This window comes from Bacillus sp. FJAT-22090, assembly GCF_007676755.1.
Classification (GTDB): Bacteria; Bacillota; Bacilli; order Bacillales_A; family Planococcaceae; genus Psychrobacillus.
This window is the reverse complement of the sequence record NZ_VEBK01000020.1, coordinates 1-52,037: the sequence shown is the minus strand read 5'-3', so window position 1 is coordinate 52,037 and position 52,037 is coordinate 1. Positions and strand designations below refer to the sequence as shown.

General features: G+C 37.6%; 53 protein-coding genes and 2 tRNA genes. 51 read left to right on the top strand and 4 right to left on the bottom strand.

Annotated features, from left to right (window positions below; all coding sequences use genetic code 11):
* The first annotated feature begins 809 nt into the window (after positions 1–809).
* From FS486_RS18215 to rsmI, 10 genes are all read left to right on the top strand, one after another.
* Positions 810–2,231, top strand: coding sequence for an aminotransferase class I/II-fold pyridoxal phosphate-dependent enzyme (locus tag FS486_RS18215; RefSeq protein WP_144513587.1), 1,422 nt, complete (start codon positions 810–812; stop codon positions 2,229–2,231).
* A 2-nt stretch (positions 2,232–2,233) separates the two neighbouring features.
* A complete protein-coding gene (tmk, locus tag FS486_RS18210; RefSeq protein ID WP_260858154.1) occupies positions 2,234–2,875 on the top strand; it encodes a dTMP kinase in 642 nt (213 codons plus the stop codon).
* A gap of 45 nt (positions 2,876–2,920) precedes the next feature.
* The gene (locus tag FS486_RS18205) at positions 2,921–3,250 is read left to right on the top strand and encodes a cyclic-di-AMP receptor (protein WP_093276576.1); all 330 of its coding nucleotides are present in this window, start codon (positions 2,921–2,923) and stop codon (positions 3,248–3,250) included.
* A 143-nt stretch (positions 3,251–3,393) separates the two neighbouring features.
* Positions 3,394–3,834: a YaaR family protein gene (locus FS486_RS18200; RefSeq protein WP_144513583.1), complete on the top strand. Its 441-nt coding sequence runs from the start codon at positions 3,394–3,396 to the stop codon at positions 3,832–3,834.
* Positions 3,835–3,923: 89 nt separating this feature from the next.
* The gene (gene holB, locus FS486_RS18195) at positions 3,924–4,931 is read left to right on the top strand and encodes a DNA polymerase III subunit delta' (RefSeq protein ID WP_144513581.1); all 1,008 of its coding nucleotides are present in this window, start codon (positions 3,924–3,926) and stop codon (positions 4,929–4,931) included.
* Positions 4,924–5,754, top strand: a complete 831-nt coding sequence (locus FS486_RS18190) for a PSP1 domain-containing protein (protein ID WP_144513579.1) — start codon at positions 4,924–4,926, stop codon at positions 5,752–5,754. Before holB ends, FS486_RS18190 begins: the two co-directional genes overlap by 8 nt.
* Positions 5,755–5,766: 12 nt before the next feature.
* Positions 5,767–6,120: a DNA replication initiation control protein YabA gene (gene yabA / locus FS486_RS18185; RefSeq protein ID WP_186321514.1), complete on the top strand. Its 354-nt coding sequence runs from the start codon at positions 5,767–5,769 to the stop codon at positions 6,118–6,120.
* A 68-nt stretch (positions 6,121–6,188) separates the two neighbouring features.
* A complete protein-coding gene (locus FS486_RS18180; RefSeq protein WP_144513593.1) occupies positions 6,189–6,935 on the top strand; it encodes a tRNA1(Val) (adenine(37)-N6)-methyltransferase in 747 nt (248 codons plus the stop codon).
* The gene (locus tag FS486_RS18175) at positions 6,922–7,215 is read left to right on the top strand and encodes a GIY-YIG nuclease family protein (protein WP_144513575.1); all 294 of its coding nucleotides are present in this window, start codon (positions 6,922–6,924) and stop codon (positions 7,213–7,215) included. The genes FS486_RS18180 and FS486_RS18175 overlap by 14 nt, the downstream gene beginning before the upstream one ends.
* On the top strand, positions 7,187–8,065 hold the full coding sequence (gene rsmI / locus FS486_RS18170; protein WP_144513595.1) for a 16S rRNA (cytidine(1402)-2'-O)-methyltransferase: 879 nt from the start codon (positions 7,187–7,189) through the stop codon (positions 8,063–8,065). Before FS486_RS18175 ends, rsmI begins: the two co-directional genes overlap by 29 nt.
* Before the next feature lie 41 nt (positions 8,066–8,106).
* Here rsmI and FS486_RS18165 read toward each other — a convergent pair whose 3' ends face one another.
* Positions 8,107–8,388, bottom strand: coding sequence for a transition state genes transcriptional regulator AbrB (locus FS486_RS18165; protein WP_186321513.1), 282 nt, complete (start codon positions 8,386–8,388; stop codon positions 8,107–8,109).
* Between the two features lie 342 nt (positions 8,389–8,730).
* Between FS486_RS18165 and metG the strand changes: the two genes are divergently transcribed.
* The 26 genes from metG (at position 8,731) to FS486_RS18035 (ending at position 33,257) form a co-directional block, all read left to right on the top strand.
* Complete coding sequence (gene metG / locus FS486_RS18160; RefSeq protein WP_144513573.1) at positions 8,731–10,683, top strand: methionine--tRNA ligase; 1,953 nt, start codon at positions 8,731–8,733, stop codon at positions 10,681–10,683.
* Positions 10,684–11,046: 363 nt separating this feature from the next.
* Positions 11,047–11,817: a TatD family hydrolase gene (locus FS486_RS18155; RefSeq protein WP_144513571.1), complete on the top strand. Its 771-nt coding sequence runs from the start codon at positions 11,047–11,049 to the stop codon at positions 11,815–11,817.
* A gap of 132 nt (positions 11,818–11,949) precedes the next feature.
* The gene (locus FS486_RS18150) at positions 11,950–13,146 is read left to right on the top strand and encodes a resuscitation-promoting factor (protein WP_144513569.1); all 1,197 of its coding nucleotides are present in this window, start codon (positions 11,950–11,952) and stop codon (positions 13,144–13,146) included.
* Between the two features lie 114 nt (positions 13,147–13,260).
* Positions 13,261–13,821: a ribonuclease M5 gene (gene rnmV, locus FS486_RS18145; protein WP_144513567.1), complete on the top strand. Its 561-nt coding sequence runs from the start codon at positions 13,261–13,263 to the stop codon at positions 13,819–13,821.
* A gap of 3 nt (positions 13,822–13,824) precedes the next feature.
* Complete coding sequence (gene rsmA, locus FS486_RS18140) at positions 13,825–14,703, top strand: 16S rRNA (adenine(1518)-N(6)/adenine(1519)-N(6))-dimethyltransferase RsmA (protein ID WP_144513565.1); 879 nt, start codon at positions 13,825–13,827, stop codon at positions 14,701–14,703.
* A gap of 154 nt (positions 14,704–14,857) precedes the next feature.
* The gene (gene veg, locus FS486_RS18135) at positions 14,858–15,121 is read left to right on the top strand and encodes a biofilm formation stimulator Veg (protein WP_144513563.1); all 264 of its coding nucleotides are present in this window, start codon (positions 14,858–14,860) and stop codon (positions 15,119–15,121) included.
* 127 nt (positions 15,122–15,248) lie between these two features.
* Positions 15,249–15,422 carry a small, acid-soluble spore protein, alpha/beta type gene (locus FS486_RS18130; RefSeq protein ID WP_144513561.1) on the top strand — a complete coding sequence of 58 codons (174 nt, stop codon included), beginning with the start codon at positions 15,249–15,251 and terminating at the stop codon, positions 15,420–15,422.
* 552 nt (positions 15,423–15,974) lie between these two features.
* Entirely contained in the window at positions 15,975–16,841 is an 867-nt protein-coding gene (ispE, locus tag FS486_RS18125) for a 4-(cytidine 5'-diphospho)-2-C-methyl-D-erythritol kinase (protein WP_144513559.1), read from the top strand.
* A gap of 55 nt (positions 16,842–16,896) precedes the next feature.
* The gene (purR, locus tag FS486_RS18120; RefSeq protein WP_144513557.1) at positions 16,897–17,748 is read left to right on the top strand and encodes a pur operon repressor; all 852 of its coding nucleotides are present in this window, start codon (positions 16,897–16,899) and stop codon (positions 17,746–17,748) included.
* Complete coding sequence (locus tag FS486_RS18115) at positions 17,726–18,097, top strand: RidA family protein (protein ID WP_144513555.1); 372 nt, start codon at positions 17,726–17,728, stop codon at positions 18,095–18,097. Before purR ends, FS486_RS18115 begins: the two co-directional genes overlap by 23 nt.
* A 401-nt stretch (positions 18,098–18,498) precedes the next feature.
* Positions 18,499–18,786 (top strand): septation regulator SpoVG, encoded by a 288-nt coding sequence (gene spoVG / locus FS486_RS18110; RefSeq protein WP_144513553.1) that lies wholly within the window; start codon positions 18,499–18,501, stop codon positions 18,784–18,786.
* A 175-nt stretch (positions 18,787–18,961) separates the two neighbouring features.
* Positions 18,962–20,332 (top strand): bifunctional UDP-N-acetylglucosamine diphosphorylase/glucosamine-1-phosphate N-acetyltransferase GlmU, encoded by a 1,371-nt coding sequence (gene glmU, locus FS486_RS18105; RefSeq protein WP_144513550.1) that lies wholly within the window; start codon positions 18,962–18,964, stop codon positions 20,330–20,332.
* Between the two features lie 22 nt (positions 20,333–20,354).
* Positions 20,355–21,314, top strand: a complete 960-nt coding sequence (locus FS486_RS18100; protein WP_144513548.1) for a ribose-phosphate diphosphokinase — start codon at positions 20,355–20,357, stop codon at positions 21,312–21,314.
* 201 nt (positions 21,315–21,515) lie between these two features.
* Positions 21,516–22,121, top strand: a complete 606-nt coding sequence (locus tag FS486_RS18095; RefSeq protein WP_144513546.1) for a 50S ribosomal protein L25/general stress protein Ctc — start codon at positions 21,516–21,518, stop codon at positions 22,119–22,121.
* Between the two features lie 82 nt (positions 22,122–22,203).
* Positions 22,204–22,767, top strand: a complete 564-nt coding sequence (pth, locus tag FS486_RS18090; protein WP_144513544.1) for an aminoacyl-tRNA hydrolase — start codon at positions 22,204–22,206, stop codon at positions 22,765–22,767.
* Between the two features lie 42 nt (positions 22,768–22,809).
* On the top strand, positions 22,810–23,046 hold the full coding sequence (locus tag FS486_RS18085; protein ID WP_260858152.1) for an anti-sigma-F factor Fin family protein: 237 nt from the start codon (positions 22,810–22,812) through the stop codon (positions 23,044–23,046).
* A gap of 94 nt (positions 23,047–23,140) precedes the next feature.
* Positions 23,141–26,674: a transcription-repair coupling factor gene (gene mfd / locus FS486_RS18080; protein ID WP_144513542.1), complete on the top strand. Its 3,534-nt coding sequence runs from the start codon at positions 23,141–23,143 to the stop codon at positions 26,672–26,674.
* 86 nt (positions 26,675–26,760) lie between these two features.
* Entirely contained in the window at positions 26,761–27,297 is a 537-nt protein-coding gene (spoVT, locus tag FS486_RS18075) for a stage V sporulation protein T (RefSeq protein ID WP_144513589.1), read from the top strand.
* A gap of 136 nt (positions 27,298–27,433) precedes the next feature.
* Positions 27,434–29,044 (top strand): putative polysaccharide biosynthesis protein, encoded by a 1,611-nt coding sequence (locus FS486_RS18070; RefSeq protein ID WP_144513540.1) that lies wholly within the window; start codon positions 27,434–27,436, stop codon positions 29,042–29,044.
* Between the two features lie 12 nt (positions 29,045–29,056).
* Positions 29,057–30,514, top strand: a complete 1,458-nt coding sequence (yabN, locus tag FS486_RS18065) for a bifunctional methyltransferase/pyrophosphohydrolase YabN (RefSeq protein WP_144513538.1) — start codon at positions 29,057–29,059, stop codon at positions 30,512–30,514.
* A gap of 7 nt (positions 30,515–30,521) precedes the next feature.
* Positions 30,522–30,812: an RNA-binding S4 domain-containing protein gene (locus FS486_RS18060; protein ID WP_144513536.1), complete on the top strand. Its 291-nt coding sequence runs from the start codon at positions 30,522–30,524 to the stop codon at positions 30,810–30,812.
* A gap of 95 nt (positions 30,813–30,907) precedes the next feature.
* Positions 30,908–31,210 carry a sporulation protein YabP gene (gene yabP, locus FS486_RS18055; protein ID WP_144513534.1) on the top strand — a complete coding sequence of 101 codons (303 nt, stop codon included), beginning with the start codon at positions 30,908–30,910 and terminating at the stop codon, positions 31,208–31,210.
* Positions 31,207–31,704 (top strand): spore cortex biosynthesis protein YabQ, encoded by a 498-nt coding sequence (gene yabQ, locus FS486_RS20740; protein ID WP_144513533.1) that lies wholly within the window; start codon positions 31,207–31,209, stop codon positions 31,702–31,704. The genes yabP and yabQ overlap by 4 nt, the downstream gene beginning before the upstream one ends.
* Before the next feature lie 24 nt (positions 31,705–31,728).
* Positions 31,729–32,124 (top strand): FtsB family cell division protein, encoded by a 396-nt coding sequence (locus FS486_RS18045; protein WP_144513531.1) that lies wholly within the window; start codon positions 31,729–31,731, stop codon positions 32,122–32,124.
* A 137-nt stretch (positions 32,125–32,261) separates the two neighbouring features.
* The gene (locus FS486_RS18040) at positions 32,262–32,693 is read left to right on the top strand and encodes a S1 domain-containing RNA-binding protein (protein WP_142540929.1); all 432 of its coding nucleotides are present in this window, start codon (positions 32,262–32,264) and stop codon (positions 32,691–32,693) included.
* A gap of 114 nt (positions 32,694–32,807) precedes the next feature.
* Positions 32,808–33,257, top strand: a complete 450-nt coding sequence (locus FS486_RS18035) for a DinB family protein (protein WP_144513529.1) — start codon at positions 32,808–32,810, stop codon at positions 33,255–33,257.
* 77 nt (positions 33,258–33,334) lie between these two features.
* Here the strand turns inward: FS486_RS18035 and FS486_RS18030 are convergent, their stop codons facing one another.
* The 3 genes from FS486_RS18030 to FS486_RS18020 form a co-directional block, all read right to left on the bottom strand.
* Positions 33,335–34,048, bottom strand: coding sequence for a nucleotidyltransferase domain-containing protein (locus FS486_RS18030; RefSeq protein ID WP_144513527.1), 714 nt, complete (start codon positions 34,046–34,048; stop codon positions 33,335–33,337).
* Positions 34,049–34,125: 77 nt separating this feature from the next.
* Positions 34,126–34,197 (bottom strand) — tRNA-Glu (locus tag FS486_RS18025).
* Positions 34,198–34,285: 88 nt separating this feature from the next.
* Positions 34,286–34,359, bottom strand: a tRNA-Met gene (locus FS486_RS18020).
* A gap of 415 nt (positions 34,360–34,774) precedes the next feature.
* Between FS486_RS18020 and FS486_RS18015 the strand changes: the two genes are divergently transcribed.
* The 15 genes from FS486_RS18015 to lysS all read left to right on the top strand — a co-directional run bounded on the left by FS486_RS18015 (position 34,775) and on the right by lysS (position 51,715).
* Positions 34,775–37,141, top strand: coding sequence for a SpoIIE family protein phosphatase (locus FS486_RS18015; protein ID WP_260858155.1), 2,367 nt, complete (start codon positions 34,775–34,777; stop codon positions 37,139–37,141).
* A 76-nt stretch (positions 37,142–37,217) separates the two neighbouring features.
* Entirely contained in the window at positions 37,218–38,606 is a 1,389-nt protein-coding gene (tilS, locus tag FS486_RS18010) for a tRNA lysidine(34) synthetase TilS (RefSeq protein WP_186321510.1), read from the top strand.
* A gap of 16 nt (positions 38,607–38,622) precedes the next feature.
* On the top strand, positions 38,623–39,165 hold the full coding sequence (gene hpt / locus FS486_RS18005) for a hypoxanthine phosphoribosyltransferase (RefSeq protein ID WP_144513521.1): 543 nt from the start codon (positions 38,623–38,625) through the stop codon (positions 39,163–39,165).
* A gap of 97 nt (positions 39,166–39,262) precedes the next feature.
* A complete protein-coding gene (gene ftsH, locus FS486_RS18000; protein WP_144513519.1) occupies positions 39,263–41,263 on the top strand; it encodes an ATP-dependent zinc metalloprotease FtsH in 2,001 nt (666 codons plus the stop codon).
* A 116-nt stretch (positions 41,264–41,379) separates the two neighbouring features.
* Positions 41,380–42,162, top strand: a complete 783-nt coding sequence (locus FS486_RS17995) for a type III pantothenate kinase (protein ID WP_144513517.1) — start codon at positions 41,380–41,382, stop codon at positions 42,160–42,162.
* On the top strand, positions 42,163–43,044 hold the full coding sequence (gene hslO / locus FS486_RS17990; protein ID WP_144513515.1) for an Hsp33 family molecular chaperone HslO: 882 nt from the start codon (positions 42,163–42,165) through the stop codon (positions 43,042–43,044).
* Positions 43,028–43,963 carry a peptidyl-prolyl cis-trans isomerase gene (locus FS486_RS17985; protein ID WP_144513513.1) on the top strand — a complete coding sequence of 312 codons (936 nt, stop codon included), beginning with the start codon at positions 43,028–43,030 and terminating at the stop codon, positions 43,961–43,963. Before hslO ends, FS486_RS17985 begins: the two co-directional genes overlap by 17 nt.
* A gap of 354 nt (positions 43,964–44,317) precedes the next feature.
* Positions 44,318–45,241, top strand: a complete 924-nt coding sequence (gene cysK / locus FS486_RS17980) for a cysteine synthase A (protein WP_144513511.1) — start codon at positions 44,318–44,320, stop codon at positions 45,239–45,241.
* A 112-nt stretch (positions 45,242–45,353) separates the two neighbouring features.
* Positions 45,354–46,766, top strand: coding sequence for an anthranilate synthase component I family protein (locus FS486_RS17975; RefSeq protein WP_395940886.1), 1,413 nt, complete (start codon positions 45,354–45,356; stop codon positions 46,764–46,766).
* Entirely contained in the window at positions 46,763–47,353 is a 591-nt protein-coding gene (gene pabA / locus FS486_RS17970; protein WP_144513507.1) for an aminodeoxychorismate/anthranilate synthase component II, read from the top strand. Before FS486_RS17975 ends, pabA begins: the two co-directional genes overlap by 4 nt.
* Positions 47,354–48,196, top strand: coding sequence for an aminodeoxychorismate lyase (gene pabC / locus FS486_RS17965; protein WP_144513505.1), 843 nt, complete (start codon positions 47,354–47,356; stop codon positions 48,194–48,196).
* Positions 48,193–49,050, top strand: a complete 858-nt coding sequence (gene folP / locus FS486_RS17960; protein ID WP_144513503.1) for a dihydropteroate synthase — start codon at positions 48,193–48,195, stop codon at positions 49,048–49,050. Before pabC ends, folP begins: the two co-directional genes overlap by 4 nt.
* 2 nt (positions 49,051–49,052) lie before the next feature.
* Positions 49,053–49,418: a dihydroneopterin aldolase gene (gene folB, locus FS486_RS17955; protein WP_144513501.1), complete on the top strand. Its 366-nt coding sequence runs from the start codon at positions 49,053–49,055 to the stop codon at positions 49,416–49,418.
* A complete protein-coding gene (gene folK / locus FS486_RS17950) occupies positions 49,415–49,933 on the top strand; it encodes a 2-amino-4-hydroxy-6-hydroxymethyldihydropteridine diphosphokinase (protein ID WP_144513499.1) in 519 nt (172 codons plus the stop codon). Before folB ends, folK begins: the two co-directional genes overlap by 4 nt.
* Before the next feature lie 291 nt (positions 49,934–50,224).
* On the top strand, positions 50,225–51,715 hold the full coding sequence (lysS, locus tag FS486_RS17945; RefSeq protein WP_144513497.1) for a lysine--tRNA ligase: 1,491 nt from the start codon (positions 50,225–50,227) through the stop codon (positions 51,713–51,715).
* The last annotated feature ends 322 nt before the right edge of the window (positions 51,716–52,037 follow it).

Below are 52,037 nucleotides of genomic sequence, written 5' to 3'. Positions count from 1 at the left end.
CTCCCCCTGTGAGAGTAGGACGTCGCTGGGCACACAAGAAGAAGTCGTTACCGAGTAATCGGTAGCGGCTTTTTTTGTATTTATAGAGTAGTTTAGTTAGGGGAAAAACAGATCTCGGTAGACTAATAAAGGACCAATCGCAGACCAACCTCATTTGGTTGCTTTCGGAGGGGAATTGGTTGTTCTCGTGATCAAACTGGTTGCTTTGAGGTCTAAGTTGGTTGCTCTCCCAGCACAATTAGTTGCGTTAAGCCATTTATTTCAAAATAAGAGCTTCTTTTATTGAATAATTTTACTGCTAATAGGCATTCTAACCTCATTTGCTTGCTCTCCACGATGAATTGGTTGCCTTCGCAGCACATTTGGTTGCGTTAAGCCATTCATTTCCAAATAATCTCTTCTTTTATGGGGAATTTTATACTAGTAGGTAACCTAAGCTTAGTTAGTTGCTCTTGACGAGAAACTGGTTACTCTCGTAGGAACACTGGTTGCTTTGATGTCTAAATTGGTTGCCTTCGCAGCACATTTAGTTGCGTTAAACCATTCGTTTCCAAATAATCTCTTCTTTTATTGGACAATTTTCCTGCTAGTAGGTAACTCCAATCTCATTGGATTGTTCTTCCTGTAAAACTACTTAAGCTAGTCTGCTTACTCCTAAGCAAACTTTACTTTTAATAAGATAGTAGTACATAAATGGTTGTTCTAAATTACGTATTGCAAGCCAATCTCTTCTTTTATTACATAATCGTGTTCAATATTCATGTATAATGAAAGAAGAGAAATTGAATGATAATGTGAGGTAGTACACCATGCAGGAAAAACGGCCGTTAGTCGAGGCATTAGAGAAATTTCATAATCAAAAAGGCATTTCTTTTCATGTACCTGGTCATAAACATGGACTTTTATCAAATTTACCAAACACTATAAAAAAAACGATGCAGTATGACTTAACAGAACTTAGTGGATTAGATGACTATCACCATCCGGAAGAAGCAATTAAAGAGGCAGAGAGTCTTCTTGCTGCTGTATACAACACGCGGAAAAGCTTTTTTTTAGTAAATGGGACAACTGTAGGAAACTTGGCGATGATTTACGCTGCTTGTCATTTTGGGGAGCAGATTATTGTACAAAGGAATGCTCATAAATCTATTTTTCATGCGATTGAACTAGTTGGAGTAGAGCCAGTTTTTGTTACACCACAATGGGATGAGCGAACGAAGACCGCCTCCTATGTTTCATTGGAAGTGATACAAGAAGCTATTAGGCAATATCCTAATGCGAAAGCTGTTGTACTTACTTACCCTAGTTATTATGGAGTGGCATCTTCTGACTTAAAAAATATTGTCCAGTTTTGTCATACGAGTAATATACCGGTACTTGTAGATGAAGCACATGGTGCACATTTCGGTGTACATAGGGGATTTCCAATGTCTGCATTAGCGTATGGGGCAGACGTTGTTGTTCAGTCTGCTCATAAAACATTGCCTGCTTTGACGATGGGATCCTTTATACATGTCAATTCTACTTTAATAGATGCAGATAGGATAAATAAATATTTGAGGATGCTTCAGTCTAGTAGTCCGTCCTATTTGTTATTAGCTTCTTTGGATGATGCGAGAAGTTATGTGGAAAGATATAATGAGGTAGACTTTAAACAGTTCATAGAGAGAAGAAGGATGTTTATCTCTGGATTAAAGAGTATTCCTCTTCTGGAAGTAGTTGAAGTAGAGGATCCCCTAAAGATGTTGATCCGAATAGGAAAGTATTCGGGTTTTCAAGTGCAAAAGGTATTGGAAGCACAGAATGTCTATGTAGAGTTAGCGGATGTACATCAAGTGTTGTTTATCCTACCTTTATTAAAGGTAGAGCATGAATTTCCTTTTGCGGAAATTAGAAAACGTATAAAATATGCAGCGGATGAATTGCGAAAAGAAATTCCGAATAGTCCGAGTGGAATCCAGCTAAAGACTCAATATTCTCTTACCACGTTACATATGGGTGTAGGGGAATTAAGTGAGAAGCGCGGAGAATGGATTCCATACGTTCGTTCTATTGGAAGAATCGCTAAAGGAATGGTTATTCCTTATCCACCTGGAATCCCTCTTATAATAGCTGGGGAAAAAATAACGGTTACGATGCTGACCGAGTTAGAAGAATGGATGGAAAAGGGAGCGGTTTTTCAAGGAGAACATCGACTTGGAGAAAAGTTAATATATGTAGTGGAGGATTAATTGTGCTAAAAAGAGGGTATTTTATTTCTAGTGAAGGTCCAGAAGGTGCTGGTAAAACTACAGTAATGAATTTACTGGGCAATAAACTAAAAGATGAAGGCTATGATGTTCTGATGACAAGAGAGCCTGGTGGAATTATGATTTCTGAAAAGATTCGAAACATAATTTTAGATAATGAGCATACAATGATGGATAGCCGTACGGAAGCTTTACTATATGCAGCTGCTAGAAGACAGCATTTAGTTGAAAAAGTACAACCTGCTATTGCAGCGGGAAAAATAGTTATTTGCGATCGTTTTATAGATAGTTCCCTTGCCTATCAAGGATTTGCTAGAGGAATTGGTATAGAAGAAATTTTAGCTATCAATAAGTTTGCTATTGGTGAGATGATGCCGAACAAAACTATTCTTTTTGATATTGAGCCAAGTGTTGGTTTGGAAAGAATTAATGCTCATAATAATCGAGAGAAAAATCGCTTAGATGTAGAAAGTCTAGCTTTTCATGAAAAAGTGAGGACAGGTTATTTGCAATTAGTTGAACAATATCCTGATCGAATAGAAGTAATTGATGCTTCTCGTTCTTTAGAGACGGTATTAGAAGAAGCATATAAAGTTATAAAAAGGGAATTAGAAATTATTAGATAATTCGTGTTATAATAAAAAAAAGAAAAATAATAGGAGTGAGTATCGATGAAATTGATAGTAGCGGTAGTACAGGATCAGGACAGTAATCGATTGTCTAATGCTTTAACGAAAGCGAAGTTTAGAGCTACAAAACTTGCCAGTACAGGTGGTTTTTTGCGATCGGGAAATACTACATTTTTAATCGGTACGGATGACTCATTAGTGGCTTCTGCTTTAGAATTGATTAGAGATAACTGTAGAGCACGTGAACAAATGGTTGCACCTGTTTCTCCAATGGGAGGAAATGCAGATTCATACATTCCATACCCAGTAGAGGTTGAAGTAGGAGGAGCTACGGTATTTGTACTGCCGATTGAGCAGTTCCACCATTTTTAACCTTATCCAGTAGTATTTTCAACCCCCTACTAATGAAGGTTAAGCCTCCGGCGGGTATTAGAATTTGCTCAAACAATTTTCATCAAGCTATGCGCAGGAGAAAGCTCGACAAGCATGTGTAGTTAGTGAAGGGATAGAAAACATTGAAAATAAATCAAGATTTGCGAGTAGGAATAGATAAAGTAAGAAAAGAATCTATGCAAAATGGTCCGCAATCTGCTAAATTTGGTCAAATGGTTACAAAGCAGGAACAAAGAATGCAGACGGAGACAATGACTAAACTGTTAGGAGATATTACAACAGCAGGCGACCGTCTTGCACGATCTAGAAATTTACGTGATATGGCAAAGTTTAAAATGCTAATAAAAAAATTTTTACAGGAAGCCGTAGATTTTGGTATGGGATTGAAACAATCCCATACTTGGAATCGATTCGGTGAAGGGCGCAAACTGAAACTTGTAGAGACAATCGATGAGAAGTTAGTTGAACTGGCTGAAGAAATACTGGACCAAGAAAAAAGCTCTATTGATCTGTTAGATAAAATAGGAGAGATAAAAGGTCTACTTATAAATTTGTACACGTAAAGTTCCCGTGTTTTCGCCATCGCGAGACACGGGATTTTTATAAAGATAGAAGAATATAAAATATGGAGTTTTTGAAAAAGGTGAGATATATGGAAAACTGGTCAATTGACGGTGTAGATAAATTACAGCCTGTAGCAATTAAGCAAATACAATCAATTGTTGAGAAAAATCGTATTGGACATGCTTATATAATAGAAGGTGCAAAAGGAACAGGGAAAATAAAAGTAATGCAGTTTTTTGTACAGCTTATATTATGTGAACAACCTTCAAAAAATGTTCCATGTGAAACATGTCGAAGCTGTAAAAGACTAAAGTCGAATAATCATTTGAATTTAATGGAGCTTGAACCCGATGGTCAATTCATCAAGAGGGGGCAGATAGATGAACTGATTCAAGAGATGAGTAAAACTGCTATTGAAACTGGACGTAAAATATACGTTATTCATCATGCAGATCAATTAAATGCTAGTGCCGCCAATACTTTACTAAAATTTTTAGAAGAACCTCAAAGTGAAATTACAGCTATACTTTTAACAGATAAAATGCATGCACTTATTCCAACTATTCGTTCGAGATGTCAGCATTTAAGTTTAGCAGCCATGCCTCAATCTGTTTTAAAACAGCGACTTGTAGAAGAGGGAATAACAGACTCAATGGCTTCAACCGTTTGTCGTATGACAAATCAAGTCGAAGAAGCGATTAATTTAGCGAAGGACGAGCATTTTGGACTTGCAAGGAAATCAGTGTTAAAATTGGTTGAGGCGAGTGGTAAAAGTGTTCAAGATGCATTAATGTGTATCCATGAAGATTTTGGACCGTTGCTGAAAGAGAAAGAACAAGCAGAGCAAGCATTAGATTTACTACTATTCGCTTATCGTGATATAGTAGCTATAAAAGCAAGTGCCGTCGCAGTATGTACTTATCCGGATATGACACATTATTGGAAACAAGTTGCTTTGCACACCACTTATGAGCAATTATCCAAGCAATTAGAAATCATTTTACATGCGAAACAAAATTTGCATAAAAATATGAACCGGACGCTGATGATGGAGCAATTAATGCTTAACTTGCAGGAGGTATTTACTTTTGTATAATGTTGTAGGAGTTCGCTTTAAAAAAGCGGGTAAAATATATTATTTTGATCCAGTAGATTTTGCATTAGAGAAAGACGATTATGTTATTGTAGAGACTGCCAGAGGGGTTGAGTACGGGAAAGTAGTCGTACCAATCAAACAAGTAGGAGAGCATGATGTCGTTCTTCCTTTGAAACAAGTAGTAAGACCTTCCACAGAAAAAGATCGTATTCAAGTGGAAGAAAATCGTTTGGAATCTGTACAAGCTCTAGCCTTAGGCACAGAGAAAATTTTGGAAAGAGAATTAGAAATGAAACTAGTGGATGTCGAATATACATTTGACAGAAACAAAATTATTTTTTACTTTACTGCTGAAGGACGAGTAGACTTTCGTGACTTAGTAAAGGATTTAGCATCCGTATTTAGAACACGCATTGAGCTTAGACAAATCGGCGTTCGAGACGAGGCAAAAATGCTTGGAGGAATAGGTCCTTGTGGTCGTATGCTTTGCTGTTCTACTTTCTTAGGTGATTTTGAGCCAGTTTCTATTAAAATGGCAAAAGATCAAAATTTATCTCTAAACCCTTCCAAAATATCAGGTTTATGTGGTCGCCTAATGTGTTGTTTAAAATACGAAAACGATGAGTACGAAATAGCTAGAGAAAAAATGCCGGATATCGGTGATAAAATTGAAACTCCAGATGGTCTTGGAAGAGTAGTAGGAATGAATATTTTAGAACGAGTTTTACGTATAGAGTTAAATGATCCACAACGAGTGTTAGATTACACGTTAGAAGAAATTATTAGCCATGCGGAAAATCCGGTACAATGGTCGGGGCAATGAGGTGAATGTGTGATGGACCGTAATTTTTTAGATACAATTATAGAATTTGAAAAACAATTGGAGTCCACGCAGCTGCAATTTCGCGCATTAAAAGAATTTGTAGCGATAATGCTAGAGGAACGTCAGACGCTGCAACAAGAAAACAATCATCTAAGACAAAGACTCGATGAAATACATGAAAAAGAAGTACTAAACGAGAAAATAAGAGAAGAAAAATTGAGCAAAAATGATATTGGGGAAGGCTATGATAATTTAGCAAGACTTTACCAAGAAGGATATCATGTTTGCCATGTTCATTTTGGAAGTTCACGTAAAGAGGAAGATTGTCTTTTTTGCTTATCATTTTTAAATAAACAAAACATATGATCAATTGACTGATACCACTCCACCAGTGGGTGTCAGTTTTTTGTTTTGCTTGGGGGAATGAATTAATGATGGATCAATGGTTAAAGGACGATGAACGGCTCGATTATTTATTGGCAGAGGATTTACGGATCATTCAAAGTCCCTCTGTATTTTCATTTTCATTGGATGCCGTATTATTATCCAGATTTACATATGTACCTATTAAAAGAGGAAAAATAGTGGATTTATGTACAGGAAACGGAGTAATTCCATTATTTTTAAGCGCTCGAACAAAAGCTGAAATAATAGGAATAGAATTACAGGAAAGATTGGCGGATATGGCAACAAGAAGTGTTCAATATAACCATCTTTCAGAACGAGTTATGATTAAACAAGGGGACGTAAAAGGAATTGCTGCACAAATAGGATCTGAAAAATATGATGTGGTGACTTGTAATCCTCCTTATTTTCCGGCACATGAAGCGAGCGATAAAAACCTGAAAGAACATTTAGCCATTGCTAGACATGAAATTCATCTCACTTTAGACGAGGCCGTACGTTCTGCAAGTGAATTGTTAAAGCAGGGTGGAAAAGCAGCTTTTGTTCATCGCCCTGGGAGGTTACTTGATATGATAACTGCTATGAGGGCTAACCGACTAGAGCCGAAACGTATTCAGTTTGTCTATCCAAAAGAAGGGAAAGAAGCCAATACATTATTAATAGAAGGAATGAAAGATGGAAAACCAGATTTAAAAATCTTGCCGCCTTTATATGTATATGGAGAAGATGGACAATATACAGAAGAAGTAAAAGAGATGCTGTATGGAAGAAAATAAAAATGTCCATACTTTTTACGTTTTAGAATGTAATGATGGTTCTTATTATGCCGGTTACACAAATGACTTATCTCGAAGAATAAATGTCCATAACGAAGGCAAAGGGGCAAAGTATACAAGGGCAAAACGTCCAGTTTTTTGCGTATATAGTGAAGTATTCGAAACAAAGCGGGAAGCAATGCAAGCGGAATACGCATTTAAACAATTATCTAGAAAGCAAAAAATTTACTATATGGGAGGGCATAAGGATGATGAAATCTCAGAAATCGACGGAGTATGAACAAAGTAGCTGCTTGTATTTGGTTGCAACACCTATCGGCAATTTAGAGGACATGACAATGCGTGCCATTAGAATATTAAAAGAAGTAGACTGGATCGCTGCGGAGGATACTCGCAACACGAAAAAACTTTGTAACTATTTTGAAATAACAACACCTCTGATGAGTTATCATGATCACAATCAGCAAGCTGGTGGAGAAAAAATATTAACCCTATTGAGAGAGGGCAAACGTATCGCATTAGTAAGTGATGCAGGTCTCCCTTGCATTTCAGATCCCGGTGCAGATATTGCGACAAAAGCGGTTAGTGAAGGATTTGCAGTAGTTCCCATACCAGGTGCCAACGCCGCATTGAGTGCACTCATTGCTTCGGGACTAGTGACACAACCATTTTTCTTTTATGGTTTTTTAAGTAGAAATAAAAAAGAAAGAAAAGCTGAGATTACGCAGCTTCAAAAGAGACAAGAGACAATCATTTTGTATGAGTCCCCACATCGCTTAAAAGATTCGCTAAGAGATATGCAATCAATTATAGACGGCAATCGTTCTATTGTATTAGCAAGAGAACTGACAAAAAAGTTTGAGGAGTTTTTAAGAGGGACGATTGATGAAGCTGTAATCTGGGCTGAAGAAAACGAAATTCGCGGGGAATTTTGTATTGTATTAGAGGGAAGTCCAGAAGAACAACTAGATGGATCAGAAACTCCGTGGTGGGAAAAAATAAGCATTGAGGAACATGTAAATACTATAATAGAAGAAAAACAATGTACATCAAAAGACGCGATAAAAGAAGTAGCAATACAAAGAGGACTATCCAAAAGAGATGTATACCAAAACTATCATGTAAAATAATAAAACATCCGTATTTGTTAAAAAATACGGATGTTTTATTATTATTTAAGATTGTTTTGAATCTCTTTAATTAGTAATTCTGCACCTTCTGGGCTTAGAATCAATTTACCACCAACAAGACGAAGATTATCATCAGATACCTCACCAGTTACAGCACAAGTCATGTTTGGCATGTATTTTTTAAGGATGATTTTGTCATCATCTACGTAAATTTCTAGAGCATCCTTTTCTGCAATACCTAATGTACGACGAAGTTCGATTGGAATAACTACGCGTCCTAATTCATCAACTTTACGAACAATTCCTGTAGATTTCATAATAATGTTTCTCCTCTCAAGAGTGTATATTTTGCGTCATATTTCGACATAAACACTTTCATATAACTAATCATACCAAGTACTGCCATTTTCGTCAATAATTAAACCACAACTAATCTTGCGTTATATGATAAAAATGTGACTACATTATAGTTTAATAGATAAAAATTTGATCTATAAAATAAGAAATTAGTTATTATTTTGGTATATTAACTAATTTCTTGGAATTTTTAATCGGTTAAGCATCGTTTGATATCTAAGTATTGGATTAATTAATTATTTGAAACAAATACATCGTTTAGATAGAATAGAATATAAAGTAGATTCAGCATTGGAGGCATCTTTACATTGAATGATCAACAGAAAACATTTTATATTACAACACCTATTTACTATCCAAGTGGAAAGTTTCATATTGGTACTGCGTACACAACAGTAGCATCCGATGCAATGGCTCGTTACAAAAGACTACGAGGGTATGATGTCCGATTTCTAACTGGAATGGATGAACATGGTCAAAAGATTCAAGAAAAAGCGCAAGAAGCGGGAATGGAACCGCAGGCCTATGTAGATGAAATTGCAGAAGCTGCAAAAAAGGTATGGACAGTAATGGATATTTCCTACGATGACTTTATCCAAACGACGGAAGAGCGTCATACCAAAACCGTTGAAAAGATATTTCAAAAGTTTTTAGACAACGGAGATATTTATAAAGGAGAATACGAAGGCTGGTATTGTACACCTTGTGAGTCTTTTTTTACCGAAAGCCAATTAGTGGATGGTAATTGTCCTGACTGTGGTAGACCTGTTCATAAAGTAAAAGAGGAATCTTACTTCTTTAATATGAAGAAATACGCAGACCGTTTGTTAGCCTATTATGAAGCCAATCTAGAGTTTATAGAGCCTGAATCTAGAAAAAACGAAATGATAAACAACTTTATTAAGCCAGGTTTAGAAGACCTGTCTGTTTCAAGAACTTCTTTCGATTGGGGAATTCAAGTACCTGGAGATCCAAAGCATGTTATTTATGTATGGGTAGATGCTTTAACAAATTATATTACATCGCTTGGCTATTTGTCGGAGGACGATTCATTATTTAAAAGATATTGGCCGGCAGATGTACATGTAGTTGGAAAAGATATTGTTCGATTCCATACTATTTACTGGCCGATTTTCTTAATGGCGCTGGATTTACCACTACCTAAGAAGGTATTTGCACATGGTTTCATCATGATGAAAGACGGCAAAATGTCTAAATCAAAAGGTAATGTGGTGTACCCAGAAATGTTAGTAGAGCGCTACGGTTTAGACGCAGCACGTTATTTCTTGCTACGTGAGCTGCCGTTCGGACAAGACGGTGTATTTTCACCAGAATCATTTGTAGAACGTACGAACTTCGATTTAGCAAATGATTTAGGAAACCTATTAAATAGAACAGTTTCTATGATCAATAAATACTTTGATGGAAAAATTCCAGTAAATCTAAGTGAACCTACAGAGTTTGATGCAACTCTTCAACAATTCGCAAAAGAAACGGTTGTAAAATACGAAACAAATATGGAAAAAATGCAGTTTAGCGTTGTATTAGGCGATTTATGGGCATTAGTTTCACGTACAAATAAGTATATTGATGAAACACAACCGTGGGTACTTGCAAAAGAGGAGGCACTTCAAGGCCAATTAGCATCAGTTATGACTAATCTAGCAGAAAGTCTACGACAAATTGCTACATTGATTCAACCGTTTATGACGAATAGTCCTAAAGAGATTATGAAACAACTTGGACTAAGTGATGAGTATTTACAATGGGATAAGTTAGGTTCATTTAATGTGATCAAAGACCAAACAGAAGTTATCAAAACAGGGGTTCCCATATTTCCTCGTTTAGATGTGGATGTAGAAGTAGCTTATATTCGAGATCAAATGCGAGGTTCAGTTCAAACTCCACAAGAGGATGTAGAAGAATCGCCACAGTCTGAAGAAATTTCAATCGATGACTTCTTTAAAGTAGATTTACGTGTAGCTACCGTGTATGAGTGTGAACAAATTCCAAAGGCTGATAAACTGTTAAAGCTACAACTGGATTTGGGCTATGAAAAACGTCAAGTTGTATCGGGAATAGCAAAGCATTATAAACCAGAAGATTTGGTTGGTAAGAAAGTAATTGTAGTTGCAAACTTGAAGCCCGTTAAACTCAGAGGTGAATTGTCTCAAGGGATGATTCTTGCGGGAGAGAAAGATGGCTATTTAACATTAGCAACAGTGGATGAAAAACTTGAAAATGGCGCACAAGTGAAATAATAAGTTAAAATAGATCTGTCGCTAAAAAAGTGACGGATCTATTTTTTTGAAGCACGACAGAAAGTATAAAAAAATGTGAAGACATTCGATCAGTATATACAAACTTCTTCAAGAAATGGAAGGTTTCATATCAATAGCATTTCATTTATTAAGTAATAGCAAAGAGTAGGAATAACACTAAAAAATATTGTTATCCTATTCGGGAATAGTATTTTTAAATAGTATTTAAAACTAAATATATTTAAGCCTTTTACTGTATAAAGGGGAAAGTAATTACAAGATGTGTGAAAAAGAGTGCTGTTTTGGTGTAACTATAATAGTATTGTGGTAAATGTAAAACGATATAGATGAGGAGAGAAAATAATGTATATAGATACGCATGTACACTTAAATGCTGACCAATATGACGATGATTTACAAGAAGTGATCGACAGAGCTTTACAATCGGATGTAAAGAAAATGGTGGTTATTGGATTTGATAGAAAAACAATAGAACGAGCGATGAATTTAGCAGAAGAGTATGCGTTCATTTACGCGGTTGTTGGATGGCATCCAGTAGATGCAATTGATTGTACAGAGGAAGATTTAAAATGGATTGAGGAACTTGCTGCACATGAAAAAGTAGTAGGGATTGGCGAAACGGGATTGGATTATCACTGGGACAAGTCTCCAAAAGATATTCAACAGGAACTATTCAGAAAACAAATTCGTTTAGCTCAAAAAGTAAATTTACCGATTATCATACATAATCGAGAGGCAACCGAAGATGTTATCCGCATTTTAAAAGAGGAAGAGGCCCATCTTACGGGTGGAATTATGCATTGCTTTGGAGGAAGTGTAGAAACTGCACAACAATGCATTGATATGAACTTTATGATTTCACTAGGAGGCCCTGTAACTTTTAAAAATGCCAAAAAACCAAAAGAGGTAGCAACTGAGATTCCTTTAGAGCACTTATTGATCGAAACGGATGCACCCTATTTAGCACCTCACCCCCATCGCGGAAAAAGAAATGAACCATCACTTGTAACGCTTGTAGCTGAAGAAATTGCAAGACTTAAAGGAATAACAATTGAAGAAGTTGCGGAAGCAACAACGAAAAATGCTAAACGATTTTTTCATATAGATGACTAAAAAAACGAGACTTTGCAATACTGTTGACATGAATGGTTTCTCGTGTGTTTGAATTGTGCAAAAAAGTATAAACGGTTGACAAGCAGAAAAGTACTCTATATAATCACACGAGTGAACAAGGAGGCGTTTTTCATGTCAAATAATACCATGAAAAACCTGTTCTTTCATTCATTGAGGAGCAAGCAAACACTAGTAACTGTTGTATCATTACTATTGTTTCTTGCAGTAGTTTCTTTCGTATTATTCGAAGGAACAAAGAAAACTGTTGCTTTAACAGTTAACGGAGAACAACAAGAGATTTTAACACATGCAAATACAGTCGGAGAACTACTAAAACAGAATAATATAGTAGTCGCTACCGATGATTTTTTACACCCCTCAGTGAACACTTCAATTGCAAATAATTTAGCAATTGAGTGGGAGCAGGCAAGACAAATAGAAATTACAGTAGATGGAGAAATTCAAACAATCACAACTACTGAAGACTTAGTATCCGAAATACTCGCAAAGGCAAATGTTCCTGTAAATGAACATGATGCAATAACACCTGCTGCAGATGCAGAGGTAGGACCTGATAATAAAATTGAAATCGAAAAAGCGTTTGAATTAACCCTTTTAGATGGCAAGGAAGAAAAGAAGATATGGTCCACTTCGACTACGGTCGCTGACTTTTTAAAACATCATAATATTCAATTGAATGAATTCGACCGAGTAGAACGAGGAATGGAAGAATTAGTGCTTCCAAATTCCGTAATACAAGTAGTGCGAGTAGAAAAGGTCACCGATGTAGTTGAGGAAGCTACAAACTTTGCAGTAGAAACAAAAAAAGATGGCTCCTTATTAAAAGGAAATGAAAAAGTAGTACAGGCGGGTGAAAAAGGGTCTGTATCTAGAACTTATGATGTTATTAAAGAAAATGGCGTAGAAGTATCCCGCAGCGTAGTTAATGAAAAAGTTATTAAAGAGCCTACTAAAAAAGTAGTTGCAGTAGGAACGAAAGTCATGACTGCAAGTGTATCACGAGGTACTTCTAGCGGAGGAAACGAATTTTACGTGACAGCAACAGCTTATACTGCTTACTGTAACGGGTGCTCTGGTGTCACAACAACAGGCATTAATTTGAAGTCCAATCCCAATGTAAAAGTAATAGCGGTGGATCCAAAAATTATTCCGCTTGGTTCTAAGGTTTGGGTAGAAGGCTATGGTTATGCTGTAGCAGGAGATACTGGTGGTGCGATTAAGGGAAATAAAATCGATTTATTTATGTCTTCCAAATCCCGTGCTTATGATTTTGGCCGAAAGAAAGTACGTGTCAAAGTGCTAAAATAACCTAGTTTGGGCAGGAAAATCCTGTCTGTATTTTGAATAGCTTCCCTTTCGTTGATAGGGGAAGCTTTTTTGCGTTATGATAAAGAGTAATAAAATAGAAAAGAGGAAGTATGCTTGCAAATAAAAGAAGTAATTGTTGTAGAAGGTAAAGATGACACAACAGCCATTAAGCGTGCCGTTGATGCAGATACAATAGAAACGAATGGATCCGCCATTTCCAAAGAAACACTTATGAAAATCCAACATGCACAAGAAAAAAGAGGAGTCATTGTTTTTACGGACCCAGATTATCCAGGAAGACGTATTCGTGCTATTATCGAGGAACAGGTTCCGGGAGTAAAGCATGCATTTTTATCGAAAGAAAAAACAATTGCTAAAAACGGAAAAGGATTAGGAATTGAACATGCAAAAGACAAGGATATTCAAAGAGCACTCGCAGATGTATATACTCCCAAGTCTGATAAGGATGAAGCTCCTCCCATACCTTTAGATACTTTGGTTATGGGGAAACTTATCGGTCACCCAAACTCCAAAGAAAGAAGAACGCAACTTGGAGAACTATTAAAGATAGGGTATACAAATGGGAAACAATTACAAAAAAGACTTTCCATTTTTCAAATTAGCAGACAGCAGCTAGAAGAAGCAATTTCTCAGCTCGATATGGAGGATAAATAATTTATGCAAAAAGACATAGCAACCCCAGTACGTACACAGGAGATATTAAAGAAGTATGGCTTTTCATTTAAAAAGAGCTTAGGACAAAACTTTTTAATTGACCCGAATATTTTACGCAATATTGTAGGACATGCGAATCTTACGAAAGATTCTGCTGCTATTGAAATTGGACCAGGAATAGGTGCATTGACGGAACACTTAGCAAGAGCAGCAGGAAAAGTGGTGGCATTCGAAATTGATCAACGACTACTACCGGTATTAGAGGATACGCTTTCGCCTTACGACAATGTGGAAATAATTCACTCAGACATATTAGAAGCGGATGTTAAACAAATGTTTGCGGATAAGCTAGAGGATTATAAAGATATAATGGTTGTAGCAAACTTGCCTTACTATGTAACTACGCCTATCCTCCTAAAATTACTAATGGATCGTTTGCCTATTCGCGGAATGGTTGTGATGATGCAAAAAGAAGTGGCAGATCGGATTACTGCTTCACCTGGAACCAAAGCATACGGCTCACTTTCAATTGCAATTCAGTACTATATGCAAGCAGAAGTAGCGATGGTTGTTCCAAAAGCAGTTTTTATGCCTCAGCCAAATGTGGACTCTGCAGTTATTAAACTTACGCGCCATGAAGCACCTCCAGTTCAGGTAATAGATGAAGACTTTTTATTTAAAGTATCGAGAGGATCATTTGTACAAAGAAGAAAAACGATTATCAATAATTTACAATCTTCTTTACCGAACGGGAAAGAAAAGAAATCAATTATTCTACAAGCGTTAGAAAAAGTGAATATTGAACCAACAAGAAGAGGAGAGACCTTATCTATTGAAGAATTCGGTCATTTGGCAGATGAGTTGTATCCTCATTTCCATTAATGCTACTTGTTACAATATTAGTAATGTTTATATTGAAAAGTATTCCTATAAATAAATAAAAACGTTGACAAGTAGTACCTGCGCTTGTTAAAATATTTTGTTTGACAAAAAAATAAATAGATGATACAATAATATTCAGTGAGGTGTAAGCAGAATGGCAAAAACTTTAGCTGATATTAAGAAGTCATTAGATCATCATTTAGGCAAGCGTTTGCAATTAAAAGCAAACGGAGGACGCAAGAAAACAATCGAGCGAGCTGGTGTATTAAGAGAAACTTATCACGCCGTATTCGTTATCGACTTGGATCAAGATGAAAATTCTTTTGAACGTGTATCTTATAGTTATGCAGACATTTTGACAGAAGCAGTAGAAATCACTATTTTTGATGAAGCAAATAATTTAATAGTTGTAAAATGAGTATTTAGAACTTTTATGTTTATTTTTTATATTTTCAAAAACCCCTTTTCTTTTGAACGAAAAGGGGTTTTTTCTTATTTTCAGGACATACTAAAAAAGCTACTTGTTTATAAGGAGGATTCACCATATGGCTAGAAAAGGTATTATGTCTAAAGAATTAAAAGAAGAGATAGCAAAGGATCTTGGATTTTATGATGTAGTCAAAACCGAGGGCTGGGGTGGAATAAAATCACGTGATGCTGGTAATATGGTAAAGCGCGCAATCGAAATGGCTGAACAACAAATGAAGTCACCAAAGTAAGTGCTGTACATTACCACACTGGTCTAAACCAGTAAGCAAACGAAATCCAAAAATTAATAAACACTTAGCAAAAGAAGAGGCGGGTAATCCGTCTTTTCTTTTTTTATGAATAGGAAAGTACTTAATAGAAAAAATACTAATGCTAATTTCCGTTTCAGATAGGGTACAAAGGCAAAGAGCACCAAATTGTATGGATGGCTATCTAAGACCGCCGCATCTTGCGGCAACGAAGGCATGACACACAACCTGTTAGCCTCCTTCCAGAAATGGAGAGGCACCACAACGACTTACGCATTCGATGTGATGGCTCATTTGTCTTCTCCTTATCTGGCAAGGTAGCCACATTTACCAAATGAAGAAGCGAAATAGCGAAGGAAATTGCATCTAACAGAGCTTACTCAATGGATGTGGAAGTATCTTCTCCATTATACAAACATGTACAAAAACCGTTCCTAAAGTTGTAGAAGGGTGACGGACAGATGAGCGCTTCCGCATTTCTTATATAATGTGGTAAAATAGGGGACAATATATGTTGGAAAAGGAGCAGATGGGATGTACTATGTAAAAGCACCTGCCAAAATAAATTTAACACTTGATGTATTACATAAACGTCCAGACGGCTACCATGAAGTCGAAATGATTATGACGACTGTTGATTTAGCAGACCGCATTGGATTAGAAACTAGAGAAGACGGGGCTATACATATTCTATCTGTCGACCGCTTTGTTCCTAATGATCATCGGAACCTAGCGTATCAGGCTGCAAAGATACTAAAGGACATGTACCATGTAAAACATGGTGTCTCGATCAAGATTGAAAAAAGTATTCCGGTGGCTGCTGGTTTAGCAGGTGGAAGCAGTGATGCCGCAGCAACTTTAAGAGGATTGAACACTATATGGAATTTAGGACTTACCTTAGATGAGCTTGCCCAAATTGGCACAAAAATAGGTTCAGATGTTGCCTTTTGTGTATACGGGGGTACTGCACTAGCAACAGGTAGAGGAGAAAAGATTCTTGAACTACCGTCTCCTCCAAATTGTTGGGTCATACTTGCAAAACCTACACTTGGAGTATCTACAGCTGATATTTACGGCAATTTAAAGATTAGTCAAATCTCGCACCCGGATACAAAGCAAATGATCCAAGCCATTCAGGAAAAAGATTTCGATCTGATGTGTGCTTCTGTAGGGAATGTGCTTGAGGAAGTTACATTGAATTTATATCCAGAGGTTGCTGGATTAAAAGAACAAATGCAGAAGTTCGGAGCAGATGCTGTACTGATGAGCGGTAGTGGCCCAACTGTATTTGGGCTAGTAAATCAAGAATCGAGAGTTCAAAGAGTATATAACGGACTTCGAGGTTTTTGTGATGAAGTGTATGCTGTTAGATTAATCGGTGATAGAGATACACTTGCCTAAACGCGGATGATTGTGATAAGTTTTCTATAAAACATTCGGATTTGGAGGTGATTGTATGAAATGGAAAAGAAGCGAAAGACTTGTCGACATGACACAATATTTAATGGAGCATCCTCATAAGTTAATTCCCTTAACGTTCTTTGCTACTTTATATGAATCAGCTAAATCTTCTATTAGTGAGGATTTAACGATTGTAAAAGAAACGTTTGAAGAAAGAGGGAAAGGATTACTTGTCACGGTACCGGGGGCAGCGGGTGGTGTAAAGTTTATCCCTACAATGACCACGAAAGATGTAAAAGCAGTAGCGAAAGACCTTATGGACCAACTTTCCAAAGCAGAACGGTTACTACCTGGTGGTTATTTGTATATGACAGACTTGCTTGGTGATCCTTCCTTGATGAATAAAGTTGGAAAAGTGTTTGCGTCGGCATTTGCCAATGAAAAAATAGATGCTATTATGACGGTTGCCACAAAAGGAATACCTATTGCACATGCTATTGCAAGGCACCTAAATGTACCGGTAGTAGTAGTTCGTAGAGACAGTAAAGTAACAGAAGGTCCCACTGTAAGTATTAATTACGTGTCTGGATCTGCTAGACGTATTCAAACAATGGTTCTATCAAAAAGAAGTATGGAGAAAGGCCAACGAGTACTCATCACAGATGATTTCATGAAAGTCGGAGGAACGATTAATGGCATGAAAAGCCTACTTGAAGAATTCAATTGTGAACTTGCAGGTATTGCTGTACTGGTCGAAGCAGAACATGAAGGGGAACAGCTTGTTCAAGACCACCTATCTCTTGTAAAATTGCATGAAGTAAATGAAAAAAATGGTACAATAGCGTTAACCGAAGGAAACTATTTTGAGAAAGGTGGAAATTCAGATGAAATCAGTATCAACAACTAATGCTCCAGCTGCAATCGGTCCTTACGTACAAGGCGTAATAGTAAATGGGATGTTTTACAGCTCAGGTCAAATCCCATTAACTCCACAAGGGGAAGTAGTGGAGGGCTCTATTACAGATCAGACGGCACAAGTTTTTGCTAATTTGGATGCAGTGCTGACAGAAGCAGGTTCTTCCTTATCAAAAGTAGTGAAAACGCTCGTCTTTTTAAAAGATATGAACGACTTTGCGGAATTTAATGAAGCTTATGAAAAACATTTTGCAGGGCATAAACCAGCGCGTTCTGCGGTCGAAGTAGCGAGACTACCAAAAGACGTAAAAGTTGAAATCGAAGTTATCGCAACAGTATAAACTTATATTTATCTCGTTATTTTTACTTAAAAGTATGTTTTCATTGAAAACATGCTTTTTTTGTATCCATAAACTATTAAACTATCGACTAGCACCCGCTATGTTTTTCTCTGCTTGCGGACGCTCACCCCGCGGAAAGCGCCCGATTGCAACGCAAATCCTAGCTGAAACTTACTAAGACGCACTATCCCGATGTATGGCTTCACATATTGACCTAAATATATGCCCTAGAAGGAAAATTTATAACAAACATCTATCTTAGTAAACTGTAAAAAAAAGTATTATTAAACTATGATTTTCTAATATTAAAAATATTCTTATAGAAAAGAAGGAGAATTGAAATTCTTGTGGAATAATAATTGAGATAGATTTATGCAACTAGGAAAAGGAGTGGTCATAAAATGGAAGTCACTGACGTAAGATTACGTAAAGTACTCACAGATGGACGAATGCGGGCTATCGCTTCCATTACATTGGACAACGAGTTTGTTGTGCATGATATACGAGTGATAGATGGAAATACAGGGTTATTTGTGGCGATGCCAAGTAAAAGAACCCCAGAAGGAGAGTTTAGAGATATCGCACATCCAATAAATTCTGGAACAAGAACAAAAATTCAAGATGCGGTATTATATGCTTACCATTTAAGCGGTGAAACAGAGGAAATTTTAACGGAAGCAAGTATGTAAGAGAAAAAAATACGAAGCAAAACCATTTCTATTACAGAGATGGTTTTTTTGTGCAAGAAAATTATCTATAATACTTGTTTTGTCATGTATTTGTCAAGAGATATTTCCTTGAAAAATCACTCCATTTCCGCTATAGTCAAAAGAGGAAATTAGCCCATTGGAGGGAAATCGGAAAATGACAAATACTTTTGCGGTTGTATTAGCAGCTGGTAAAGGAACTCGTATGAAGTCTAGTCTATATAAAGTGCTACATCCTGTTTGTGGTAAGCCAATGGTTGAACATGTCGTAGAAAACATGGAGCAATTAGGCGTTGAGAAAATCGTAACAGTTGTAGGACATGGTGCTGAAATTGTTCAAAGCGAACTAGGAGATAGAAGTGAATATGCTCTTCAAGAGGAGCAGTTAGGTACAGCACATGCAGTATTACAGGCGGAAGCCTCGCTTGCAAATCTTTCCGGAACTACCATAGTTATTTGCGGGGACACTCCACTTATAACTGCTGAAACAATGAGCGACCTATTAAAACATCATGAACAAACAGGTGCTAAAGCAACTATTTTAACTGCACTAGCGGATGATCCAACTGGATATGGTCGAATTATTCGTTCGAAAGACGGAAGCGTAAAAAGCATCGTAGAACAAAAAGATGCATCTGTTGAGGAACAGCGTGTAAACGAGATTAACTCGGGAACCTATTGTTTTGACAACGCGGCATTATTCAAGTCTTTAAAATTAGTGAAAAATGAAAATGCACAAGGGGAATACTACTTGCCAGATGTAATCGAGATCTTACAAAAAGAAGGAGAAGTTATTTCTGCATTTGCAGCAAAAGACTTTGATGAAATTCTTGGTGTAAATGATCGAATCGCACTTTCCCAAGCAGAACAGATTATGAGATCTCGTATTGCACATCATCACATGCGCGAAGGTGTAACAATTATTGACCCTCAAAATACATACATTAGTAGTGATGCTGTAATTGGTTCGGACACGGTTATTCAACCTGGTGTCATGATCGAAGGCAAAACTACTATTGGTGAACGATGTACGATTGGGCCAAACAGCCATATTGTTTCAAGTATTATCGGGAGTGGAACAACTATCCATTCTTCCGTTATATTAACTAGTGAAGTAGGAGATCATACGGCAATTGGACCTTTTGCTCACATTCGCCCGCAAACAGAAGTTGGAAATGACGTGAAGATTGGTAACTTTGTTGAAGTGAAGAAGTCGAAGGTAGGTAATGGTAGTAAAATTTCTCATTTAAGCTATATGGGAGACGCTTCGATAGGTACAAATGTTAATATCGGATGTGGAACGATTACGGTAAATTATGATGGAAAAAATAAATTTATAACGACAATCGAAGACGATGCCTTTGTTGGCTGCAATTCCAATTTAATAGCACCTGTTACGATTGGCAATAAAGCATATGTAGCTGCAGGATCGACCATCACAAAAGATGTACCTGGTGAAGCGCTAGCAATCGGTCGTGCTCGCCAAGAAAACAAAGAAGGTTACGTTAAAAAACTTAAACTAAAATAACCCACTATTCAGGAGGATTACCATGTCATCTCAATATGCAGACTCGAAGTTGAAAATATTTACACTAAATTCCAATAAACAATTAGCCGAAGAAATCGCGAAAGAAGTAGGAGTTCCACTAGGAAAAAGCACTGTTACTAGATTCAGCGACGGAGAAGTCCAAATCAATATCGATGAAAGTATTCGTGGATGTGACGTATTTATCGTTCAATCAACTTCAGGACCTGTCAATGAGCACATTATGGAGTTATTAATTATGCTAGATGCTGTAAAACGTGCTTCGGCTCGTACAGTAAGTGTTGTACTTCCTTATTACGGATATGCTCGCCAAGATAGAAAAGCTCGTGCACGTGAACCAATTACAGCGAAACTTGTAGCTAATTTGTTAACGACTGCGGGTGCAACACGAGCAATCGTACTTGATCTACATGCTCCTCAAATTCAAGGATTCTTTGATATTCCAATTGATCATTTAGTTGCGGTTCCGATTTTGTCGGATTATTTCTTAAGTAAAGACATTGATCCTTCCGAGGTGGTTATCGTATCACCTGACCATGGTGGGGTAACACGCGCACGTAAAATGGCGGATCGTTTAAAAGCTCCGATTGCCATTATCGATAAACGTCGTCCACGTCCAAACGTAGCAGAAGTAATGAATATTGTAGGTAACGTAGAAGGTAAAACTGCAATATTAATCGATGATATTATCGATACTGCTGGTACTATTTCAATTGCAGCACAAGCTTTAATGGAAAGCGGTGCAAAAGAAGTATACGCTTGCTGTACCCATCCGGTATTATCTGGACCAGCTATTGAACGTATTGATAACTCTGTTATTAAAGAATTGGTTATTACCAACTCAATTCAATTACCAGAGGAAAAATCATCACCAAAAATTAAAGAATTATCAGTAGCAAAATTATTAGGCGATGCTATTGTCCGTGTTTTCGAGGAAAAATCGGTTAGCACGTTGTTCGATTGATCATAATCAATAAATTCAGCAGGTGCATATGCACCTGCTGAATTGCGTTAAAGCCTTATAAACCTTATTAAGTGGTCTGCAACTACCAGCTAACTTATACTTACACGATGTAATATAAGCTAACAAAGATTTTAAAATGTTTGAAAACTACTGATGGTGGGTATACATAGCTATAGAAACTATCGGGAGGATGAGAAATAGATGAGTACAATCGTTAAAGCAAAAGTAAGGGAACAAAAAGAGAACGCCAAGTTAAGAAAGAATGGTTATATTCCAGCGGTTGTTTATGGTTATCAAATGGATTCTCAAGCAATTGCTGTAGAGGAAAAAAACTTATCTAAAACAATTCGCGAAGTTGGCCGCAATGGAGTCATGAAGTTAGAAGTAGATGGTAAAACTGTTAACGTTGTGTTGAGTGATTATCAAATGAATATATTAAAAGGTCAAATGATTCATGCGGATTTTTTAGCGATTAATATGCAAGAAGAATTAGAAGTAAATGTTTTAGTAAATGCAATCGGAAATTCAGTGGGTGTTTCAGAAGGCGGATTGCTACAACAGCCAAACAGGGAAATGACGATTACCGTCAAACCATCCAATATTCCTGAAGGGATAGATGTAGATGTTTCGGAAATGGCAATTGGTGATACGCTAACAGTTGCAGATATCCGAGGCAAATTGGATTATGCTATTACAAACGAAGATGATTACACATTATTCACTGTATCGGCACCTCGAGCAGAAGTTGAAACAGAGGAAACAGATGATGCTGAAGAAACAACTGGCGAGGCAGAAACAGAAGAATAATTAAACAAAAGGGATTGTCTTAAGGCAATCTCTTTTGTTTATGATAAAATAAAGGAAATACGTATTAAAGGAATGGAAATGAATGAAAATTATTGTTGGTCTAGGAAATCCGGGAAAGCAATATGACGCGACAAGACATAATATTGGATTTCACGTAATAGACGAGCTTGCCAATCGATTAAGTGTGCCGCTCACACAGTCAAAGTTTAATGGAATGTATGGCATCACATATGTAGGTACAGAAAAAGTGATGCTATTAAAACCTTTGACGTATATGAATTTATCTGGTGAATGTATCGTCCCAATGATGGATTATTTTGAGGTTGAAGATGAAGACATTGTTGTTATTTATGATGATCTAGATCTACAAGTAGGAAAGCTACGACTTCGTCAAAAAGGAAGTGCTGGAGGACATAACGGCATTAAATCGATTATTCAACATCTTGGAACTCAAGAGTTCAATCGAATTCGGATTGGAATCGATCGTCCAAAAAATGGGATGAAAGTACCTGATTATGTCTTATCGCGATTTAGCGATGAAGAAATAGCGGAAATGGAAGCAGCAGTGAAAAAAAGTGCAGATGCTTGTGAAGATTGGTTGACGAAAAACTTTTTAGAAGTGATGAATACTTTCAATGGTGCATAAAATTTGATGAAAAGGCCTATACTTCCTAAAAAGGAGGTTTTCATGGCTATGCCAATTCATTATAAATGTCGCCATTGTGAAACCGAAATTGGTCAATTGCCATTAGATAGTATTGACGATCAGTTTCTAAGTAAACATGAAATAACGCCTGAAGAACAACATATATATATTAAAAATGGGGATGAAGGAAATTACACGGTACAGTGTATATGTGAAGAGTGTCAGAACTCACTTGAAAAGTTTCCTAATTACTATGCATTAAAAAAATGGATACAGTAAAGATGCTTTGGCACGATTTTCGTGCACAAAGCCTTTTCTGTTTTTTGTAACTATGAAAAAAGAATAATTCCTTTGTAGAATAGGGAGGGTTGAAATGGAACTTTTAAGCAACTTATTAATCGAAGATACACATATTCAAAAACTAGTGAAAGAATTAGAGAGTGGAAATGACCAGCAGTTAATAACGGGACTCACTTCAAGTGCTCGTGCTGTATTCACTAAGATGTTATATACAGCTCGCAAAAAAGCGGTACTTATCGTTACTCCTAATTTACTGCATGCTCAGAAACTAACGGAGGACTTAGTAAAATTAGTAGGGAATGATTTAGTAAAGCTTTATCCTGCAGATGAGCTTATAGCTGCGGATATATCAATAACAAGTCCAGAACTTCGTGCGCAACGACTTGAAACATTAGATCATATGTTAACGAAAAAAAATGGTATTTATATTATACCGATTGCAGGGCTTAAAAAGCATATGCCAAGTGTTAAGGACTGGCAGAAGAGTACAATTTCGGTCGTAGAGGGCGAAGAAATAGTTTTAGAAACGTTTCTGCAAAATTTAGTGGATATGGGGTACGTTCGACAGCCTATGGTTACTACCCCTGGAGAATTTGCATTAAGGGGCGGTATTGTTGATATTTATCCGCTATATTTAGATAATCCCATTCGTATGGAGTTATTTGATACAGAAGTAGATTCAATTCGTTCGTTCTCCGCAGAAGATCAGCGCTCTTTAGAGAAATTAACAGAAATTCGAATATTGCCAGCAACTGAGTATGTTCTAACGAAAAGTAAAAAAACGGTACTGGCTCAAAAATTAGAAGCTTCCTTAGCAGAAAGTTTAAAAAAAGTTAAATTACCAGAAATGAAAGATCAATTTTATCAAAATATCCAGCATGATATCGAACTTCTAAAACAAGGTGAGCAGCCGAAAGAGTTTATGAAGTATGTATCCCTATTGGATGAGGATAACAGTTTTTTAGGAAACTTTTTCAATCAAGATGGAATGGTGTTATTTGACGAGCTTGGAAGGATTCAAGAAGTAACAGAGACGTTAGAAAGAGAAGAAAATGATTGGTTTTTAGCATTATTGGAGGAAGGGAAGACTGTTCACGATGTAAAGCCTTCTTATAATTTAAAAGAAATTATAAAAATGCTTCCACATGAAAAAATTTATTTCTCTTTATTTTCAAGAACGTTTTCAGGAATATCGATTAAAAAAAATATTACATTATCCTGTAAACCGATGCAAAATTTTCATGGACAAATGCATTTATTGAAAAATGAGATAGAGCGCTTTACACAAGGGAGATTCCGTGTTGTTATATTAGCAGATGGAAAAGATCGTGTACAAAAAATCCATACTGTTTTAGAAGATTATGAAATAGTTTCAAAGATTGGTGCAACTTCAGAAGACTTACAAAGTCACGGTATCTTTATCGTGGAAGGCGATTTGGATGCAGGTTTTGAGCTACCCCTTCAAAGGATTGCTATCATTACAGAAGCAGAACTATTCAAACAAAAGCATAAGAAAAAAGCAAGAGCACAAAAAATATCGAATGCAGAAAGAATTAAAAGCTATTCTGAAATTAAACCTGGAGATAATGTTGTACATATACATCACGGGATAGGGAAATATATCGGAATAGAAACACTTCTTGTTAACGGAGTTCATAAAGACTATTTGCATATTCGCTATCGTGGGGAGGATAAGCTTTTTGTTCCAGTTGACCAAATTGACCTTATCCAAAAATATGTTGCCTCTGGAGAAAAGGATCCAAAGCTTCATAAGTTAGGCGGAACAGACTGGAAGAAAACAAAAACAAAAGTATCTGCAGCAGTTCAAGACATTGCAGATGAGTTAATAAAGCTATATGCAAAACGAGAAGCAGAAGTCGGTTATGCATTTGAGCCTGATGGAGAAATGCAACAATCGTTTGAGGCTGCCTTTCCATATGAGGAGACGGATGATCAACTTCGAACGATCCATGAAGTAAAACAAGATATGGAAAAAGCACGTCCAATGGATCGCTTAGTATGCGGAGACGTAGGCTATGGAAAAACAGAAGTCGCTATTCGAGCTGCTTTTAAAGCAGTTATGGAAGGAAAACAAGTAGCCTTTCTATGTCCAACGACTATTCTTGCTCAACAGCATTATGAAACGATGTTAGAGCGCTTTCAAGACTTTCCGATTGAGGTGGGCCTACTAAGCCGTTTCCGTACGAAGAAACAACAAGCAGAAACGTTAAATGGGTTGAAAAAAGGCATGGTTGACGTTGTGGTGGGAACTCATCGAATCTTATCAAAGGACGTTGTATATCATGACTTAGGACTTTTGGTTGTCGATGAAGAGCAACGTTTCGGTGTAAAGCATAAAGAAAAGATAAAGCAGTTAAAAACCAATGTAGATGTAATCACGCTTACAGCGACACCAATTCCACGTACATTACATATGTCTATGATAGGAGTGCGTGACTTGTCCGTGATCGAGACACCCCCTAAAAATCGTTTTCCCGTACAAACGTATGTAATGGAGTTTAATGGTGCACTTGTCCGAGAAGCGATTGAAAGAGAACTAGCGAGGGGCGGACAAGCATTTTATTTGTATAATCGAGTAGAAGATATCACTAGAAAAGTGGATGAAATACAGATGCTTGTTCCAAGTGCAAGGGTTGGATTTGCACATGGGCAAATGTCTGAAACAGAACTTGAATCTGTGATTATTAGCTTTTTAGAAGGCGAATATGATGTATTAGTCACCACAACAATTATTGAAACGGGTATCGACATACCGAATGTAAATACTCTTATTATCCACGATGCAGATAAAATGGGACTGTCTCAATTGTATCAATTACGTGGACGCGTAGGACGTTCTAATCGTGTAGCCTATGCCTATTTGATGCATCAAAGAGATAAAGTTTTAACGGATGTGGCGGAAAAAAGGTTACAAGCCATAAAAGAGTTTACAGAGCTTGGTTCAGGATTTAAGATTGCCATGCGTGATCTTTCTATCCGCGGGGCGGGTAATCTACTAGGATCCCAGCAACATGGGTTTATAGATTCGGTCGGTTTCGATCTGTATACACAAATGTTAGAGGAAGCAATAGAAGAAAAACGGACAGGAACTAAAAAAGAGGATATACAGGATTTAGAGATTGCCTTATCTACAGATGCTTATATTTCAGATGAATATATTCCTGATGGCTATCAAAAGATACAGATGTATAAACGTGTGAAGGGTATGGAAAAAGAAGAAGAATATTTGGACCTCGTGGATGAGTTGCAAGATCGTTTTGGTGATTTACCACTCGAAGCAGAAAAATTACTACGCATCGCCCGTATGAAAGTATGGGGAAAATCTGTCGGAGTAGAATCGATTAAAGAGGTAAATAAAGTTGTATCGGTACGCTTTAGTGAAGAAGGTACACAAAATATAAATGGTGCGTTACTTGTCGAGAAGTCTATGAAGTATGGTCGAGCCGTAGGGTTTACTATGGACCATGGTCAACTTGTCATTACAATTGATGAACGAAAAACTAATAAGTTTAATCCATTTGATGTATTAGAGGAAATGATGAGTTTATTGCCGGAAGCAAAAAAAGAAATAGCAGAAGCTAAATAGCATTTTGCATATTTTTTGGTAATGTGATGCATACTATGGCAGAAATGAACTTTAGTTTCCAATCTGTCGAAAGTGAGGCAAATTACATGAAAGCAACTGGCATTGTACGTCGTATTGATGATTTAGGTAGAGTTGTTATTCCGAAAGAAATACGCCGAACACTACGCATCCGAGAAGGAGATCCTCTGGAGATTTTTACGGATAGAGAAGGAGAAGTAATTTTAAAGAAATATTCTCCTATTAATGAGCTTGGAAGTTTTGCAAAAGACTATGCTGAGACTTTATACGAAACGCTAGGAACCCCCGTCCTAATAAGTGACCGTGACGAAATGATTGCAGCTGCAGGCCTATCGAAAAAAGATTATTTAAATCGTAGATTGAGTCCAGATGTTGAAGAAATAGTCAGTAAGCGAACTGTTGTTATGGAAAAACACGAAAACTCAGTGGAATGGGTTCCCGGAGTTTTTGAAACAGTGAAATCTTATTGTATTGCACCTATAATTGCGTCTGGAGACCCAATTGGAGCAGTATTTTTAATCTCTAAAGTTCACTTTATCGGGGAAGCAGAACTCAAAGCAATCGAAACTGCTGCAAATTTCTTAGCGAAACAAATGGAAAGTTAAAAAAGTCTTCCTCTTTTTTAAAGAGGGAGACTTTTTTTGTTTAAGCGAGAGTAAAACTTTGTGGACCTTCCATAATAGGCGCTTCTCCATCTGTATTGTATAATAAATGCATTGTTGATGGGAGAAGGATTATAATATGAGCAATGATTGGAATATGAAGACCTATATGAAAGGAGCAGCGATGCTGACCATTGCCGCTATAATTGTAAAACTGTTAAGCGCGGTATATCGTGTTCCTTTTCAAAATTTAGTGGGGGATGAAGGCTTTTATATTTATCAACAAGTTTATCCGTTTATCGGTATTATTACGACTTGGACTTCCTATGGCTTTGCTGTGGCATTGTCTAAAATACTTTCAGATTATAAAGCTTCTGGAAAAGAATATGTGATACCCCAAGTACGGAAAATTGCTTTTATATATATTGCAATTCTATCGATTTTATTTTTTATACTTTTGTTTTTTGGTTCAGGATTTTTAGCGGAAGCAATGGGTGACCCAAATCTTGCTCGCTTATTAAGAGCTGGGTCTTATGTCATTTTGCTAATGCCAATGCTTGCTGTACTAAAAGGAGAGTTTCAATCAGTTGGCCGTATGGGGCCGGTTGCTTATGCCCAAATAGTAGAGCAGGTAGTACGAGTATCCGTTATATTAGTTGGTACTTGGATTGTTGTATCCCAAAGTGTTGACTTATATAAAGCTGGAAGTACGGCGATGTATGGAGCAGTAGTTGGTGAATTTGCGGGGGTATTATTTTTATCCTATCTCTATTGGAGAACGCTACGTCAAAAAAATACGAAAAATAAAATAGAAGGTATATCTCTCTGGCCTATTGTAAAGGATTTAACGATAATTAGTATTAGTGCGAGTATAAGTGCATTATTATTTTTATTGTTACAGTTAGTTGATTCATTTACTGTTTTTCAACTGCTTCTGGAAAATGGCATGGAAAAGCAGGCGGCAATGGAGAAAAAAGGTATTTATGATCGAGGTCAACCGCTTGTACAACTAGGAATAGTAATTGCCTCTACGTTATCTTTGGCAATTGTACCTCTCGTAGCCAATCGGATGAACAAAGAAACAGGAAGAACTGCAATCCCTTTTATGCAATTAACGTTTCGAGTAGCGTTTACATTTAGTATAGCTGCGGCACTAGGCCTCATTGTCGTACTTCCCTTTGTAAATGAGATGCTTTTTCAAACAAGAGATGAGTCATTTACGTTAATGGTATTTTCAGTTCAAATTGTATGGATGTCCTTAATATTAACTTTAATGGCTATGTTGCAGGGGAGCGGGAAAGTAAAAGTTCCGACATTGTTTTTAATTCTGGGAGTATGCAGCAAGTGGCTATTAAATGGTATGCTTATACCAGCTTATGGAGTATTGGGATCGGCAGTGGCTGGAAATATTAGTTTAATATTCGTTTTCGGTTTGATGTTTTATTATTTTAAAAAGAGTTGGAAAATCCGTTTTGCTCCTATCGCCTTTTACAAAGGAATTGCAATTTCCTCTATAACAATGGTCGCTTGTGTAACTATTTATAGTTTAGTTGCCGATACTATCTTATTTGACTGGTTACCTGAGCGGATGCAGTCAGTTGTCATTTCGTTGAGTGCGGTCATGCTAGGGGCAATTATATTTATAGTGAGTTTGGCGAGGAAACGTGTCATTGCAGAAAAAGAGTGGTTTTTGTTACCGTTTGGGAGAAGGATGGCTACCTATCAACTTTGGCTGAATAAAGTAAAGTAAGGTCGTGAGCAGATGAATGAAATTACAATTATTGGACTTGGTGCAGGTGATTTAGAGCAATTGCCGCTAGGTATTTATAGAAAACTAAAAGCAACGCAACATTTATTTGTACGGACAGAGCAGCATCCGGTGTTGCAAGAGCTAAAAACGGAAGGCGTTACTTGGACGAGCTTTGATACTATCTACGAAAAAAATGATCGATTTGAAGCAGTATATGAGGAAATTGTACAGACGCTTCTGGAGATTTCTAGTGAAGCCCCTCTTGTATATGCAGTACCCGGACATCCATTAGTTGCAGAACAAACAGTACAGCTGCTAATCGAAGCAGAACGTCAAGGTCGAGTCAACATTCGTATCGAAGGTGGACAAAGCTTTTTAGATCCAATATTTGCTGCCCTACGAATTGACCCGATTGAAGGTTTTCAATTGTTAGATGGTACAAGTTTTAAGCGGGATGACGTTCAAATGGGTTCGCATTTACTGATCGGACAAGTATACGATGCATTTAGCGCGTCGGAAGTTAAATTAACGCTTATGGAGAAGTATCCTGATGAGTATGAAGTGACAATTGTAACAGCTGCAGGTTCAGCAAAAGAAAAACTAACAAGAGTACCTTTATATGAGCTTGATCACGTTATGGAACTAGACAATTTAACGACATTATACGTGCCGCCAATACGAGATAGGGAAAAACGTTTAAAAGAGTGGCAAACTCTTCGTCAAATTGTAGCGGATTTAAGAGGTCCAAATGGTTGTCCATGGGATCAGGAACAAACACATACAACATTAAAACGGTATGCAGTGGAAGAGGTTTATGAACTACTTCAAGCAATAGATGAAGAAGATGATGATCATATCGTGGAAGAGCTCGGAGATGTACTCTTACAAGTATTTTTACATGCTCAAATTGGAGAGGATAATGGATACTTTAGCATGGAAGATGTATTAAACTCTGTTTCAGACAAAATGATTCGTAGACATCCACATGTGTTCGGGGATGCGATAGCAAATAGTTCAGAAGACGTGCTTCGTAACTGGCAACAAATAAAAGCCGAAGAGAAAACAGAGCATCCAGAGTCATTACTAGATGGAGAATTACGCTCGGATTCCTCCTTGCTTACTTCTTTCAATTACCAAAAGAAAGTAGCCAAAGTTGGTTTCGATTGGCCAGATGTTTCAGGGGCGTGGGAAAAGTTTGAAGAAGAGTTAGAAGAATGGAAAGTAGAATTACAAACAGATACCAAAGATACTCAAGTAGATGAACTGGGGGACGTATTATTTACAATCGTAAATTTAGCACGTTTTTATGGGCTATCTCCGGAGCAGGCAATGATACAAGCAAATGAAAAGTTTAAGAGACGTTTTCAATTTATTGAGTCTAGCGTTAAAAATGGCAAAGGAAGTTTTTCTGACTATGACTTAGGGGAACTTGATGCATTCTGGAAAGAAGCAAAGAAATTAGAAAGGTAGTGTGGAGATGAGATTAGACAAATTTTTAAAAGTTTCAAGATTGATTAAACGCAGAACACTTGCAAAAGAAGTGGCAGATCAAGGACGAATTACGATTAATGGGAAAGTAGCAAAAGCCAGCTCAGATGTAAAAGCGGGAGACGAGCTATCTATCCGTTTTGGACAAAAGGTAGTAACGGCTTCCGTCGATGCGGTAAAAGACTCTGCTAAAAAAGAGGATGCTGCATCAATGTTCACTATTATTAAAGAGGAACGACTAGAAAAGGTAGACCCAGCGTTTATAGATGATGAAGATTAATAACTCATACAAAATAAGAAAAAAAGCGTGACGCATTTGTCATGCTTTTTTTTTATGTGCATACAATGAAATTAGGACAAGAGAGGAGAGAGGATATGCAATTTCAAGCAGAAAACCAAACAATAACTATTCCATCGGGGGACCATGTAATTTCGCTAAGAAATCGAAAAAGAATGGATTTAACTTCTGTAAAAGCAATTGAACGATTTGACCAACAAGAATTTTATGTAAGAACATCGCAAGGTTTACTTCTCATTAAAGGAGAAGAGCTGAAAATTGTCCATTTGGATGTAGATAAAGGACTACTGACTCTGGAAGGGGTAGTTAAAGCAATACAGTACGACGAGGAGCAGAATTTAGACGGTGCTAGAGGGTTACTTCATAAACTATTCGGATGACACTCTCTCTACAATTTTATAGCCTTTTATTAATGGTATTGAGTGGAATAGTAATTGGTGCCATAATTGAAGGGACTCGCGTTGTAATGAATAGTTTTCCAAGGCGTACATTTGTTTTTAAGTATAGTATCGCTTTTGAAATATTTGTTTGGATAGCCCTTGGATTAGGGACCTTTTACATTCTATTTAATGTTCGGGATGGAATATGGAGAATTTATGATCCATTAGCACAATTAGTAGGAATACTATTATATGAGCAGATTTTTCAGCCTATTTTTCGATTTATGGGAAGAGTTTTTTTACGTTTAATCATACAACCAATTTGGTTCGTGATTCGCATATTCATAACACTTATCCATAAAATTTTGCGATTAATCTTTTTTATACTTGTAACAGTAGTGCGACCGTTTCATTTTTTATATAAGAAAATATGGCCTTTGGCTCTTAAGAAAAAACCAAACTTCCGTTATAATAAAAAGTACACGAAAAATTGAGAAATTTTGACGGGAGAGAGCGAAATGGGAGAAAAGCAAAGAAATAGTTCCGCCGAGAAACAAGTTGCATCAATTAACGTAGATTATGTTCGCTCTATTGAACGTCAAGAAAATCATAAAAAAGCAAAAAAGGTTCGTTTATTTAGACGCTTAGCAACTTTAGGAGTAATGACCGTTGTTTTAATCGGTCTTTTAGCTTCTACGTTAGCAAGTAGCAATAATACATTAGAAGAAAAAAGATTGCAAAAAGAGAAAGTCTCCGAGGAACTTGCTAAAGTGCAAGAAGAACAAGAGATGCTAAAACTTCAAATTTCCAAGTTAAATGACGATGAGTACATTGGAAAACTATTAAGAAAAGAATATTTCCTTTCCGAGGAAGGGGAAATCATTTTTACCCTTCCAGAAAATAACGAGAAATAATTAAAAAATGAACTCATAAAAGAGTAGTCTTATTGACACTCTTTTTTTGTTAGCTATAATAAAGATAGGGACGGTATGAAAAAGTCATACTAACTCGCTAAAGAGTCGTTTAAATTTTAAGGAGGAGCATTTTTTTTATGTCAATTGAAGTAGGCAGCAAGGTACAAGGTAAAGTAACAGGAATCACTAACTTCGGAGCATTCGTCGAGCTGCCAGGAGGCTCAACAGGTCTAGTTCACATTAGTGAAGTTGCGGATAATTATGTGAAAGATATTAATGAGCATTTGAAGGTTGGAGACGTTGTTGAAGTTAAGGTGATGAATGTTGAAGCGGATGGCAAAATCGGATTATCTATTCGTAAAGCAAAGCCACAAGCGGAAAGACCAGAGAGACCGGAACGTTCTCAGCGTCCACGTAACAACAATCGCCCAAATGATCGTGATCGTCCAAGTAAAGAGAATTTTGAACAAAAAATGGCACGATTCTTAAAGGATAGTGAAGATCGTTTGTCTACGTTAAAGCGTGCAACAGAATCTAAGCGCGGCGGCAGAGGCGCAAAAAGAGGATAACATGCTGTCTGTTTTATCGGTAGAAAAAATGTTTAATAGATGAAAAGGTGTTCAGCTTTGCTGGCACCTTTTTTTGTACAACAATTTATTTAAAATGCTGTTGGAGGAAAAACCATGACAAAAGAGGTAATACGACAAGCACATTTAGGATATTTAAGTTGGTTAGATACATTATCAAAATTAAGTGAGGACAAAGCCAATACTCCCTATAAAACAGGTAAGTGGTCGCCAAACGAGATAGTCATGCACTTAGCAGAATGGGATCGATTTACGTTGGATCAGCGGATCCCGAATATGAAAGAAGGTGAAAAGCTTGAAGCATTTCCAAATTTCGAAGACTTTAATGAAAAAGCCGCAGCCCGTGCAAATGAACAAACATTTCAAGAAACCCTCTCTTATGCAAAACAACAGCGTCAATCAATCATGGAGCAGCTTGAGGCAATTGCTGAAGTAGAATGGGATAAGGTCTTCCATATTGGAGAGCATAAAGAAACGATTCGCCAATACTTTACTAGTTTTATCGAACATGACAATCACCACCGATTGCAAATCTTTGATAAATAGAAAAAGAAGCATCCAAAGTCACTTGGGTGCCTCTTTTTAAGTGTGTAGGGGGAAAAAGTGCAATCCTTAATAGCTTGTCATTTTCCTAAAGAAAATCCTTCAAATAAGCGACCTCCATAAGGCTGTAATACCTCCTCGACGATGGCAATTACTTCACTTTTCTTTCCAGTTAAATAATAAAGATCAAAAGCTTTAATGAATTGTGCTGCAAACATTTCATCAAACTCTTTTAAGGAACGGATAATCCATTTTGACGAACCAATCCATCTAAAATTTGTACGTAAAATAAACTCACTGATCAGTTCAGCTAGTGTATTAGCGATAAATAATAACTCGGATCTATTATTGCTGCCGATAAAGTCTTCTAAAGCATCTGTTATAAAATAGCGTTTCATGTTGATTACTTCAATTGTCCATGGTTCAGGTCCCGCGGTTAATAGCTGTTTTGCTTCTGTTTGGATAGCTTTCAGGATTCCTTCATTTTTTAAAACAAGGCCCTCTGCAACCATTCTGGGTAAAGAAGGTCTCGCTCTTTTGCGATCACTTTCAAAGAAAGCTTTATAAGAGGTTAAATTATGAACAAAGACTTCGATAGGCCAACCATCGTGGATCAGAGACTCTCTATAGGAGGAATGAATGTTTTCACTAAACACTACGATGTCTAAATCGGAAGTATCTGTCGCTTCTTCTCGTATTACGCTTCCTGCTAAAATGGCACCCTGACAATCAGGGAAGTGAAGAGAAATAAAATGTTTTGCAGCTTCGATGGGTGCAAGTCTATTTGGATACATAGCGGAAGCTCCTTTATTATTTGTTATATGAAAAAAGCAGCTTCAAAAGTTTAACTTTCGAAACTGCTTTTATTAGATGACCCCTACGGGATTCGAACCCGTGTTACCGCCGTGAAAGGGCGGTGTCTTAACCGCTTGACCAAGGGGCCATATGAATATGTATTTAGTTACTTTTCTAACCATTTATATCCTACCATAAAAGAAGTGAAGAGGAAATAGCAATCTAGTAAAAAAATATGGCGGCAGAGGGAGTCGAACCCACGACCTTTCGGGTATGAACCGAATGCTCTAGCCAGCTGAGCTACGCCGCCGTTTTTAACGAACAAATTACATATTACAAGCGTTTAGTCAAAGTGTCAATACTTCTTTTAAAAATTTATAAAAATATTAAAGAGATTGTTTATTCTGACAAAAAGCGTGTAGTTTATTATCTCTAATTTTGATTGTGTAAGAGAAAAATCTAATCTCTTTTCTTTCCTAGTTGGTGATTTTGAAAATGTGGATGACTATTTTTTAATGGCATTTCTTTCGTTAATGCTGTATTTGATAGGTTGGTACGAATTTCTTTTGAGTGGCCTAATGGATTATTTTGGGGTTTTCACTTCATGGCTAAAAGCGTCGAAAACTTTTTATAGGAAAATGTCAGAAAGAGACATACTTTTTGTATGTAGAGTAGGTATACTTCGATCAATAGTTGAATACGAGGAGGTATACGGTTTGAAAACAATGTATGAGCAAGAACAAAAAAGAGGTTTGTCTTTGAGAAGGATTACAGAAGGTTTACAAGCACGTAAAGTATCCATTTTACTTACAGTTACTTTTTTTGTTTTATCTTTTTTCTTGGCACAAGTTGTCCTATTTGAAGCTTCTGTTCCTTTTTTTCTACCCATATGGGCACTCGTTAGCTTACGATATCCACGCTTTTTACCGTGGACACTAGCAGGAGCCCTTCTAGGTAGCTTTACACTAGGACTTGGACAAGTTGTAATTCATGCATTGCAGGCACTTATCTTACCGATTCACTCGAAAAGGGTCATCAAGAAAATACCTATACCACTTTTTATTTTTATAGATGTAATAACTGTACAGGCTATATGGCAATTTGTTTCGTACAGTGGTGATATTCCTGGCTCTGTTTGGTTGGCGATTGCATACGAAGGTGTGCTTGCGCTATTTATGACGATATTTTTGTTTCAGCTTTTTCTTCCGATGCCAGACTTTCTTCATAAAAGGTGGACGGCTGAAAGAATGGGAGCTGCATTATTAATAGGAGCATTAGTGTTAACTGGAATGTCCTCGTATATTTACGGATATGTTTCTATTCCGTTATTTTTTGCACATTTAGTCATTGCGGTTTCAGCGGCAGTGGGTGGCGTACAACTCGCTACAGTAGTGGCGGTACTCTCTGGAACGGTATTAAGTATTTCAAAGCTCAGTTTTAGTGGAATGATTGCTGTATATGCGTTAACCGGTTTTTTCGCTGGGCTTCATAAACCCTTTGGTAGGCTATGGCAGGCTTTTAGTATGCTTGGAGCTACTTTTTTCTTCATTCTATACGATAGGACGTTACCTTTAGATTCCGTTTATATTGGATCCTTAGTCGCTGCCTCTTTGTTGTTTTTTATCATTCCATCTAGTTGGATTCAAACGTTAAAGGATCAACTTTTTCCGGATACTACAAATGTTTTGTTGAAAAGGCAAAAGTGGATGACAGAAAAAGTGAATCATCAGCTCCAAGAGTTTCAACACTTTGTTGACTTTATCACTCGATTTATATCCGATCGGTTTGACCCGAAAACAACGGCTCAGAAAGGGCAGGCGAGGGCATTGCCGGTCTGTCAATCATGCTTCCGTTACGAAACATGCTGGGGGGCAAAATCAAATGGTATTCCAGAACTGATGAAACAATGGGAAGATCAATCTAAAAAGACGAGGGTTCAAATCGAAAAAAGAATGGAGTACAAATGTGTAAAACCAGTTCAAATCATGAAAGAGCTAAAAGAAAGAGAGGCAAAAAAACAATTAGCATACGAAATGCAGCATGGTAAAAAAATGTTTGCCCTAAAACTTCGGGATATGGGAAATCATATGGGTGAACTAATGAGTAATTTAGAAAATGATGTGACATTATATACTTCGCATGAAGAGGAAATAAAACAAAAATTTCAGCAGTGTAATATTCCATACTTTCAAATTGATGTATTAAATGTTGAGATGGGACAAATGGAAGTTGTATGTTGTTTACCGGTAGAGTCTAGAGCCAAAATGATAGGTGAAAGATTAGTTCTTCCGATTTTATATGAATTATGGAAAGAGCCATTTGAAATTACGTCTATGAAGGAAATTCATCATCCTTACGAACATGTTCAAATGACCTGTAAATCATCTGTACGCTTTCAAATAACACATGATATTTACACTTCATCTAGTAGAAATACAATCTATTCAGGGGATGCACACGCTGTTTTCCAACTACATCCGGGTTTACTTGCTGTTATTTTATCAGATGGAATGGGGAATAATGTGGAGGCACACCGTGAGAGTAGAAGAGTGATGCAATTTATGCGCGAATGTCTGAATAAAAAAATGGATCCAGAAACGACGATGCATACACTTCATTATATGATGAGTTTACAGGATGACACAGATAGTTATGCGACAGTGGACTTAGCATTAATAGATTTACAAAAAGGAGAACTTTGGTCATGGAAGGCGGGGAGTATGTCGACGTATTTAATTCGAGGGAATAATATGCGGAAGATTGAAAGCAAGCATGTTCCATTTGGATTTTTACCAACCTTTTCAATTGAGGCAAGGAAAGTAGATATTAAAGATGGAGATGTTCTGGTAATGCTTTCAGATGGGGTCTTTTCTGCAAATACATCGATTGAAAAGCAAGAAATGTATTATAAGAAAATACTACAAGATCCAACGATGGACGCAGAACGATTTGTGAAAAAGCTGGAAGAGACATACTCTTTGCCTGGAGATGATCGAACGGTTATTTTCATGCAAGTTAGACACGCAGTTCCAGAATGGTCTATCTTTTCCCCTCGTCAAGCGGCTAAATACCAAGAAAACATGGTACACTAATAAGAAAAGCGCAGGCACCTATGTCTGCCCCGACAGGCAAGGTGCTGAAGCTGAACATAAGAGAAAAGGTGAGAAGATGCATTCACTCATTCGCAAAGTAAAAGAATATATAGACAAGCATCAACTGATAGAAGAAGGGGAGCATCTTCTTATTGCTTGTTCTGGCGGAGCAGATTCCATAGCTTTAGTTCTTGTTTTAAATGAATTAAAAGAAACATATCGTATGGAATTAGGTATTGCACATGCAGATCATCAGTTAAGAGGAGAAGAATCGGCGGAGGATATGAGATTTGTCGAGCAATTCGCAGCAAAATTAAACATTCCATTTTATGCAGCAACTCTTGAAGTACCAAAAAGGGTTGCTGCGGAAAATGGCAATATACAAGTAATATGTCGGGAAGAGCGTTACACCTTCTTTAAAAATACTATGGAAAAGTATCATTATGGAAAGTTAGTACTTGGACATCATGCAGATGATCAAATAGAATCGGTTATTATGTCACTTACAAGGGGTTCGATTTCGTCTTCTATTACTGGTATACCAAGAACTAGAACTTTTTCTGTAGGTAAGATCATACGCCCATTTCTATGTATTACGAAAGAAGAAGTTTTCGAATTTATTCATTTTAGCGAACAAGATTTTAGACATGACCCAAGCAATGATAAACATACATATACAAGAAACCGTATTCGCCATACCATTGTTCCGCTGTTGAGAGAGGAAAATCCAAATATAAACGAAAGTATTCGTGTATTTGTAGAGAAACAACAGCAAGATGATGACTTATTACAGGTAATGGCTAAGAGAGAGTATGAGCAACTTGTGACGGTCGATCGAGAAGGTGCTTTTTTTCTAGATACAAAGTACTTTTCAGAAGTGCCCATTGCTTTACAAAGAAGGGTGATTCTAATACTATTAAAGTATCTATACAACAACTCCGATATACTTCTTAATGATCGTCTAATCGATTCTATTTTGGCTGCTTGTAATGAGCATGAAGGCAACATAATGATTCATTTGCCAAATGCTTTTTTCCTCGTTCGTCATTACAATAATGTTCAGTTTACCTCTTTTAAACAGCAACCTTTAGTTACTAGGAACGTAGTAGAAGAGAATTGTTGGACAGATATTGGTGCAGGTTATTCCATCTACTTGACGAGAGACTTATCTGAAGATATTTCTGGCGAGAAATGGTTTGTCGAACTAGAGAGTGATTCTTTACCTCTTCTTATAAGGCAAAAAGAGGATGGAGATCGTATCCACATAAAAGGGATGACTTCTCCTAAAAAAATCTCTCGGCTATTTATAGATGAAAAAATCAATGCGCTAGAAAGACTAGAGTGGCCAATACTTGTAACGCAGAAAAATGATATAATAGCAGTAATTGGACTTCGCTATGGAGAAAAATTTTCAAAGAAATTCAACTCGCAAAATTATGTCCTATATGTAATGCGAGATCAATGATTAGAGGAGACTAACAATGTTAGAAAAAGACATTCTTAAAGTATTATTAACAGAAGAACAAATTGAAGAAAAAACACGTGAATTAGGTGCAGCACTAACAGCAGAATACAAAGATAAGTTTCCATTAGCTATTGGTATTTTAAAAGGTGCAATGCCTTTTATGTCGGATTTGATGAAGCGAGTAGATACATATATTGAAATGGATTATATGGATGTATCAAGCTATGGAAATGCTACAGTTTCTTCGGGGGAAGTTAAAATTGTCAAAGATTTAAACACAAGTGTTGAAGGTCGGGATATTTTAATCATCGAAGATATTATTGATAGCGGCATGACGTTAAGCTATTTAGTTGATCTTTTCAAATATCGAAAAGCAAAATCGATTAAACTTGTTACATTGCTTGATAAACCAACTGGAAGAAAAGTGGACCTAAAGGCAGATTACGTTGGGTTCGAAGTGCCGGATGCATTCGTTGTGGGTTATGGTTTAGATTACGCAGAGAAATACCGAAATTTACCATATGTTGGCGTATTGAAGAAAGAAGTTTATTCTTTTTAATTTAATGCTAAACTAAAAGGCTTTTCATTGTACGTTAAAAAATTCGTGTGATAAGATTATCTTTAGTTTTTCTGTTTACCTTGTGAGGAGGCTGGGAATGAATCGAGCACTGCGCTACGCTATACTATACTTATTAATATTTTTTGTAATTGTTGGGATTTTTGCGACGTTTAATTCGGGCAATCAACCAACTAAAAATATTCGTTATGACGAATTTATGACTTCTCTAGAAAAAGGAGAAGTAACAAGCTTTACTATGCAGCCGGAACAAGGGGTTTACTTTGTAGAAGGTAAGATGAAGGGCTATAAAGAAGGCGAAACTTTCTTGTCCAAGCTCCCATATAATAGTGAGCAATTACAAGCTGAAATTCGCACTTTGGCAAAAGCAAATTCAGTTAAAGTTGAAATAGTAGAAGCTCCAAAAACGAGCGGATGGGTTCAATTTTTCACTGGATTATTACCATTCTTAATCATCATCATTTTGTTCTTCTTCTTATTAAGCCAATCGCAAGGCGGTGGTAACCGTGTGATGAACTTTGGTAAGAGCAAGGCTAAACTATATGATAATGAAAAGAAAAAAGTTAGGTTTACAGATGTTGCTGGAGCAGATGAAGAAAAAGCTGAACTAGTAGAAGTAGTAGATTTCTTAAAAGATCCACGTAAGTTCGTGGAAATTGGAGCACGAATTCCGAAAGGGATATTGTTAGTAGGTCCTCCTGGTACTGGTAAAACATTGCTTGCTCGTGCGGTTGCAGGAGAAGCTGGTGTGCCGTTCTTCTCTATTAGTGGATCGGATTTCGTTGAAATGTTTGTCGGAGTCGGGGCATCCCGTGTTCGTGACTTATTTGAAAACGCGAAGAAAAATGCACCTTGTATTATTTTCATTGATGAAATTGATGCAGTAGGTCGTCAACGTGGAGCTGGTCTTGGTGGCGGGCATGATGAGCGTGAGCAAACGCTAAACCAACTGCTAGTTGAAATGGATGGGTTTGGTGCCAATGAAGGTATCATTATCATTGCTGCAACGAACAGACCAGATATTTTAGACCCAGCTCTTCTTCGTCCGGGTCGTTTTGACCGTCAAATTACAGTAGGTCGTCCAGATGTTAAAGGACGTGAAGCAGTACTTAAAGTGCATGCTCGCAACAAACCATTGGATGAGTCGGTGGATTTAAAAGCCATTGCACAACGTACTCCAGGTTTCTCCGGAGCAGATTTAGAAAACTTATTAAACGAAGCAGCACTTGTTGCAGCTAGACGTAATAAGAAAAAGGTTGATATGAGTGATATTGATGAGGCAACTGACCGTGTAATTGCAGGTCCTGCTAAATCAGGTAAGGTCATATCAGCTAAAGAACGTAATATTGTTGCATTCCACGAAGCGGGACACGTAGTTATCGGATTAACATTAGATGACGCGGAAATCGTTCATAAAGTGACAATCGTACCTCGTGGTCAAGCGGGTGGATATGCAGTGATGTTACCAAAAGAAGATCGTTATTTCATGACTAAACCAGAATTGCTAGACAAAGTGGCTGGCTTATTAGGCGGTCGTGTAGCGGAGGATATCACATTTGGTGAAGTTTCAACTGGTGCACATAATGACTTCCAACGTGCCACTGGTATTGTGAGAAGTATGGTTACGGAATATGGTATGAGTGACAAACTTGGACCAATGCAGTTTGGTCAAGCGCAAGGAGGAAATGTCTTCTTGGGTCGTGACTTTAACTCCGAGCAAAATTATTCGGATGCTATTGCATATGAAATTGACCATGAAATGCAAACGATGATTAAAGAGCAATACGAGCGTACGAAACAAATCTTAACGGAAAGACGCGAATTACTAAACTTAATCGCCAATACGTTACTTGAAGTGGAGACGTTAGATGCCGCTCAAATCAAGCATTTGGAAGAGCATGGTACTCTTCCAGAGAGATCTTATGAACAAGCAAATCAGGACTCTCCAGTAAACCTTAAAAAAGAAGAAGAAACGGATGCTGTCGGAGCTTCGGGAGATCCTTCTATTGGCGACTTGCCAAAAGAAATGGAAACACCAAGTATTCCAGATAATCCGATTCAAGAAGAACGAAGAGATTAATAGAATAGGGAAGCTGATTGTTTATCGCATACATGCGAGGCAATCAGCTTTTTTCTTTGATCTTATATATGGTATGATATGTTGGAAAACTTACGAGAGAGTTGAGGACAAGCTAGATGATACTTGTGTTAGATACAGGGAATACCAACATTGTTTTAGGGGTATATGAGAATGACTTATTGATACATCATTGGCGAATGGAAACGGATCGTCTAAAAACGGAAGATGAATATGGAATGCAAGTGAAAGCATTATTTTCACATGCGAATATCACATTTGATCAAATAGAGGGTATTATTATTTCTTCTGTCGTGCCTCCTATCATGTTTTCATTGGAAGCGATGTGCAAAAAATATTTTGGTATTAAACCATTAGTAGTTGGACCCGGTGTTAAAACGGGCTTAAATATTAAATACGAAAACCCCCGAGAAGTTGGGGCAGATCGAATTGTAAATGCGGTAGCTGCTATTCACGAATATGGTACTCCTCTTATTATCGTAGATTTTGGTACAGCCACAACTTACTGCTTTGTAAACGAAAAAGGAGATTATATGGGTGGGGCTATTGCTCCAGGCATTGGTATATCGACAGAGGCGTTATTTACGAGAGCGAGTAAGCTTCCAAGAATTGAGTTAACAAGACCCGATCATGTCGTTGGAAAAAATACTGTATCCGCTATGCAGGCTGGTATCGTCTATGGGTATGTAGGTCAAGTGGAGGGCATAGTCAACCGAATGAAAAAGGCTTCCAAGCAAACCCCGAAAGTAATTGCAACAGGTGGAATGGCCTCTTTAATAGGTGATGAAACGACTGTAATGGACGTTATCGATCCTTTTCTAACATTAAAGGGCTTATATTTAATATATCAACGAAATATAGAGGAAAGAGGTATGAGATAAATGAATGATTACTTAGTGAGAGCATTAGCTTTTAATGGAAATGTTCGTGCATTTGCAGTTCGAACGACTGATACTGTAGGAGAAGCACAACGTCGCCATGGGACATGGCCAACAGCATCAGCAGCACTCGGAAGATCAATGACCGCTGCTGTGATGATAGGGGCTATGTTAAAAGGAGAAGACAAGATTACGGTCAAAGTAGAAGGAAACGGTCCAATTGGTCCAATGATTATTGATAGTAATGCTAAAGGGGAAGTCCGTGGATATGTGACGAATCCACAAACGCACTTTGAGTTAAACGAAAAAGGAAAATTAGACGTTCGACGTGCAGTAGGTACGGAAGGAACGCTTACAATAGTGAAAGACCTGGGTTTAAGGGAATTCTTTACGGGACAGGTACCGATTACTTCCGGTGAAATTGCTGAAGATTTTACGTATTATTTTGCTGTGTCAGAACAGGTTCCTTCTTCCGTAGGGCTTGGAGTTTTAGTTAATCCCGACAATACAATATTAGCCGCAGGTGGGTTCGTTATTCAACTTATGCCTGGCACAGATGATGAAACTATTACGGTTATTGAAGAGCATTTAAATAAAATGGAGCCAGTTTCGAAAATGATTGAAAAGGGATTATCTCCAGAGGAATTACTATTTGAAATATTAGGTGAAGAAAATGTGCAAATTTTAAGTACGATGCCAGTTGAGTTCGATTGTAATTGTTCTAAAGAAAGATTTGGGAGCGCGATCATCAGTTTAGGTGAAAGTGAGATTCGTGATATGATCGAAGAGGATGGCGGAGCTGAAGCTCACTGTCACTTCTGTATGGAGAAGTACCAGTATTCAGTAGAAGAATTGGAGTCATTTATCGATGAAATCAATTCGTAATGACGTAAATACCCAACCAAAACGACGTTTAAAAACTAAACCAGTACTTATCGTACTCAGTCTTCTTTTGCTAGGTAATTTGCTATGGTTCATTGCTTGGTTGATACCAAATCCAAATGAGAAAGTTAGCGAAACAGAAGAGGAAGTCGCTTCAGTTGATGGTAAAGTTATTACGAAGAAACAATGGATGGCAGCGATGGAATCGATGTACGGAAAAGAAGTTTTGCTGGATATGGTGAACGCGGAAGTGATGGAAGCGGCAGCCAAAAAATATAATATTAAAGTAAATGATTCAGAAGTGGATTTGGAACTTGCACTTATTCGATCTACCCAAGAAGGGGCGGATACAACGCTTCAATTTTCCGATGAAGAAGTGATGCGTAAAAAAGTACGCTCCCGCTTAATTTTAGAAAAAGTGTTAGCAAAAGATATTGTTATAAAAGATGACGAAATTAAATCATTTTATGAAAATAATAAAAATCTGTATAATATCCCAACATCCTATCGTACAAGTGTAATTTATGTTGCGACAGAGGATGAAGCAAATGAAGTAGTAGAAGAGCTTAAAAATGGCTCTTCGTTCGATGGATTAGCAAGAGAGCGTTCCTCAGATATAAGCTCCGCTAGTCTAGGGGGGGATATTGGATACATTTCAGAAGGTACAGAATCTGTAGATGAGATGTTAATAAAGGCCTTACCTAAAGTAAAAATAGGAAAATGGAGCAATACTATCCCGTTAAAAGAGGGTCGATTTGCAGTTGCACAAGTAACAAGTGTATTCGAGGGACAATCCTTCTCTTTTGCGGATGTAAAGGATCATATTCGCAGAGAACTTGCACTTGACCAACTGCCACAATCAGTCACACAAGAAGCATTTTGGGAAGAATTTAAAGCAGAGTGGTTTTATAGCGAACAGTAAAAGCGTATTCTAAGGAGTGCGCTTTTTTGTCTATGCATAAGGAAGTATTTTTTCTTTCCTTACACAAACATGTACGAAACCTGTTGCTAAATTTGTAGAAGGGCAGGTTTTGTGCGTAAAGGACGCTTGCGCTTTTTTGAAAGAAAAGAAAGTATATAAAAACGTACAGTGAAAACTGTGCTCTTGGCAATTTTAAAAAAATTATCCTGAAACAATAGAGAAAAACTCTATTCTAAAAAGAATGCAGGCGTACTCTTAACATATACTACGTAATATTATTGACAATCGCTCTTTAGGATTGGTATGATATAGAAAATAAAACCTATTAATTGAGTAGGGATTAGGAGTGGGACTATGACGAAGTTAGCACAATCCGTATTAGATTTAATTGGGAAAACACCGATCGTAAAATTAAACAGAGTTACAAATACAGAAGACGCGGAAGTCTATGTTAAATTAGAGTACTTCAATCCGGGCAGCAGCGTAAAAGATCGTATCGCATTCGCAATGATTGAAGCGGCTGAAAAAGAAGGTAAATTAAAAGAAGGCAGCACGATTATTGAACCAACAAGCGGGAACACAGGTATTGGGTTAGCAATGATTGCAGCAGCAAAAGGATATAATGCAGTTTTAGTAATGCCAGACACGATGAGCCTAGAGCGCAGAAACCTGCTTCGCGCTTATGGAGCTGAGTTAGTGCTGACACCTGGAGCCGATGGGATGAAAGGTGCGATTGCAAAATCAGAAGAGTTAGCCAATGAAAACGGATGGTTTATGCCACAACAATTTAACAATGAAGCAAACCCAGAGATACATCGTTTAACAACAGGCCCTGAAATTGCAGAAGCATTTGATGAATTACATGGATTTGTATCGGGAATCGGGACTGGTGGAACGATTACAGGAGCCGGAAAAGTATTAAAAGAAAAATTCCCGGATATTCATATTGCAGCTGTAGAACCAAAAGACTCAAATATTTTATCCGGTGGTAAACCAGGTCCACATAAAATCCAAGGTATTGGTGCGGGATTTGTTCCAGAGGTATTGGATACTGAATTGTATAATTCTATTATTCAAGTATCGAACGAAGATGCTTATACAACATCACGTGAAGTGGCAAAACTAGAAGGTATTTTAGGTGGAGTTTCCGCAGGAGCTGCTATTTATGGGGCACTTCAGCTTGCAAAACAACTAGGCAAAGGTAAAAAAGTAGTTGCGATTATACCTGATAACGGAGAGCGCTATTTAAGTACTCCGCTATATCAATTCGAAGACTAATAACGATGAACGGAGAGGGGGCAAATATTGCTTCCTCTCTTTTTTGTGTGGCAATAAGTATCGGTTTCAAGTTAAGATGAAGGCAAATCGTTTTTTAGGGGGATTTGAAAAAGTGGATTTAAAACTTCAGACGCATACTTTTCATCTATCAAAAGAAGCTTTTTTTTATGCATATAAAGAGATAGCAGGTGAGGAGTCCCATCATTTGTTTTTTGAAAGTGGACGTGGAGGTTACTTGTCGGTAGCCGCTTGGAATCCGTTAGCTGTAACTAATTCAGTGGATGCGGGTCTGCATATCCAGTGGAGAAATGGAGAAACAGAAGTACGAAAGGGGGAAGCTTTGGAAGAGCTAGAAAAGTTGATAGCTTCTTATAAATTACCTTTTCATGAGGATCTACCAGATTTTCAAGGCGGTGCTGCTGGATTTATTAGTTATGATTATGCTCGAAAGATAGAAATATTACCAACGATCGCAGAAGACGATTTACATATTCCGGACATCTACTTTTATTTATTTGATTTTTGGGCGGTGTTGGATGTTCAAACAGAAATCGTAACACTTATGAAGCTGTCTACGAGTGATGTAGATTTAACGGATTTAGAAGAGCAGTATAGGCAGGCTGCAGAAAATGGTATGGCGTCTCGTACATTTATGCCAGGAGGAGCAACTGAAATTGCAGAAGATCAAACAAAGCTGCATGTATCTGTCAAACCTGCTCAATTTGAAGATGCCGTACGAAAAGTGCAACAGTATATTGCACAAGGAGATGTATTTCAAGTAAATCTGTCTGTCCGTCAATCAAAAGAGTTATCAGTACAACCGATTGACATGTATGAAGCTTTGCGCGCATTTAACCCATCGCCTTATATGGCCTATATTCATTCGCCAGAGTTTGCTGTCGTTTCTGGATCACCGGAACTCTTAGTGAAGAAAAAGGGAGGAGAATTGTCTACCCGCCCCATCGCTGGGACTAGACCGCGAGGCCAAAGCGATGCTGAAGATATTGCATTAGCAAATGAACTAATTGAAAATGAAAAAGAACGAGCAGAGCATGTAATGCTTGTAGACTTAGAGCGAAATGATTTAGGCAGAGTATCAGCGTACGGTACAGTAGAAGTTGACGAGTTCATGGTGATTGAACGATATTCGCATGTGATGCATATTGTCTCCAATGTAAAAGGGACGCTTCGTCCGGGCACATCAAATGCAGAAATTGTACAGGCAATGTTCCCTGGAGGGACAATTACGGGTGCCCCTAAAATTCGGACGATGGAGATTATTGAGGAACTAGAACCTGTTCGAAGGGGCTTATATACCGGATCTATTGGTTGGCTAGGTTTTTCTGGAGATTTAGAGTTAAATATAGTAATTCGAACGGCATTTATTCAAAATGGGATGGCACATATTCAGGCTGGAGCAGGTATTGTCATTGATTCCCTCCCAAGTGCAGAGTACATGGAGTCATTAAATAAAGCAAAAGCATTGTGGCAAGCAAAAGCTATGGCAGAAGGGGTACTAAAATGATATTAATGATCGATAATTACGATTCCTTTACATACAATCTTGTTCAGTATATTGGAGAAATAGGTGTGGAAGTGAAAGTAGTTCGAAATGATGTATTATCAATAGGTGACATCGAACGGTTAGCTCCTCAAATAATTGTCGTTTCACCGGGACCATGCACACCGAACGAGGCGGGAATCAGCTTGGATGTGATAAAGCTTTTTGCGGGTAAAATCCCTATTTTCGGTGTTTGTTTAGGACATCAATCGATCGGGCAAGCATTTGGAGGAAATGTCATTCGTGCAAAACGTCTAATGCATGGGAAAACTTCCCCTGTCTATCATGATGGAAAAGGTGTAAACGAAAATATGCCAAATCCTTTTCATGCAACGAGATACCATTCGCTCCTTGTAGAAAAAGAGTCGTTACCTGCTTGCTTGGAAGTGACTTCTTGGACAGAAGAAGGGGAAATTATGGGACTTCGCCATAAAGAGTTTGCAATTGAAGGTGTGCAGTACCATCCAGAGTCGATTATGACGGAAGAAGGAAAAAGGCTTATTCGGAACTTCATTGAAAAACATATTCTTGCAGTTCAGGAGTCTATATAAATGGATGCTTGGAAAGATGGAAAATTATATCGTTCGGATGAGTTAAAAGTTTCTGCGTATGACCATGGCTTTTTGTACGGACTCGGTTTTTTCGAAACGTTTCGCACCTATAACGGTCAGGTGTTTTTATGGAAAGAGCATTGGGAGCGTCTTTCAAGAGCATTAGCCGATTTTCGCGTGTCGATGCCATATGAGGAAGAGGTGGTTTTGAAAGCTATTGAAGAGTTAACGAAAGCCAATAGTGGGGAAGACGGCTACTTTCGATTAAATATTTCAGCTGGGGTCCATGATATAGGACTCCAACCGTCTCACTATGAAAAACCTACAATGATTTTATTCCGAAAAGCTTTACCGATTGCAAACAGAGGAACGGAAAAGCATGCAGTATGGTTAAAAACGGTCCGAAACTCACCGGAAAGTATGAATCGTCATAAATCTCATCATTACGCAAATAACATTCAAGCAAGATTTGAAGTAGAAACATTAGCAACGCATGAAGGTTTTTTTCTAACATCTGATGGTTTCATCGCAGAAGGAATCACATCGAATATATTTTGGGCGAAGGATGGAAAGGTATATACACCATCGTTGAAAACCGGAATACTTGCTGGAATCACTCGTCATTGGATTTTACGAAGTTCATTAATCGAAGTAGAGGAAGGTTTTTTTACGAAAGATGAAGTAGAATCAGCTGATGAAGTATTCATCACGAATGCGGTACAAGAAATTGTTCCTATTCAACAAGTAGATGAAATACAATACTTAGGTAACCAGGGACCTATATATAATGTACTCCATGAAGCGTATATAAGGTGTGTTCAGGAAGAAGGGATAGGAAGATGAATTTGCAATATAATACGCAAGCTTTTGAAGCTGGCGGAGTCACATTAGACTTTCGAAAAGAAACAATTGTAATGGGAATATTAAACGTCACACCAGATTCGTTTTCAGATGGTGGAAAGTTTAATAATATAGAATCTGCAATTGCTAAAGCAAAACAAATGGTTGCAGATGGTGCGAAAATAATAGACGTGGGTGGAGAGTCGACCAGACCAGGGCATACAGTCATTTCGGTTGAAGAGGAAATAGCGCGCGTTATTCCGGTTATCCGTGCGATCCACGCAGAAGTAAATGCAGTAATATCCATTGATACGTACAAATCAGAAGTTGCCAGAGCTGCGGTACTGGCTGGAGCACATGTTATTAATGACATTTGGGGTGCTAAAAAAGACCCTAATATAGCAAAGGTGGCTGCAGAGCTAGGTGTTCCCATTATTCTAATGCATAATCGGGATAACGAAGATTATACTAATTTTTGGATAGAGGCAAAACAAGACATAGAAGAATGTATCCAAATTGCAAAAAAAGCCGGCGTACCAGACGAACATATTTGGTTAGATCCAGGTATTGGCTTTGGTAAAACGACAGAGCAGAATATTTGGATGATGCAGCATTTACAAGATTTAGTTGACATTGGATATCCAGTTTTACTTGCGACATCTCGTAAGCGAATGATCGGGAATGTACTAAATCTTCCGGTGGATGAGCGGATGGAGGGAACGGGAGCTACCGTTTGCTACGGTTTACAGCTTGGTTGCCATATGGTACGTGTGCATGACGTTAAAGAGATAACACGCATGACAAAAATGATGGATGTGTTGACTGGAAAAGTAGTATACGAGGAGAGTGGGATTTAATTATGGATTATATACATTTGAATGATCTAGAGTTTTATGGATACCATGGGGCGTTGCCAGAAGAAACAAAGCTTGGCCAAATTTTTCGTGTAACAATTACATTAGCCTGCGACTTAAAAAAGGCAGGAGAAACAGATAGTTTAGAAGAAACGGTTAACTATGCAGAGGTTTTTGAATTATGTAAAGAAATAGTGGAGGGAAAGCCCTTTCTGTTAATAGAGGCAGTTGCCGAAAAAATTGCTTCTCGTATTTTAGAGGAATACAAAGCTAAAGTTAGTGGATGTCGCATCCAGTTAGTGAAGCCTAATCCTCCAATTGCAGGTCATTACGCTTCAGTAGCGGTTGACATTGTAAGAGGTTCTCTATGAATATAGCATATGTTTCTTTAGGGTCGAATATCGGAAACCGACTGCATTACCTTCAGCGAGCGGTGCAATTATTACGAGAATCATCCCGTATAGAAGTGGAAAAGGTATCATCGATCTATGAAACTGACCCAGTTGGATACGTGGACCAATCGCCATTTTTGAATATGGTAGTCGAGCTTAAGACATCCTTATCGCCGCACGAATTGTTGAAAAAGTGTAATGAAATTGAAGCGGAGTTAGGGCGCACAAGAGAAATACACTGGGGTCCACGAACTGTAGACCTTGACATTTTATTGTATAATGAAGAGATTATGAAAACAGAGAGCCTACTGATACCGCATCCAAGAATGACGGAAAGAGGTTTTGTGCTCATACCATTGGTGGAAATAAACCCAGTTTTAACAGAGCCAGGGTCAGAGCGTACTTTCGTAGAGTTAGCGAACGTTCAGAGAGAAGGCGTCCATTTATGGAGAACATTCAGAGGGATAGACGCATTCGTGCATTTCGAAGGCTAAAATGGTCAGCTGTACGTTCATAATATAAAGGTAGTAGAATTATTAAAAGTGTACTTGTACTATTTCGCAGAAGAAGCTTCACAACAATATGATTTGCCGATTCTATTCTTGTTTAAGGTACGAGGGGCTGTCACATGTAGTGGCGGCTCTTTCCGTTTTAGCAGGTAACCTGAATAATGAGAAATATCAAAATGCGTAGGAAAAAGATGAACAGAACTCAGAAATTGTGTACAATAAGTTCAATGTAACAAAAGATACTTGCGGATAGTAGGTAGTGGAGGAGTGACAAACATGTCTAATGTAGAAGAATTAAATGATCAGCTTTTGGTGAGAAGACAAAAGATGACTGCAATTCAAGAGAAAGGCTTAGATCCTTTTGGAGGTAAATTCGAACGTACGCATTTGAGTAATCAAGTAGTCGAAGAATTCGATGCGTTTACAAAAGAACAATTAGAAGAAACACCACATGAAGTAATTATAGCTGGACGAATTATGACGAAACGCGGAAAAGGGAAAGCCGGGTTTGCTCATATTCAGGACTTCGGTGGTCAGATCCAAATTTACGTACGTAAAGATGCTATCGGTGAAGATGCATATGAATTATTTAATTCCGCAGATTTAGGAGATATTATTGGTGTACGTGGAAATGTATTCCGTACGCAAGTGGGAGAGTTATCTGTAAAAGCCGTTGAATTTACCTTTTTAACGAAATCTTTACGCCCAATGCCTGAGAAATTCCACGGATTAAAAGACGTAGAGCAACGTTATCGCCAACGTTATTTAGACTTAATGACAAGCGATGAAAGCAAATCAACGTTTATTACAAGAAGCCGCATTATCCAATCTATGCGTCGTTATCTAGACGGTCAAGGATACCTAGAAGTTGAAACACCATTACTGCATTCTATTGCAGGTGGAGCAGCTGCACGTCCTTTCATTACACATCACAATGCACTAGATATGGAACTATATATGCGTATTGCTATTGAATTACATTTAAAACGCCTAATTGTAGGTGGGCTAGAAAAGGTATATGAAATTGGACGCGTATTCCGTAATGAAGGTGTTTCAACACGTCACAACCCAGAGTTCACCATGATTGAACTATATGAGGCGTACGCTGATTATCAAGACATTATGAACTTAACGGAAAATTTAGTTTCTCATGTTGCACAAGAAGTGTTAGGCTCTTCAACGATTATGTACGGAGAGGATGAAATCAACCTTGCACCAGGCTGGAGACGCTGGCATATGGCTGATGCAGTAAAAGAAACTACAGGTGTAGACTTCTGGAAAGAAATGACCAAAGAAGAAGCACACGCATTAGCTAAAGAGCATGGAGTAGAAGTGAAACCTTCTATGGAAGTAGGACATGTACTAAATGAATTCTTTGAACAAAAAGTAGAAGAGACATTAGTCCAACCGACATTTATTTATGGACATCCAGTAGAAGTTTCGCCTCTTGCAAAGAAAAACCCGGAAGACGGTCGTTTCACAGATCGCTTCGAATTATTCATCGTACGTCGCGAACATGCAAATGCATTTACGGAGTTAAATGATCCAATCGATCAACGCCAACGTTTCGAAGCACAGTTAGTAGAAAAAGAAGCGGGTAATGATGAAGCACACGAAATGGATGAAGACTTCTTGGAAGCGTTAGAGTACGGAATGCCTCCGACAGGTGGATTAGGAATCGGTATAGATCGTTTAGTAATGTTATTAACGAATTCAGCTTCTATTCGTGATGTATTGTTGTTCCCAACAATGCGCCATCGAGACTAATAAATTTAATTTGATTAAATAAGGAGAGCTGCTACTATTTGTAGTGTCTCTCCTTTTGTTTTCTTCTATATATAGTATTAAAGAGCGTTGGGTAAAATGTTTTAAAATTTATAGAGAAAAAGGCTTGTCAATCTTATGAGATGGTGGTATAGTTATCAAGTTGTCATTTTAACTACTAACTTCTTAAAAAAATGTTTTTAAAAAGTTGTTGACATTAACAGTGAGATTTGTTAAGATATTAAATGTCGCTAAAACAAGACGACAACATGAACATTGAAAACTGAACATGCAAAACGTTAAGACATATAGCTAGAATGATTAA

Excerpts from the sequence above, each read along its gene's own strand:
- purR (WP_144513557.1), top strand. The coding sequence starts at position 16,897 with ATGAAATGGAAAAGAAGCGAAAGACTTGTCGACATGACACAATATTTA.
- FS486_RS18030 (WP_144513527.1), bottom strand. The coding sequence starts at position 34,048 with ATGTATCCAAATAGACTTGCACCCATCGAAGCTGCAAAACATTTTATT.
- FS486_RS18095 (WP_144513546.1), top strand. The coding sequence starts at position 21,516 with ATGAGTACAATCGTTAAAGCAAAAGTAAGGGAACAAAAAGAGAACGCC.
- FS486_RS18100 (WP_144513548.1), top strand. The coding sequence starts at position 20,355 with ATGTCATCTCAATATGCAGACTCGAAGTTGAAAATATTTACACTAAAT.
- FS486_RS18040 (WP_142540929.1), top strand. The coding sequence starts at position 32,262 with ATGTCAATTGAAGTAGGCAGCAAGGTACAAGGTAAAGTAACAGGAATC.
- pth (WP_144513544.1), top strand. The coding sequence starts at position 22,204 with ATGAAAATTATTGTTGGTCTAGGAAATCCGGGAAAGCAATATGACGCG.
- hslO (WP_144513515.1), top strand. The coding sequence starts at position 42,163 with ATGAATGATTACTTAGTGAGAGCATTAGCTTTTAATGGAAATGTTCGT.
- spoVG (WP_144513553.1), top strand. The coding sequence starts at position 18,499 with ATGGAAGTCACTGACGTAAGATTACGTAAAGTACTCACAGATGGACGA.
- yabP (WP_144513534.1), top strand. The coding sequence starts at position 30,908 with ATGCAATTTCAAGCAGAAAACCAAACAATAACTATTCCATCGGGGGAC.
- FS486_RS18215 (WP_144513587.1), top strand. The coding sequence starts at position 810 with ATGCAGGAAAAACGGCCGTTAGTCGAGGCATTAGAGAAATTTCATAAT.
- FS486_RS18045 (WP_144513531.1), top strand. The coding sequence starts at position 31,729 with ATGGGAGAAAAGCAAAGAAATAGTTCCGCCGAGAAACAAGTTGCATCA.
- cysK (WP_144513511.1), top strand. The coding sequence starts at position 44,318 with ATGACGAAGTTAGCACAATCCGTATTAGATTTAATTGGGAAAACACCG.
- pabA (WP_144513507.1), top strand. The coding sequence starts at position 46,763 with ATGATATTAATGATCGATAATTACGATTCCTTTACATACAATCTTGTT.
- folK (WP_144513499.1), top strand. The coding sequence starts at position 49,415 with ATGAATATAGCATATGTTTCTTTAGGGTCGAATATCGGAAACCGACTG.
- FS486_RS18155 (WP_144513571.1), top strand. The coding sequence starts at position 11,047 with ATGTATATAGATACGCATGTACACTTAAATGCTGACCAATATGACGAT.
- folB (WP_144513501.1), top strand. The coding sequence starts at position 49,053 with ATGGATTATATACATTTGAATGATCTAGAGTTTTATGGATACCATGGG.
- FS486_RS18150 (WP_144513569.1), top strand. The coding sequence starts at position 11,950 with ATGTCAAATAATACCATGAAAAACCTGTTCTTTCATTCATTGAGGAGC.
- glmU (WP_144513550.1), top strand. The coding sequence starts at position 18,962 with ATGACAAATACTTTTGCGGTTGTATTAGCAGCTGGTAAAGGAACTCGT.
- pabC (WP_144513505.1), top strand. The coding sequence starts at position 47,354 with ATGGATGCTTGGAAAGATGGAAAATTATATCGTTCGGATGAGTTAAAA.
- FS486_RS18180 (WP_144513593.1), top strand. The coding sequence starts at position 6,189 with ATGGATCAATGGTTAAAGGACGATGAACGGCTCGATTATTTATTGGCA.
- FS486_RS18175 (WP_144513575.1), top strand. The coding sequence starts at position 6,922 with ATGGAAGAAAATAAAAATGTCCATACTTTTTACGTTTTAGAATGTAAT.
- FS486_RS17995 (WP_144513517.1), top strand. The coding sequence starts at position 41,380 with ATGATACTTGTGTTAGATACAGGGAATACCAACATTGTTTTAGGGGTA.
- rsmA (WP_144513565.1), top strand. The coding sequence starts at position 13,825 with ATGCAAAAAGACATAGCAACCCCAGTACGTACACAGGAGATATTAAAG.
- ispE (WP_144513559.1), top strand. The coding sequence starts at position 15,975 with ATGTACTATGTAAAAGCACCTGCCAAAATAAATTTAACACTTGATGTA.
- FS486_RS18035 (WP_144513529.1), top strand. The coding sequence starts at position 32,808 with ATGACAAAAGAGGTAATACGACAAGCACATTTAGGATATTTAAGTTGG.
- holB (WP_144513581.1), top strand. The coding sequence starts at position 3,924 with ATGGAAAACTGGTCAATTGACGGTGTAGATAAATTACAGCCTGTAGCA.
- mfd (WP_144513542.1), top strand. The coding sequence starts at position 23,141 with ATGGAACTTTTAAGCAACTTATTAATCGAAGATACACATATTCAAAAA.
- rsmI (WP_144513595.1), top strand. The coding sequence starts at position 7,187 with ATGAAATCTCAGAAATCGACGGAGTATGAACAAAGTAGCTGCTTGTAT.
- FS486_RS18060 (WP_144513536.1), top strand. The coding sequence starts at position 30,522 with ATGAGATTAGACAAATTTTTAAAAGTTTCAAGATTGATTAAACGCAGA.
- hpt (WP_144513521.1), top strand. The coding sequence starts at position 38,623 with ATGTTAGAAAAAGACATTCTTAAAGTATTATTAACAGAAGAACAAATT.
- FS486_RS18015 (WP_260858155.1), top strand. The coding sequence starts at position 34,775 with ATGTATGAGCAAGAACAAAAAAGAGGTTTGTCTTTGAGAAGGATTACA.
- folP (WP_144513503.1), top strand. The coding sequence starts at position 48,193 with ATGAATTTGCAATATAATACGCAAGCTTTTGAAGCTGGCGGAGTCACA.
- FS486_RS17985 (WP_144513513.1), top strand. The coding sequence starts at position 43,028 with ATGAAATCAATTCGTAATGACGTAAATACCCAACCAAAACGACGTTTA.
- FS486_RS18205 (WP_093276576.1), top strand. The coding sequence starts at position 2,921 with ATGAAATTGATAGTAGCGGTAGTACAGGATCAGGACAGTAATCGATTG.
- FS486_RS18070 (WP_144513540.1), top strand. The coding sequence starts at position 27,434 with ATGAGCAATGATTGGAATATGAAGACCTATATGAAAGGAGCAGCGATG.
- ftsH (WP_144513519.1), top strand. The coding sequence starts at position 39,263 with ATGAATCGAGCACTGCGCTACGCTATACTATACTTATTAATATTTTTT.
- yabA (WP_186321514.1), top strand. The coding sequence starts at position 5,767 with ATGGACCGTAATTTTTTAGATACAATTATAGAATTTGAAAAACAATTG.
- FS486_RS18115 (WP_144513555.1), top strand. The coding sequence starts at position 17,726 with ATGAAATCAGTATCAACAACTAATGCTCCAGCTGCAATCGGTCCTTAC.
- lysS (WP_144513497.1), top strand. The coding sequence starts at position 50,225 with ATGTCTAATGTAGAAGAATTAAATGATCAGCTTTTGGTGAGAAGACAA.
- yabN (WP_144513538.1), top strand. The coding sequence starts at position 29,057 with ATGAATGAAATTACAATTATTGGACTTGGTGCAGGTGATTTAGAGCAA.
- FS486_RS18130 (WP_144513561.1), top strand. The coding sequence starts at position 15,249 with ATGGCTAGAAAAGGTATTATGTCTAAAGAATTAAAAGAAGAGATAGCA.
- tilS (WP_186321510.1), top strand. The coding sequence starts at position 37,218 with ATGCATTCACTCATTCGCAAAGTAAAAGAATATATAGACAAGCATCAA.
- FS486_RS18085 (WP_260858152.1), top strand. The coding sequence starts at position 22,810 with ATGGCTATGCCAATTCATTATAAATGTCGCCATTGTGAAACCGAAATT.
- veg (WP_144513563.1), top strand. The coding sequence starts at position 14,858 with ATGGCAAAAACTTTAGCTGATATTAAGAAGTCATTAGATCATCATTTA.
- spoVT (WP_144513589.1), top strand. The coding sequence starts at position 26,761 with ATGAAAGCAACTGGCATTGTACGTCGTATTGATGATTTAGGTAGAGTT.
- yabQ (WP_144513533.1), top strand. The coding sequence starts at position 31,207 with ATGACACTCTCTCTACAATTTTATAGCCTTTTATTAATGGTATTGAGT.